This is a genomic window from Gracilibacillus sp. D59 (assembly GCF_052246695.1).
In the GTDB taxonomy this organism is placed as follows: domain Bacteria; phylum Bacillota; class Bacilli; order Bacillales; family Amphibacillaceae; genus Gracilibacillus.
Window position 1 is genome coordinate 346,028 of the sequence record NZ_JBQQCK010000003.1, and the last position, 57,671, is coordinate 403,698.

The 57,671-nt window shown below is 37.3% G+C and carries 63 protein-coding genes (1 of these 63 cut by a window edge); 46 read left to right on the forward strand and 17 right to left on the reverse strand.

Features of this window, described 5'->3' with window-relative positions; translation table 11 throughout:
* From ACTWP4_RS07855 to ACTWP4_RS07865, 3 genes are all read left to right on the forward strand, one after another.
* On the forward strand, positions 1-808 hold the 3' portion of the coding sequence (locus ACTWP4_RS07855; protein ID WP_443128203.1) for a glycoside hydrolase family 43 protein. Its footprint begins 155 nt before the window's first position; only the last 808 of its 963 coding nucleotides appear in the window; the start codon falls outside the window, past its left edge; the stop codon is at positions 806-808.
* A 102-nt stretch (positions 809-910) separates the two neighbouring features.
* The gene (locus tag ACTWP4_RS07860) at positions 911-2,146 is read left to right on the forward strand and encodes a cytochrome P450 (RefSeq protein ID WP_443128204.1); all 1,236 of its coding nucleotides are present in this window, start codon (positions 911-913) and stop codon (positions 2,144-2,146) included.
* 21 nt (positions 2,147-2,167) lie between these two features.
* Positions 2,168-2,392, forward strand: a complete 225-nt coding sequence (locus ACTWP4_RS07865) for a hypothetical protein (RefSeq protein WP_443128205.1) — start codon at positions 2,168-2,170, stop codon at positions 2,390-2,392.
* A 558-nt stretch (positions 2,393-2,950) separates the two neighbouring features.
* Here ACTWP4_RS07865 and ACTWP4_RS07870 read toward each other — a convergent pair.
* Positions 2,951-3,793 carry an aldo/keto reductase gene (locus tag ACTWP4_RS07870; protein WP_443128206.1) on the reverse strand — a complete coding sequence of 281 codons (843 nt, stop codon included), beginning with the start codon at positions 3,791-3,793 and terminating at the stop codon, positions 2,951-2,953.
* A 117-nt stretch (positions 3,794-3,910) separates the two neighbouring features.
* Between ACTWP4_RS07870 and ACTWP4_RS07875 the strand changes: the two genes are divergently transcribed.
* The 6 genes from ACTWP4_RS07875 (at position 3,911) to ACTWP4_RS07900 (ending at position 7,827) form a co-directional block, all read left to right on the forward strand.
* Positions 3,911-4,459, forward strand: a complete 549-nt coding sequence (locus ACTWP4_RS07875) for a DUF6241 domain-containing protein (protein ID WP_443128207.1) — start codon at positions 3,911-3,913, stop codon at positions 4,457-4,459.
* 208 nt (positions 4,460-4,667) lie between these two features.
* Positions 4,668-5,057, forward strand: a complete 390-nt coding sequence (locus ACTWP4_RS07880) for a DUF6220 domain-containing protein (RefSeq protein ID WP_443128208.1) — start codon at positions 4,668-4,670, stop codon at positions 5,055-5,057.
* Complete coding sequence (locus tag ACTWP4_RS07885; RefSeq protein WP_443128209.1) at positions 5,054-5,248, forward strand: DUF5957 family protein; 195 nt, start codon at positions 5,054-5,056, stop codon at positions 5,246-5,248. The genes ACTWP4_RS07880 and ACTWP4_RS07885 overlap by 4 nt, the downstream gene beginning before the upstream one ends.
* A gap of 45 nt (positions 5,249-5,293) precedes the next feature.
* Positions 5,294-6,379, forward strand: a complete 1,086-nt coding sequence (locus tag ACTWP4_RS07890; RefSeq protein ID WP_443128210.1) for a sensor histidine kinase — start codon at positions 5,294-5,296, stop codon at positions 6,377-6,379.
* A complete protein-coding gene (locus ACTWP4_RS07895) occupies positions 6,376-7,068 on the forward strand; it encodes a response regulator transcription factor (protein ID WP_443128211.1) in 693 nt (230 codons plus the stop codon). Before ACTWP4_RS07890 ends, ACTWP4_RS07895 begins: the two co-directional genes overlap by 4 nt.
* Before the next feature lie 39 nt (positions 7,069-7,107).
* Positions 7,108-7,827: an AAA family ATPase gene (locus tag ACTWP4_RS07900; protein WP_443128212.1), complete on the forward strand. Its 720-nt coding sequence runs from the start codon at positions 7,108-7,110 to the stop codon at positions 7,825-7,827.
* A 277-nt stretch (positions 7,828-8,104) separates the two neighbouring features.
* Here ACTWP4_RS07900 and ACTWP4_RS07905 read toward each other — a convergent pair whose 3' ends face one another.
* Positions 8,105-8,932, reverse strand: a complete 828-nt coding sequence (locus ACTWP4_RS07905; protein ID WP_443128213.1) for an ABC transporter permease — start codon at positions 8,930-8,932, stop codon at positions 8,105-8,107.
* Positions 8,933-8,945: 13 nt separating this feature from the next.
* Positions 8,946-9,869, reverse strand: a complete 924-nt coding sequence (locus ACTWP4_RS07910; RefSeq protein ID WP_443128214.1) for an ATP-binding cassette domain-containing protein — start codon at positions 9,867-9,869, stop codon at positions 8,946-8,948.
* A 95-nt stretch (positions 9,870-9,964) separates the two neighbouring features.
* On the opposite strand from ACTWP4_RS07910, the gene ACTWP4_RS07915 reads away from it, so the two are divergent.
* The 3 genes from ACTWP4_RS07915 to ACTWP4_RS07925 all read left to right on the forward strand — a co-directional run bounded on the left by ACTWP4_RS07915 (position 9,965) and on the right by ACTWP4_RS07925 (position 12,516).
* Entirely contained in the window at positions 9,965-10,417 is a 453-nt protein-coding gene (locus tag ACTWP4_RS07915; protein ID WP_443128215.1) for a MarR family transcriptional regulator, read from the forward strand.
* Positions 10,418-10,516: 99 nt separating this feature from the next.
* Positions 10,517-11,473 (forward strand): alpha/beta hydrolase, encoded by a 957-nt coding sequence (locus ACTWP4_RS07920; protein WP_443128216.1) that lies wholly within the window; start codon positions 10,517-10,519, stop codon positions 11,471-11,473.
* A gap of 176 nt (positions 11,474-11,649) precedes the next feature.
* Positions 11,650-12,516: a hypothetical protein gene (locus tag ACTWP4_RS07925; RefSeq protein ID WP_443128217.1), complete on the forward strand. Its 867-nt coding sequence runs from the start codon at positions 11,650-11,652 to the stop codon at positions 12,514-12,516.
* Positions 12,517-12,769: 253 nt separating this feature from the next.
* Here the strand turns inward: ACTWP4_RS07925 and ACTWP4_RS07930 are convergent, their stop codons facing one another.
* The gene (locus tag ACTWP4_RS07930) at positions 12,770-13,261 is read right to left on the reverse strand and encodes a GbsR/MarR family transcriptional regulator (protein WP_443128218.1); all 492 of its coding nucleotides are present in this window, start codon (positions 13,259-13,261) and stop codon (positions 12,770-12,772) included.
* Positions 13,262-13,510: 249 nt separating this feature from the next.
* Here ACTWP4_RS07930 and ACTWP4_RS07935 point away from each other — a divergent pair, with 249 nt between their 5' ends.
* The 6 genes from ACTWP4_RS07935 (at position 13,511) to ACTWP4_RS07960 (ending at position 20,066) form a co-directional block, all read left to right on the forward strand.
* Entirely contained in the window at positions 13,511-14,707 is a 1,197-nt protein-coding gene (locus ACTWP4_RS07935; RefSeq protein WP_443128219.1) for a quaternary amine ABC transporter ATP-binding protein, read from the forward strand.
* Positions 14,700-15,536, forward strand: a complete 837-nt coding sequence (locus ACTWP4_RS07940; protein WP_443128220.1) for an ABC transporter permease — start codon at positions 14,700-14,702, stop codon at positions 15,534-15,536. The genes ACTWP4_RS07935 and ACTWP4_RS07940 overlap by 8 nt, the downstream gene beginning before the upstream one ends.
* Before the next feature lie 73 nt (positions 15,537-15,609).
* Positions 15,610-16,551 (forward strand): glycine betaine ABC transporter substrate-binding protein, encoded by a 942-nt coding sequence (locus tag ACTWP4_RS07945; RefSeq protein ID WP_443128221.1) that lies wholly within the window; start codon positions 15,610-15,612, stop codon positions 16,549-16,551.
* A 257-nt stretch (positions 16,552-16,808) separates the two neighbouring features.
* The gene (locus ACTWP4_RS07950; RefSeq protein WP_443128222.1) at positions 16,809-17,636 is read left to right on the forward strand and encodes an SDR family NAD(P)-dependent oxidoreductase; all 828 of its coding nucleotides are present in this window, start codon (positions 16,809-16,811) and stop codon (positions 17,634-17,636) included.
* A gap of 44 nt (positions 17,637-17,680) precedes the next feature.
* Positions 17,681-18,475, forward strand: a complete 795-nt coding sequence (locus ACTWP4_RS07955; protein ID WP_443128223.1) for an ABC transporter ATP-binding protein — start codon at positions 17,681-17,683, stop codon at positions 18,473-18,475.
* On the forward strand, positions 18,468-20,066 hold the full coding sequence (locus tag ACTWP4_RS07960; RefSeq protein WP_443128224.1) for a hypothetical protein: 1,599 nt from the start codon (positions 18,468-18,470) through the stop codon (positions 20,064-20,066). Before ACTWP4_RS07955 ends, ACTWP4_RS07960 begins: the two co-directional genes overlap by 8 nt.
* A 36-nt stretch (positions 20,067-20,102) precedes the next feature.
* On the opposite strand, the gene ACTWP4_RS07965 is transcribed toward ACTWP4_RS07960, so the two are convergent.
* A complete protein-coding gene (locus tag ACTWP4_RS07965) occupies positions 20,103-20,828 on the reverse strand; it encodes a SurA N-terminal domain-containing protein (protein ID WP_443128225.1) in 726 nt (241 codons plus the stop codon).
* A gap of 228 nt (positions 20,829-21,056) precedes the next feature.
* Here ACTWP4_RS07965 and ACTWP4_RS07970 point away from each other — a divergent pair, with 228 nt between their 5' ends.
* Positions 21,057-21,728, forward strand: coding sequence for a phosphatase PAP2 family protein (locus ACTWP4_RS07970; RefSeq protein WP_443128226.1), 672 nt, complete (start codon positions 21,057-21,059; stop codon positions 21,726-21,728).
* Positions 21,729-21,747: 19 nt separating this feature from the next.
* On the opposite strand, the gene ACTWP4_RS07975 is transcribed toward ACTWP4_RS07970, so the two are convergent.
* Complete coding sequence (locus ACTWP4_RS07975) at positions 21,748-22,584, reverse strand: manganese catalase family protein (protein WP_443128227.1); 837 nt, start codon at positions 22,582-22,584, stop codon at positions 21,748-21,750.
* Positions 22,585-22,761: 177 nt separating this feature from the next.
* Between ACTWP4_RS07975 and ACTWP4_RS07980 the strand changes: the two genes are divergently transcribed.
* Positions 22,762-23,784, forward strand: a complete 1,023-nt coding sequence (locus tag ACTWP4_RS07980; RefSeq protein WP_443128228.1) for an NADH:flavin oxidoreductase/NADH oxidase — start codon at positions 22,762-22,764, stop codon at positions 23,782-23,784.
* Positions 23,785-23,882: 98 nt separating this feature from the next.
* The gene (gene hisA, locus ACTWP4_RS07985) at positions 23,883-24,662 is read left to right on the forward strand and encodes a phosphoribosylformimino-5-aminoimidazole carboxamide ribotide isomerase (RefSeq protein ID WP_443128229.1); all 780 of its coding nucleotides are present in this window, start codon (positions 23,883-23,885) and stop codon (positions 24,660-24,662) included.
* Between the two features lie 145 nt (positions 24,663-24,807).
* On the opposite strand, the gene ACTWP4_RS07990 is transcribed toward hisA, so the two are convergent.
* The 3 genes from ACTWP4_RS07990 to ACTWP4_RS08000 all read right to left on the reverse strand — a co-directional run bounded on the left by ACTWP4_RS07990 (position 24,808) and on the right by ACTWP4_RS08000 (position 27,987).
* Positions 24,808-26,370: a catalase gene (locus tag ACTWP4_RS07990; protein WP_443128230.1), complete on the reverse strand. Its 1,563-nt coding sequence runs from the start codon at positions 26,368-26,370 to the stop codon at positions 24,808-24,810.
* Positions 26,371-27,176: 806 nt separating this feature from the next.
* Positions 27,177-27,380 carry a hypothetical protein gene (locus ACTWP4_RS07995; RefSeq protein ID WP_443128231.1) on the reverse strand — a complete coding sequence of 68 codons (204 nt, stop codon included), beginning with the start codon at positions 27,378-27,380 and terminating at the stop codon, positions 27,177-27,179.
* Between the two features lie 124 nt (positions 27,381-27,504).
* Positions 27,505-27,987, reverse strand: a complete 483-nt coding sequence (locus ACTWP4_RS08000; RefSeq protein WP_443128301.1) for a DinB family protein — start codon at positions 27,985-27,987, stop codon at positions 27,505-27,507.
* Positions 27,988-28,154: 167 nt separating this feature from the next.
* Between ACTWP4_RS08000 and ACTWP4_RS08005 the strand changes: the two genes are divergently transcribed.
* The 14 genes from ACTWP4_RS08005 (at position 28,155) to ACTWP4_RS08070 (ending at position 40,399) form a co-directional block, all read left to right on the forward strand.
* Positions 28,155-28,946, forward strand: coding sequence for a carbon-nitrogen family hydrolase (locus ACTWP4_RS08005; protein WP_443128232.1), 792 nt, complete (start codon positions 28,155-28,157; stop codon positions 28,944-28,946).
* Positions 28,947-28,951: 5 nt separating this feature from the next.
* Positions 28,952-30,127, forward strand: coding sequence for a pyridoxal phosphate-dependent aminotransferase (locus ACTWP4_RS08010; RefSeq protein WP_443128233.1), 1,176 nt, complete (start codon positions 28,952-28,954; stop codon positions 30,125-30,127).
* A 454-nt stretch (positions 30,128-30,581) separates the two neighbouring features.
* Positions 30,582-31,871, forward strand: a complete 1,290-nt coding sequence (gene urtA / locus ACTWP4_RS08015) for an urea ABC transporter substrate-binding protein (RefSeq protein ID WP_443128234.1) — start codon at positions 30,582-30,584, stop codon at positions 31,869-31,871.
* Positions 31,872-32,061: 190 nt separating this feature from the next.
* The gene (gene urtB / locus ACTWP4_RS08020; protein WP_443128235.1) at positions 32,062-32,964 is read left to right on the forward strand and encodes an urea ABC transporter permease subunit UrtB; all 903 of its coding nucleotides are present in this window, start codon (positions 32,062-32,064) and stop codon (positions 32,962-32,964) included.
* A 19-nt stretch (positions 32,965-32,983) separates the two neighbouring features.
* On the forward strand, positions 32,984-34,066 hold the full coding sequence (gene urtC / locus ACTWP4_RS08025; RefSeq protein ID WP_443128236.1) for an urea ABC transporter permease subunit UrtC: 1,083 nt from the start codon (positions 32,984-32,986) through the stop codon (positions 34,064-34,066).
* Entirely contained in the window at positions 34,026-34,790 is a 765-nt protein-coding gene (urtD, locus tag ACTWP4_RS08030; RefSeq protein ID WP_443128237.1) for an urea ABC transporter ATP-binding protein UrtD, read from the forward strand. The genes urtC and urtD overlap by 41 nt, the downstream gene beginning before the upstream one ends.
* Positions 34,777-35,466, forward strand: a complete 690-nt coding sequence (gene urtE / locus ACTWP4_RS08035; RefSeq protein ID WP_443128238.1) for an urea ABC transporter ATP-binding subunit UrtE — start codon at positions 34,777-34,779, stop codon at positions 35,464-35,466. Before urtD ends, urtE begins: the two co-directional genes overlap by 14 nt.
* 12 nt (positions 35,467-35,478) lie before the next feature.
* The gene (gene ureA / locus ACTWP4_RS08040; RefSeq protein ID WP_443128239.1) at positions 35,479-35,781 is read left to right on the forward strand and encodes an urease subunit gamma; all 303 of its coding nucleotides are present in this window, start codon (positions 35,479-35,481) and stop codon (positions 35,779-35,781) included.
* A gap of 12 nt (positions 35,782-35,793) precedes the next feature.
* Positions 35,794-36,144 carry an urease subunit beta gene (ureB, locus tag ACTWP4_RS08045; protein WP_443128240.1) on the forward strand — a complete coding sequence of 117 codons (351 nt, stop codon included), beginning with the start codon at positions 35,794-35,796 and terminating at the stop codon, positions 36,142-36,144.
* An 8-nt stretch (positions 36,145-36,152) separates the two neighbouring features.
* Positions 36,153-37,874 carry an urease subunit alpha gene (gene ureC / locus ACTWP4_RS08050; RefSeq protein WP_443128302.1) on the forward strand — a complete coding sequence of 574 codons (1,722 nt, stop codon included), beginning with the start codon at positions 36,153-36,155 and terminating at the stop codon, positions 37,872-37,874.
* A gap of 12 nt (positions 37,875-37,886) precedes the next feature.
* Entirely contained in the window at positions 37,887-38,330 is a 444-nt protein-coding gene (locus ACTWP4_RS08055) for an urease accessory protein UreE (RefSeq protein ID WP_443128241.1), read from the forward strand.
* Entirely contained in the window at positions 38,272-38,997 is a 726-nt protein-coding gene (locus ACTWP4_RS08060; RefSeq protein WP_443128242.1) for an urease accessory protein UreF, read from the forward strand. The genes ACTWP4_RS08055 and ACTWP4_RS08060 overlap by 59 nt, the downstream gene beginning before the upstream one ends.
* Positions 38,998-39,013: 16 nt before the next feature.
* Positions 39,014-39,631 (forward strand): urease accessory protein UreG, encoded by a 618-nt coding sequence (ureG, locus tag ACTWP4_RS08065; protein ID WP_443128243.1) that lies wholly within the window; start codon positions 39,014-39,016, stop codon positions 39,629-39,631.
* Entirely contained in the window at positions 39,632-40,399 is a 768-nt protein-coding gene (locus ACTWP4_RS08070) for an urease accessory protein UreD (RefSeq protein ID WP_443128244.1), read from the forward strand.
* A gap of 789 nt (positions 40,400-41,188) precedes the next feature.
* Here the strand turns inward: ACTWP4_RS08070 and ACTWP4_RS08075 are convergent.
* The gene (locus tag ACTWP4_RS08075; RefSeq protein ID WP_443128245.1) at positions 41,189-41,644 is read right to left on the reverse strand and encodes a DUF2269 family protein; all 456 of its coding nucleotides are present in this window, start codon (positions 41,642-41,644) and stop codon (positions 41,189-41,191) included.
* Positions 41,645-41,747: 103 nt separating this feature from the next.
* Positions 41,748-43,205: a Na+/H+ antiporter NhaC family protein gene (locus ACTWP4_RS08080; RefSeq protein WP_443128246.1), complete on the reverse strand. Its 1,458-nt coding sequence runs from the start codon at positions 43,203-43,205 to the stop codon at positions 41,748-41,750.
* 224 nt (positions 43,206-43,429) lie between these two features.
* Here ACTWP4_RS08080 and ACTWP4_RS08085 point away from each other — a divergent pair, with 224 nt between their 5' ends.
* Both ACTWP4_RS08085 and ACTWP4_RS08090 read left to right on the forward strand, forming a co-directional pair.
* Positions 43,430-44,428 carry a permease gene (locus tag ACTWP4_RS08085; protein ID WP_443128247.1) on the forward strand — a complete coding sequence of 333 codons (999 nt, stop codon included), beginning with the start codon at positions 43,430-43,432 and terminating at the stop codon, positions 44,426-44,428.
* 12 nt (positions 44,429-44,440) lie between these two features.
* On the forward strand, positions 44,441-45,376 hold the full coding sequence (locus ACTWP4_RS08090; protein ID WP_443128248.1) for a TIGR03943 family putative permease subunit: 936 nt from the start codon (positions 44,441-44,443) through the stop codon (positions 45,374-45,376).
* Positions 45,377-45,451: 75 nt separating this feature from the next.
* On the opposite strand, the gene ACTWP4_RS08095 is transcribed toward ACTWP4_RS08090, so the two are convergent.
* From ACTWP4_RS08095 to ACTWP4_RS08110, 4 genes are all read right to left on the reverse strand, one after another.
* A complete protein-coding gene (locus ACTWP4_RS08095) occupies positions 45,452-45,883 on the reverse strand; it encodes a small multi-drug export protein (RefSeq protein WP_443128249.1) in 432 nt (143 codons plus the stop codon).
* Between the two features lie 58 nt (positions 45,884-45,941).
* Positions 45,942-46,385, reverse strand: a complete 444-nt coding sequence (locus ACTWP4_RS08100) for a flavodoxin domain-containing protein (protein ID WP_443128250.1) — start codon at positions 46,383-46,385, stop codon at positions 45,942-45,944.
* Between the two features lie 17 nt (positions 46,386-46,402).
* Positions 46,403-47,452, reverse strand: a complete 1,050-nt coding sequence (locus ACTWP4_RS08105) for a ribonucleotide-diphosphate reductase subunit beta (RefSeq protein WP_443128251.1) — start codon at positions 47,450-47,452, stop codon at positions 46,403-46,405.
* Between the two features lie 99 nt (positions 47,453-47,551).
* Positions 47,552-49,840, reverse strand: coding sequence for a ribonucleoside-diphosphate reductase subunit alpha (locus ACTWP4_RS08110; RefSeq protein WP_443128252.1), 2,289 nt, complete (start codon positions 49,838-49,840; stop codon positions 47,552-47,554).
* A 471-nt stretch (positions 49,841-50,311) separates the two neighbouring features.
* On the opposite strand from ACTWP4_RS08110, the gene ACTWP4_RS08115 reads away from it, so the two are divergent.
* From ACTWP4_RS08115 to ACTWP4_RS08140, 6 genes are all read left to right on the forward strand, one after another.
* Positions 50,312-50,788 (forward strand): alpha/beta hydrolase, encoded by a 477-nt coding sequence (locus ACTWP4_RS08115; protein WP_443128303.1) that lies wholly within the window; start codon positions 50,312-50,314, stop codon positions 50,786-50,788.
* A gap of 20 nt (positions 50,789-50,808) precedes the next feature.
* Positions 50,809-50,991: a hypothetical protein gene (locus tag ACTWP4_RS08120; RefSeq protein ID WP_443128253.1), complete on the forward strand. Its 183-nt coding sequence runs from the start codon at positions 50,809-50,811 to the stop codon at positions 50,989-50,991.
* A gap of 59 nt (positions 50,992-51,050) precedes the next feature.
* The gene (gene csaA / locus ACTWP4_RS08125) at positions 51,051-51,380 is read left to right on the forward strand and encodes a chaperone CsaA (protein WP_443128254.1); all 330 of its coding nucleotides are present in this window, start codon (positions 51,051-51,053) and stop codon (positions 51,378-51,380) included.
* A 36-nt stretch (positions 51,381-51,416) separates the two neighbouring features.
* Positions 51,417-51,605: a hypothetical protein gene (locus tag ACTWP4_RS08130; RefSeq protein ID WP_443128255.1), complete on the forward strand. Its 189-nt coding sequence runs from the start codon at positions 51,417-51,419 to the stop codon at positions 51,603-51,605.
* 631 nt (positions 51,606-52,236) lie between these two features.
* A complete protein-coding gene (locus ACTWP4_RS08135) occupies positions 52,237-52,746 on the forward strand; it encodes a DUF6773 family protein (RefSeq protein ID WP_443128256.1) in 510 nt (169 codons plus the stop codon).
* The gene (locus ACTWP4_RS08140; RefSeq protein ID WP_443128257.1) at positions 52,746-52,946 is read left to right on the forward strand and encodes a helix-turn-helix transcriptional regulator; all 201 of its coding nucleotides are present in this window, start codon (positions 52,746-52,748) and stop codon (positions 52,944-52,946) included. Before ACTWP4_RS08135 ends, ACTWP4_RS08140 begins: the two co-directional genes overlap by 1 nt.
* A gap of 14 nt (positions 52,947-52,960) precedes the next feature.
* On the opposite strand, the gene ACTWP4_RS08145 is transcribed toward ACTWP4_RS08140, so the two are convergent.
* Both ACTWP4_RS08145 and ACTWP4_RS08150 read right to left on the reverse strand, forming a co-directional pair.
* A complete protein-coding gene (locus tag ACTWP4_RS08145; protein ID WP_443128258.1) occupies positions 52,961-54,685 on the reverse strand; it encodes an ABC transporter ATP-binding protein in 1,725 nt (574 codons plus the stop codon).
* Positions 54,686-54,750: 65 nt separating this feature from the next.
* Positions 54,751-55,041: a hypothetical protein gene (locus ACTWP4_RS08150; RefSeq protein ID WP_443128259.1), complete on the reverse strand. Its 291-nt coding sequence runs from the start codon at positions 55,039-55,041 to the stop codon at positions 54,751-54,753.
* A 461-nt stretch (positions 55,042-55,502) separates the two neighbouring features.
* Here ACTWP4_RS08150 and ACTWP4_RS08155 point away from each other — a divergent pair, with 461 nt between their 5' ends.
* The 3 genes from ACTWP4_RS08155 to ACTWP4_RS08165 are packed head-to-tail and all read left to right on the forward strand — an operon-like array spanning position 55,503 to position 57,483.
* Entirely contained in the window at positions 55,503-56,426 is a 924-nt protein-coding gene (locus ACTWP4_RS08155) for a prenyltransferase (protein WP_443128260.1), read from the forward strand.
* Between the two features lie 11 nt (positions 56,427-56,437).
* Positions 56,438-56,608: a hypothetical protein gene (locus tag ACTWP4_RS08160; RefSeq protein WP_443128261.1), complete on the forward strand. Its 171-nt coding sequence runs from the start codon at positions 56,438-56,440 to the stop codon at positions 56,606-56,608.
* A 5-nt stretch (positions 56,609-56,613) separates the two neighbouring features.
* Positions 56,614-57,483, forward strand: coding sequence for an ROK family protein (locus ACTWP4_RS08165; RefSeq protein ID WP_443128262.1), 870 nt, complete (start codon positions 56,614-56,616; stop codon positions 57,481-57,483).
* The last annotated feature ends 188 nt before the right edge of the window (positions 57,484-57,671 follow it).

Below are 57,671 nucleotides of genomic sequence, written 5' to 3' on the forward strand. Positions count from 1 at the left end.
TGGAACAGGGGAAGCAGATGGGAATGGTATTCGTGTATTATACTCTCAAGATGGTTTGAATTGGAATGAGGCACCAATAGTATTTCCCGAACCTTTAAGCTGGTGGAGTGACTATGTTCCAAATCATGCGAGTGCACAATGGGCTCCGGATATCCAATATTATAATGGGCGTTATTGGTTATATTACTCTGTTTCTTCTTTCGGTTCTAATCAATCTTTAATCGGACTACTGTCGACAGAAAGTATAGCTTCAGGTAATTGGCGAGATGATGGATTAGTAGTTCGTTCAACCACTTCAGATAATTTTAATGCAATTGACGGAGATTTAGTCATTGATGAATATGGTAACCCTTGGTTATCATTTGGTTCGTATTGGAGTGGAATAAAACTTACGAGATTAGATGCTAACACTATGAAACCAACAGGACAACTTCACTCAATTGCTGCGAGACCAAATCATCCGGAAGGTGCAGTTGAGGCACCTAGTATTACTTATAAAGACGGTTATTATTACCTATTTGTGTCATTTGATAAATGTTGCAGTGGTTTGGATAGTACGTACAAAGTTGCTGTTGGTCGTTCACCTAACATAACAGGTCCATATGTAGATAAACTAGGGCAAAATATGTTATATGGTGGTGGCACTATTTTTGATAGTGGGAATAATAAATGGATTGGTCCTGGACACCAGGATGTATACAATAATAATGTCTTTGTACGTCACGCATATGACGCAGACAGTAATGGCTTACCTCGATTATTAATCAATGATTTATATTGGGATAGCCAAGGTTGGCCGACATATTAAAATAACTCTCTATCGTATGGTCTTTTCTTTGCCTTTCTTACCGTTTTAAAAATGGATATTAGGGGAAAATACGAGTAAGTAAACATGTTGGAGGGCTAATTAATGACTGATCATCAACAACTGCCACACGATAAAGGCCTAGATCATACGTTAGAGCTGCTTAAAGAAGGTTATTATTTTATTATGAACCGCGCGGATAAATTTGACTCGAGGATCTTTGAAACAAGGCTGCTCGGCGAGAAAGCAATTTGTCTGGTAGGCAAAGAAGAAGCGAAATTATTTTATGATAATGAGAAATTCAAGCGCAAAAATGCGGCACCTGGTCGAATTCAGAAAACACTTTTTGGTAAAGGTGGCGTGCAAGGATTGGATGATGTAGAGCATCGTCATCGAAAAGCAATGTTTATGACATTAATGACAGATGATTTGTTGGGTGAGATCCGCAGTTTAACTCAAGAAGAGTGGAGACAGCATTTATCTGAGAACAAGAGTGATGTAAATATATATAAAGCGGCAAAGCATGTCTTAACACGTATAGCACTGCGTTGGACGGGGGTGCCATTTCAGAAAAAAGAAGCTGATCAATGGACCGAAGAGCTTAGTGATCTATTTGAACATGCAGCAGATGTTGGACCAAAGCATTGGAAAGCAAGGTGGTCGAGGCAAAGGGCAGAAGGTTGGCTAGAAGATCTTGTCCAGCAGGTTCGTAAAGATAAGGTAGAAGTAGATAAAAATCGTCCACTTTATCAATTTTCCATGCATAAGGATCTTAATGGCAAATTATTAAAACCTTATATTGTTGCTGTTGAATTACTGAATTTGTTGAGACCAATTGTCGCGATAGCGGTATATATTGACTTTGCCGTGTTAGCCATGCATGATTATCCAGGTGAAGTGAAGCGGATTCGCGAAGGTAATGGCCGGCAATTTATTCAGGAGGTTCGCCGTTTTTATCCTTTCTTCCCTTTTACAACAGCGAGGGTGAAACGGGATTTTCTCTGGAATGATTTCGAATTCAAAAAAGGAACGCTCACATTACTGGATTTATATGGCACCAATCATGATCCGGTTATATGGGAAGAGCCAAATCAGTTTAACCCGGAGCGTTTTAATAACTGGAAAGAAAGTCCATTTGATTTTATTCCGCAAGGGGGTGGTGAATTTGATATTGGTCACCGTTGTGCAGGCGAATGGATTACGATAGATATTCTAAATGAAACGGTAAACTATTTTAGCAAGATTTCGTTCGATTTTCCAGATCAGGATTTCAGTTACAGCATGAATGAGATTCCGTCTCTGCCACAAAGCAATATCATCATTACCAATGTCCAAACTTAGTTAAAAGGGAAGGTGCTAAAGATGGGAGAGGAACGTAAGCATAATAAAGTAGAACGAAAAGAAACTGTTCAAAACAAGCGTAAAAGTGTAAATGAGGAAAAGCGACCTGATCTGTACAAGTTTAAAGAAGAGCAATTGGTTGATGATATTCCATTAAGAGATTTAGAAATTGAAGAGAAGAACCTCAGAGATAAGAAAAATAGCCAGAGTACTTCTCAGTCAGAAGAAAAGTATAAAGGGAAATAGTTCAGTGAAGCCGAATCTTTTTATGGGTTCGGCTTTCATACTGCATACAGAATAGATATTATGAAAGTTGAAACGTTTAAGTCATTTTTTTCGTGTTAAATAATAGACATTAAATTTAGGGGGAGTTATCTATTCGAGAGTTTTTCTATTATTTCGGTTCTACAATAATTATCGGATTTTTGATTTTTCTAGGTGTTAAATATCAGAATCATTTAGGAGAAGAAGCTAGTTCGACATTTGAAATAATACCTGTCTTACTATTTGCAAGCATTTTTCCTATTGTAATTGGGATGCTTTTACGCCTGTCAAAATAGTTGATAGAAATCAAAGACAAACAGAGTTGGACTTTTAACTGGATGAAGTTGGTTGTTATCGGTTTGCCAGCGTTATACATAGCGCTGTTGCCCGTTTTATCAGCTACTTTACCTAGTGTTCGCAGAAGAGATAATGTTCATGGACTATACGATATTGATTACAACTGCAGGAATAGTTTTCGGTTATGTTTTATTAGGCAGTTTGAAAAAATAAAAAACGTTTGGTTTCCCAAACGCTTTTCTATTAAAATTCTTCATATTCCGCGGGGTTCTGCCCGTTAATTCTGCCGTCAGGCCTTGTGAGCTTCCCGATCATTTCCATATCTTCATAGTCTAATGCAAAATCAAAGATGGAGATATTTTCAAGCTGTCTGTTCGGTGAAGTCGATTTCGGAATTGTAATAGCACCTAGCTGATAATGCCAACGTAAAATTACTTGTGCGACAGATTTGCTATATTTGTGTGCCACGTACTGAAGTGTTTCATTCTCCATAGTATGTTTGGCACGATATAATGGACTCCATGATTCGGTGACAATTCCATGCTTTTCATGCCATTCTCTTTGTTCTTCCTGATTGAAGAATGGATGTAATTCAATTTGATTAACGCTAGGAAGGATACCTGTTTCTTTTTCTAAACGTTCGAGATGTTCAGGTAAGAAGTTACTTACTCCGATAGATCGGACTAGTCCCCATTTCTGTGCATCAATCAATGCTTGCCATGCTTCGACATAGTGGTCCTGTTTTGGATTTGGCCAGTGAATTAAATATAAATCAAAGTAATCTACATTAGCTCGAAATAAGGATTCTTGAATTGCTTTTACTGCCTCGTCATATTGGTGATAGCGACCAGGCAGTTTAGAGGCAACCAGTAATTTTTCTCTTGGTACTCCGGCTCTACGGATGCCCTCACCGACCGCTCCTTCATTTTCATAATTATAAGCGCTGTCAATTAAGCGGTAACCATTCGTAATCGCACTAGCAATAGCAGTCGCACCTTGATTTCCTTTTACATTTGCGGTACCAAATCCGACAACTGGAATTTCCACGCCATCTTTTAAAGTAACAGTAGGAATTATATGAACCATCTAATCACTCCTCGAATAATAATTTCATCCCTATATAAGTATTACCACTAAAAATAAAAACCAACACATTCTTGATTTTTGGTAAATTTTTGATATGTTAATTATGGAGGTATTGGTATGAAAAGTAAATGGATAGGTATTATCGGCTGGGTTGTTGCACTAGGTTTTTGTATAGGAGTTCTAGGATTTGCGATATTTATCGCTTTTGCACTGCTTTCCGAAGATGATGTAGCAAAAAATGATCAGAAACAAGAAGAAACGATAGAAGTGGGTGCACCAGGAACGGAAGAGGATATGGAAGTTAGTGAGGAAGATATCGAGGAAGAAGTACAGGAAGTGAACACAGAAAAAATCCAAAGTGAAGGAAATTTTAGGGACACTTTACATCATATGACCCATCAAAAAGTACATGCTGCAGATAAATGGGGGGCAGTGGAAATCACCGATGAACGAATTGATGTAATGCTTGAAACAGCGAAAAACTCTAATTTTACTCACCGAGAATTCTATATTGAAGCTTTAACAGCATGGCAGAAAGGTGATTTCAGTAATGCGGTCGAAGTCCATAATTATATTTGGGAACTGAAAGATGGTAACGTAGGCAGAGCATTACGATTGTTTAGTGAAGAGGAAGAACAACAGTATATAGAAAAATATTTTCGATAATCCGCTGATCAGAGATAATGCGGATTATTTTTTTTTGCTTAAATGGCCAACAAAATAGGAGCATACTTTTTTATCACTGTGCTAATCGTCCGTAAACCCCCACTAATGGAAGTCTCACTTTATTAAGAAAAATTTAAGAATTCGCTAATAGGGAGTTTAGATTCTGACGGTAGACTGTCCTTACAATTAAAAAAAGGAGGAATAGTCAATGAGAATTCGTATTGCTGAAATATTGTATTTCACACTTACCGTGATCTTAACTTTAGCGATTACAATGCAAATTATATTAGCTGGTATGGCGGTATTTATCCATCCACTTCACTGGACTAACCACACATTTTTCATTCATTTATTTGGCTTCAATATTCCATTATTGATGCTTTTAGTTGCTTGGTTGGCAAAATTACCACGATGGGCATACTGGCAAGTTTTCGGTCTGATGCTGATGATGTTTTTAATGTATTTCTCGGCAAATATAGCAGGTAAGTTACCGTGGTTTGCGGCACTTCATCCAGTTATTGGAACGGGTCTTTTATTATTATCATTCTGGATGGTTATTCAAGCTAAATTCCATCTGAAAAAGGAGAATCTATCATGAGATCATTTATTGCAATTATTGTTGGACTACTAGGAGGATTTGTGTTAGGAATTGCTTTATCTAGCTTTATTGGTATTTTAGGAATGACACTCTTTAACATGCCGCTGGGAATAAAATTTCTCCCTTATTATACAGCTGTAATTTGTTCTATCTTAGTACCAATATGGGATCGCAAGCAGCAGAACGGATAAATTGCCTTATCCGTACTATAATTTAACAAAAGGCAGGTGCAGGAGATGTCCATTAAAAAAAGATTACTGTTATCCAATATAGCAATGATCATCATACCAGTAATCGGCTTTTTGTTAATTGAGATTATATTAGGTTACCTTTTTTTCGTGATGGGAAATGCAGAACCTGAAGGTAAAAGCTTGCAAAGGTTTATGAATTACCGAATGGTAGCAGTTCTTCTTCTTTTAGCAATCACGAATGGATTATTGACCTATTTTGTTTCTCGGACAATCATTAAACCGATTAAACGATTGAACCTTGCTGCAGAAAAAATTAAACAAGGTGACTTGGACCACAGCATCCAGTCAAGGAAAAAGGATGAACTCGGTCAATTAGCGAATACATTCGAAGAAATGCGAAAAAGTTTAAAACAGGCGAAGGAAACTCAAGCAAAATATGAAGAAAACCGCCAGGAATTGATCGCCAGTATCTCCCATGATCTAAGGACGCCGGTGACATCGATTAAAGGGCATGTCCAGGGAGTATTGGACGGTGTAGCTGATTCACCGGAAAAGTTAGAGCGTTACATGCAGACGATTGATAACAAAACAGATCAGCTTGAAAAAATGGTAGATGAGTTATTTGTCTATTCAAAGCTGGATTTAGATCGGATGCCTTTTCAGTTTGAAGTACTTGATATTTACGCTTATTTAAACGACATGGTTGATGAATTAATGTTCCAGTATGATGAGATAAACTTTGAATTTACCGCTGACAGGAAACGAAATTTTTTAGTGAAAGCAGATCGTGAGCAATTACACCGAGCAATCATGAACGTCATTACGAACAGTGTCAAATTTATCGACAAAAAGGAAGCAATGATCAGAATTAGACTAATAGAACAAAGTGAACATGTTATGATAATGATAGAAGATAATGGAAGTGGTATCGATGAATTCGAACTTCCTTATATATTTGACCACTTTTACCGGACGGATACGTCACGTAATTCGGCAACAGGAGGTAGCGGTCTCGGACTTGCCATTGTGAAAAAGATTATCGAAGCACATGGTGGCACAATATGGGCGGAAAGTGAGCTAGGTCAAGGAACTACAATTAACTTTCTATTGAAAAAAGGTGAACAAACATGACGAAGATATTGATTATTGAAGATGAAGAAAGCATTGCCGAACTAGAACGAGATTATCTTGAGTTGAGCGGTTTTGATGCAGATATTGCAACAACCGGTAACAAAGGATTGACCATGGCTAATCAATCTTCCTATGCCTTGATTTTGCTGGACTTGATGCTTCCCGAAATAGATGGATTTCAACTTTGTGAAGAGCTTAGGAAAACATTGGACATCCCGATTTTAATGGTAACGGCACGAAAAGAAGATATCGATAAAATAAAGGGATTTAACCGTGGTGCCGATGATTATATCGTCAAACCGTTTAATCCGAATGAGCTTGTTGCCAGAGTGAAAGCACATGTATCAAGATATCAACGTTTAACAAAACAAGAAAAAGCGACTCCTCTCCTTGAAATAAAAGGATTAACGATAGATCGTCATTCCAGAAGAGTGTATCTGAATGATAGAGAACTGACATTTACTGCCAAAGAATATGACTTATTATATTTTTTAGCATCACATCCAAACCAAGTATTCAGCAAAGACCACCTTTTAGAAAAAATATGGGGCTTTGATGCGATTGGTGACAGTTCAACGGTCACGGTGCATATTCGTAAAATTCGCGAAAAAATTGAACGCGATCCATCAGAGCCTACTTTTATCGAAACCGTTTGGGGTGTCGGTTATCGGTTTAAAAAAGAAGACTAAACATTCACCAACTATTAATTGAAGAAAGCCGGTGAAGACATGTATTTGAAACGAATTAGACTGCACAACGAAAAACTGCCAAATGATAACCGTTATCCTTTTTCAATACCGGTAATTAAAGGGTTAGATCAACTGGATATCACCAGCAATGTTACTTTTTTTGTCGGAGAAAACGGATCAGGTAAATCTACATTGCTAGAGGCCATTGCTGATAAATGTGATTTTAATACTGCCGGGGGTGGACGTAATAATTATTTTGAGGTGTACGAATCTAACTCTGCTTTAGGGGATTATATTACATTATCTTGGATGCCCAAAGTGACGAATGGCTTCTTTTTACGGGCAGAAACCTTTCATCATTTTGCTAGCCATATTGATTCTTTAGATGAGGGGAGCCAGGCCTATGGTGGGAAGTCCTTGCATCATCAGTCACATGGAGAATCGTTTTTGTCATTATTTCAGTATCGCTTTCATCAAAAGGCAATCTATTTATTGGATGAGCCTGAATCTGCATTGTCACCGCAGCGCCAGCTCGCTTTTTTGAAGATATTGCATGACCTATCAGCAAAAGGCAATAGTCAATTTATTATTGCGACACATTCACCGATTTTGTTAGGCTATCCGGAAGCGACTATTTTTAGTTTTGATGAAGATAGCATTCGGGAAGTTGCTTATGAAGATACTGATCATTATCAAATCACTCGATATTTTTTAGATAATCGCGAGCGGTTTTTACATGAAATTTTGAAAGATGAGTAGGGAATAGTAGATGATTTAAGTGATTACGATGATGGCGTACAACCTGAGCGGATATTTGTCCCTTTAACTACACATAATCAAGGCTTCTTTAGATTTCACGGACATTTGTTCCGTTATTCGCCTATATTGAAGGCTCATTGATGATAAAACTCATAAATAACGGAATAAATGTCCGCTTCAGCAACTAATCAACAGTTTTTGATGCAAATAACAGATCAGATGTGCCGTTCGTATCAGGTGAAGAGCTAAAACGCATAGATTTTCCACGGTCTAGTTCTTAAGCGTGTGCTCGTTTAAAACTAATGGTTGCAATCGCCACAAACACTACCGCAAATGCAAAAATAAATAAAATTTCCTCGAATACAGTTACTGATCTGCCAAATACAGTGAGGTTAAGCCCCATTGTTTCGCGAACAGCTTGGGACAGACCATCGACATCAATCATAATTTTCTTCATCACGTCCACACCGTATGTAACAGGATTAAATTTGACAATCACATCAAGCCAGCTCGGCATATTATTGATAGGAAAAAGCGCACCAGATAAGAAAATCATCGGCATCACAATAATTTGCACAATTAGCTGAAAACCTTGAGTGGATTTAATCATACTTGCAAATAATAAGCCGACTCCAGACAATGCTGCACCTAGTAAGAACATAAACGGAATGACTTGAATCAGTGAGATAATACTATATGATAATCCTAAAAAAGGAATCAACAAAAATAAAATCATACCTTGAATCGTTGAAACAGTTGCTGCACCAAGCATTTTGCCAACAGCTATACTTACTCTTGATATCGGAGATACCAAAATTTCTTTCATATAGCCGTAGTTTTTATCTTCGATCACAGACATAGCAGAAAATATCGCTGTCATTAACAACGTCATCGCGACAATACCAGGAAACACGAACTCAACATAATTAAATCCACTAGCCTCATCTCCAAAGCCACCAGACATCATTGTTTCCATTGTTCCGCTTAATCCACCACCGAATATAAGTAAAAACAAAATTGGCATCGTGAATGAACCAAACAATCTTGCACGATCTCGAAAAAATTTCGTTAAGTCACGCTGCCAAATTGCAATAATACCTTCCACATTGATTCCTCCCTTATTCCTTAATCTTTCTTCCTGTAAAGGCTAAAAATACGTCATTTAATGTTGGCTTGCGAATATTCAATTTTGTAATCGGTATTTCCAATGTCTTGATAAAAGAGGAAATAAAAGCATCACTACTAGCAACCTTTAAGTGAATCGTATCGTCTTCCACCTTCACTTCGACGGTTTCCATTTTTTCTTCAATTTCTTTCAAGGCAGCTTCATTATCCTCCGTAGACAGTTCAATAAGGTCACCGCCAAGCTGATCTTTAAGAGCAGTAGGTGAATCAATTGCAATAATTTCTCCTTGATCCATGATTGCCACGCGATCACTAATCTCTGCTTCATCCAAATAATGGGTAGTGAGAAACATCGTAATGCCTTCTTTTTCCTTGAGTTTCAAAATATATTCCCACAGATGTGCTCTTGTATTGGGATCAAGTCCAACAGTCGGTTCATCTAAAAAAAGCACTTTCGGATAATGAAGAAGCCCACGCGCTATCTCAAGACGACGTTTCATCCCACCAGAATATTCTTCCACACGCTGGTTCTGTACATCGACTAAATCTACAATCTCCAGTACTTCTTGAATTCGGTCATCCCGTTTATTTTTAGGTACACGATAAAAACGACAGTGCAATTTCAAATTTTCATAGGCCGTTAATTTTTCGTCTAATGTATTTTCTTGAAAAATGATGCCAATACTTGCACGAACTTCATCTTTTTGTTTCTTAGCATCATAGCCATTGATGATGATTTCTCCTGAGGTTGGTTTGAGCATTGTACAAATCATGTTGATCGTCGTACTTTTTCCAGCACCATTAGGACCAAGAAAACCAAAAATTTCGCCTTCTTTGACATCAAAATTAATTCCTTTTACCGCATCAACTTTTTTATATGTCTTTGTTAAATCGTTTACTGAAATGATAGAATTCAATATGTAACCTCCTTATCATACAAATTAGTTATGATATAATAACTATTATCTATTGTATATGGCATAAAGTCAATCTGTATGAGGGAGCGAACTAGATGAAAGAGCAAAATACTTTAACCAATGAATTGGTAGAACAGGCTTTAACTGTATTACCAATATTATCAAAAAAGATGTTTGGTACTTCTCCAATAACTAAAAGAGAAGGACTTTACCCATCACATTTCCATGTGTTACATATTGTCGAGCAAACAGGGCGGATTCAAATGGCAGAGATCGCCAAAAAATTAAATATTAATAAATCAAATTTAACTCCGTTAATTCAAAAACTGATGGAGAAGGAGTTTATTGTTAAAATAAAAGACGAGAAAGATCGACGTATAACATATATTCAAATGACGGAAAATGGAAAACGATTTTCGGAGGAGAAAAAACAGATTCTTTATGAGATAGTTCAGGAACGTTTTGCGACATTAGCGGATAAAGATAAAAAAGCCTTAAAAGAAGCGTTTATGACAATTAGAGTGATTATGTCTTCATTAGACGAGTAATACTTTGTCGAAATTTTCCGTTTGTTCCAATAAAAAAAGTCCCTTTTCATAGCAGAAACTTGTTATAATATGTATAAAAGTGTCGAAAGGGGATTTTTTGTGAAGTTCGGTAAAGGCTTGAAAATAATGATAGCGCTTATCGCTATTCTATTATTAATAGATTTATTTGCTGGAAACTATTTTTATAATCTCGCTATTAAGCGTGAACAAAAGACTTTTTTACAGGGAAATGATGATCTGGAAGTCTCTGCAGCAGCAATGGACGTGTTCACGAAAGGCGGTTGGCGGGATTGGGTTGCCAGTCAGGATTTTGATGAATGGCAACTGCAAACATTTGATGATTTAACCTTACAAGGATATTATTTACCAGCCAAAAAAGATACAAATAAAACGGTTATCTTTGGTCATGGTTATTTAGGCGAAGCAACAGATATGGGATTATATGCGCAATACTATTACGAAGAGTTAGGCTATAATATTTTTCTTTTTGATATGAGAGGACACGGTAAAAGTGAGGGAGACTATTTTGGTTTTGGCTGGCATGATCGTCTAGATGTTTTAGATTGGACGGATCGAGTGATTGATCAAGTTGGTGATAATGCAGAAATTGTCTTACATGGTTTATCCATGGGGGCTGGTACAATGTTAATGGCAAGTGGTGAGGATCTTCCTCCACAAGTACAAGCAGTAGTTGCTGATAGTGGTTACACCAATGTATATGACCTTTTTCAATATCAGATGAACCGGATGTACAATTTGCCAGCATTTCCGATATTACCAACAACAAGTATGGTAGCAAATATACGAGCGGATTATTCCTTTTTTGAAGCTTCAGCTCTTGACCAGGTGAAGAAGGCTGAGGTACCCATTTTATATTTTCATGGAAGAGATGATACATTTGTACCATTTAAAATGGCGAATAAACTATATAAGCAGACTAATAGTTACGCGGAAATATATTTATATGATGATGCCGGACATGGTGAAGCATATGCTATTCACAAGGAAAAATATCAAACGAAATTATCCGATTTTTTAACAAAATTTATAGAATAATAGAAGGTAGATGATTAACTCATCTACCTTTTTGTTTTTTTGGGAATAATGTCCCTTCATAGGAAAAGCGCTTATGGTAATAAAGGCTTATAGGAGTGTGATAATTTGTTTGATATTATTAAAATAGGGTATAGTATAACAAGTAGTTTTTAATGGAAAAAATGGGGGAGATCAACATGAAAAAGAAATTATTATTTATCATCCTGTTAATGTTGTTGTCGCTTTTATTTACGGCGTGTAAGCAAAACGATACAGATGAAACGGTAGATCCAGAAAATGAAGTAGAAGAACCAGCAGAAAATGAAACAGGTCAAGATAAAGAGCCTGCTGACGAAGAAACGCCTACGCTTGATAAAGAACAAGCGAAACAAGTATTGAACGATTATCGTGATACATTTATGTCTGTCATTGAAAATACAGAAGATGATGGTGCTTTAACAGATTTTGATTCAAAACAAGCGCTGAAAGATGAGTTTATGACCATTATGTCAGAAGAGTTGGCTGATTCATATGTGGCCCAATATTTTGAAGAGGACAATGGTAAGGTATATGTTGTTCCGACTGAAGCTCCAGTATGGTTTGAAGAAGGAAAAGACTTCAGCTTTGAGCAAGTAAGTGACTTAGAATATGAGGTAACACAGGAACAATCGAATGAGTTGATTGGAAATCTAAGAATGACATATGTAATTGCATCAAAAGATGATTCCTGGATTGTTAGTGAAGTAAGATCGGAAAATATAAACGAAGAAAATAATGGTAATGGGCAAGAAGAGCAATCATCTTCAAATGAGAACAACACCGATAATAGTGAGGAAACTGCTTCTGGTGAAATTACAGATGCAAAAGCAGAAGAATTAGTACGAGAACACCTTAATATCCCACAAAATAGTGATGTGAATGTCGTGATGGACCACAAAAATGAGAATGGTAATTTCGTCGTTCAAGTATATGAATTAGTTTCCAATGGTGAAACTAGCCATACTGCAACAATTGGTTGGTATATTGTTAATAAAGATGATGGTACAGTAGAACAAATGATGTAAGAAACTTTGTATTAAAGAGATTCGCACTACAATTGGAGTGTGTGAATCCTGATTATACGTTTCACTCCGTTTTTTATTTCCACTTCGGGGGCTAATCCATAAAAAAGTTGAATTTATTCTAAAACGAGGGGAGTTCCGTATTTTTGGATCCCTCGTTTTTTAGAACGTTTGTCATCTCAATTCGTTCATTTACAAAATTTTTGGATGATCACTTTCTGTTAGTAATTTAAACTTATATAGTGTTTAATTTTTTTTAAAGAAAATCATTCTTCTTAATCTTCGTAAAAACGTCCTCAAGTGAACGGTGAAAGGAAATGGCATCATGTATTTTATGCTCAAACAATTTCTTTTGTTCATGAGGGTAACGATCCAGGTCTTCTTGAATATCCTCTAAGTTGCTAATTTGTAAGTTGAGTGACTCGAGCCAACGATTTACATATGTTTTCATAAATTTTTTATATAAATCTTCTCGAGCTTCGTATAAGTCTTTTCGCACACCTTTTTGCCAGACGCGTTCAACTAAGCTAAATTCTTGTAATCGGCGAATGGCATAACTCATCGCTGTTTTACTTTTTCCTAAAGCATCTTTCATTTCATCTAAAGTCATTGGTGCTTCATGTAAATAAAGCGTAACAAATAATTGAGCTTCTGTTTTATTTAAAGAAAACATTTCAAGTGTTTTCGAAAATTCAGAAATAATTTGATTATTGACTTTTTCTAAATTGGCTTCTGCTTCTTGTGTCATAAAAGTATGACGACCTCCTTCAAGTCTCTTATTATTATCTTTACACTACATAAATAAAAAAATCAATGCTAATACTAAGTATATGGTAAAAGTAAGGATTTCCATTTGTAAAGTTTAAACTTTACAAACGTAACAATCAGAAAAATAAGTGTATAATCCTTGAAATTTAAATGTAAAACCTTTAGCATAGTAAAAGTGATGCATAAAATGACAGGAAAAGTCGAAAGAAAATTGAGGTGATATAGATTCATGTCTGTTATTAGTGTAAAAAATTTGTCGAAAATTTTTGGCAAAAAAACAAAAGAAGCACTCTCATTGTTAGATGAGGGATATAAAAAAGAAGAAATTTTAGAAAAGACAGGATGTACAGTCGGTGTAAACCGTGCGACATTTGATGTCGAAGAAGGCGAAGTATTCGTTATTATGGGACTTTCTGGTAGTGGTAAGTCAACACTTGTACGTTTATTGAATCGCTTGATTGACCCTACGGAAGGTGATGTCAAAGTAGGTGGAGAGAATCTTGCGAAGGTCGGTAAAGAAACATTAAGAAAAGTCCGTCGTGAAAAAATGAGTATGGTATTCCAAAAGTTCGGTTTATTTCCTTTCCGAACAGTGTTAGAAAACGCCGAATTTGGACTTGAAATTCAAGGGATAAACAAGGAAGAACGTGCGGAAAAAGCAAAGGAAGCTTTGGAATTAGTAGGATTAGGGAGTTTTATTCACCAGTATCCAGATCAATTATCAGGTGGGATGCAACAACGTGTTGGTTTAGCACGTGCTCTGGCTAATGATCCGGAAGTACTTCTAATGGATGAAGCTTTTTCTGCGTTGGATCCTTTAATTCGAAAGGATATGCAAGATGAACTATTGGATCTTCAACAAAAAATGAAGAAAACAATCATTTTCATTACACATGATTTGGATGAAGCATTACGAATAGGTGACCGAATTGCACTGATGAAGGATGGTTCGATTGTTCAAATCGGAACACCTGAAGAAATTTTAGTGAATCCAGCTAATGACTATGTGGAACGATTCGTTGAAGATGTTGATCGCTCTAAAGTATTAACTGCAAGTCACATTATGAAACGACCAGAAACGGTTGATATTGAAAAACATGGTCCAAGAGTAGCGCTGGAAAGAATTCGTGAGCAAGGCTTATCAAGTATCTATGTGGTCGATCGCTCCAGACAATTGAAAGGCTATGCTATAGCGGACGATGTTAAACAAGCTCGGGAAAATGAGGAAAAAGAATTAAACGGAATTTTACGTACGGATATGCCAACAGTGGGGTTAGAAGCACCTATTCAAGAAATTTTTGAAATTATTCATGATGCACCTGTACCTGTAGCTGTTGTAGATGAAGGTAAATTAAAAGGTATTATTGTACGTGGTGCCGTTATTGCAGCACTAGCAAATGGAAATGGGGTGACAGAAAATGCTTAATTTTATGCCTCAAATTCCTTTAGCTGATTGGATTAATAGAGCAGTTGATTGGATGCAAGATACTTTTGAATTTATTTTCGATCCAATCAAAAATGACTTTGGTGATTTCGTAGAGGTTTCCGCGGAGTGGTTAAGTCAGGTTCCACCAATTATTGTTATTTTAATAGTAGCTATCATTACTTTCTTTGTATCTGGCAAGAAATTTGGATTAGTTGCTTTTTCTATTATTGGTTTATGGTTTGTTTATAATCAGGACTTATGGGAACAGTTAATGTTTACATTCACATTAGTCGTTTTTGCCAGTTTTATCTCCATTATTATTGGTATTCCGGCTGGTATTTGGATGTCAAAGAGTAAATGGGCTCAAACCATTATTACTCCTATACTTGACTTTATGCAGACAATGCCTGCGTTCGTTTATTTAATTCCTGCCGTAGTATTCTTCGGTATTGGGATGGTTCCAGGTATATTTGCTTCTGTCGTATTTGCTACACCACCTGTTGTCCGTTTTACCAATTTAGGTATTCGCCAAGTATCCAATGAATTAGTGGAAGCTGCAGATGCATTTGGTACAACAGGTTCACAAAAGCTGTTTAAGGTAGAGTTACCAATGGCACGTAAAACGATTATGGCGGGTGTTAACCAAACTATAATGCTTGCGTTATCTATGGTTGTTATTGCATCCATGATCGGTGCTCCAGGACTTGGTGATGAAGTGTTAACAGCACTGCAACGTTCACAAGAAGGGGCTGGATTTGTTGCAGGTTTAGGTATTGTTATTTTAGCGATTATTATTGACAGAGTTTCTCAAAACTTAAATAAAGGTTAAGGTGATAAACTTTTCCAGTCTAACTGGAAAAGTTTTAACATAATAAATTTTATAGAAAAGGGGAGATCTATACATGTTTAAAACATGGAAATCATTTGGTTTAATGGCAGTATTAGCGTTAGTATTTGTACTAGCTGCTTGTGGTGCTGGTGATGAAGGTGAAGATACTTCAGGAGACACTGGTAATGAAGAAGGATCAACTGAAGAAGGGTCAACAGATGAAACTGCTGCTGTAGGTGAAGGTAAGGAAATTGAATTAGTGTACGTAAACTGGGACACTGAAATTGCATCAACACACGTTGTTGGAAAAGTCTTAAAAGATTTAGGTTATGATGTAAAACTTACTTCTATCGAAAACGCAGCAATGTGGGAAGCGGTAGCAAATGGAGAAGCAGACGGTATGGTGGCAGCATGGTTACCAGCGACACATAAAGCACAGTATGCAGATTTTGGCGACCAAGTAGAAGGATTAGGGCCAAATCTTGAAGGCGCAAAAATTGGTTTAGTTGTACCATCTTATATGGATGCAAATTCTATTGAAGATTTAGCAGATCAAGCAGATCAAACAATCACTGGTATTGAACCAGGTGCTGGTGTAGTACAAACAGCAGAAAAAGCACTTGAAGAATACGAAAATTTAAGTGATTGGAAAGTACAAACATCTTCTAGTGGTGCAATGACAACAGCGCTAGGTGAAGCTATTGACAACGAAGAGGACATCATTGTTACAGGTTGGTCTCCACATTGGAAATTCTCTGAATATGATTTAAAATATTTAGAAGATCCTAAAGGTGTATTTGGAGAAGCTGAAAATATCGAAACAATGGTTCGTAAAGGACTTAAAGAAGATTTACCAAACGCATATAAAGTACTAGACCAATTCCATTGGACAGAAAAAGACAGTAACGCTGTTATGCTAGAAATTAATGGCGGGACTGATCCAGAAGAAGCAGCTGCAAACTGGGTGGAAAACAACCAAGAAAAAGTAGCTGAGTGGACAAAAGGTTTAGAATAATTCATAGTTGAATTAGAATCCTCCTCGCAGGAATAAGCGAGGAGGATTTTTTATGATTTAAAAAAAGTGCCCGATAAATGAGTCAAAGCGCCCAATATCGAGTGAAAAGCACCCGAAAAGCATCTAAAAGTGCCCGATATTATTCTGAAACCGCCCGATATCCAGCAAGAAGTGCCCGATACTCAAAACAGACATGATCAAGAGGAATCTTTTACATATGTTAAGATATGTTAAATGGAAGAGAGGATGATGAGTAAGTGAAAACAGTACTTATAACGGGAACTGGAAGTGGAATTGGTTTTTTAACAACACTAGAACTTTTAAAGAATGATTACAGGGTTGTTGCCACGATGAGAACATTAGACACACGTGAAAAACTAATCGAAGCAGCCAAGAAGGAACAATTAGCATCTCAATTAGACGTTATCCAAATGGATGTAACAGATGATCTGCAAATCCAGCATGTAAAAGAATTTATCCAAACTAAATATAAAAAACTCGATGTTTTAATGAATAATGCAGGCTTTTGCCAAGCGGGATTTATCTCTGATTTATCGGTTGATGCGTTTCATAACCAGATGGATGTTAATCTACATGGTGTTTTTCGTGTTACCAAAGCGATGGTGCCATTATTGGAGCAGGCACATAAGGCAAATATCGTTAATATTAGCAGTGTTAGCGGGTATAGCGGTTTTCCAGGCATGTCTGCATATGCTGCATCTAAATTTGCTTTAGAAGGCTTTAGCGAAAGTTTACGAATAGAATTACTTCCTAAAAAGATATTCGTCTCCTTAGTGGAACCAGCATCCTATCAAACAAGAATTTGGGATAAAAGTTTGTCTGCTATCGATCCAACTGAAATGGAGAAGGATCGATTAAAAAGCTCAGTCCTATCCCATGCACAACAAGCATCAAAAACCAGTGCTGATCCAAGAGAAGTGGCTGAATTAGTCGTCTTTATCTGTAACAGGAAAAATCCAAAACTTCGCTACCCAATTGGAAAAGGAGCAAACATGTTATCTATTGCAAAACGCTTTTTACCTTGGTCTTGGTTAGAGAAGATAATGCTGAATAAACTAAATTAACAAATAAAGGAAATATATGTTAGGATAGGAGTGGAGGTGTACTAATGACGGAAGAAATTATTTTATCGCTTAAGAATGTGGCTAAATCATATGGCACTACCCGAGTTTTAGAATCTATTAATCTTGATGTCTATAAAGGTCAAATAATAGGTTACATAGGGCCAAATGGCGCAGGTAAAAGTACAACCGTCAAAATGATGTTGGGGTTGATTTCAGATTTTGAAGGTGACATCGAAATATTTGGAGAAAGTATTAAAACAAGTGGTGTGGCTTATAAAAAACGTATTGGATATGTTCCCGAAAACGGAGAAATCTATGACAGCTTAACACCAATGGAGTACCTTTCTTTTGTCGGTGGACTATATAGGATGGATCAGCATGTGATCATTAATAAGGCAACAGAAATGATGCGTTTATTTGAGTTAGAAGATATGTTACATACAAGAATTTCATCTTTTTCTAAAGGAATGAGACAAAAAGTTCTTTTTATAGCCAGTATTATACATAACCCGGATTTACTTTTCTTAGATGAACCGTTAAGTGGGCTTGATGCCAATAGCATGATGATCGTCAAAGAGATTTTAGATCAATTAGCAAATCAAGGGAAAACAATCTTCTATTCCTCACATATTATGGATGTAGTCGAAAAAATCAGTAATCGGATTGTTTTGCTGGCTAATGGCCAAATTGTTGCTGATGGTACGTTTAAACAATTGCAGCAACAGAATAAAGAAGGATCCCTCGAAGAAATCTTCAATCAATTGACAGGCTTTCATCAGCATCAGGAAATAGCTAGTTCTTTTGTCTCCATAGTGGAAAATGGTGATATAGATGACTGATTTTAAATCGCTGAAGATTTTAGATAAACTCAGCACTTTTTTTCAAAAAGCGAATGTCGATTATCCTATGATGCGCGAGATCCTGGAATTGAAATTAACGATGGACACGAGAAGGGTACCTACTATTTTTAATGAGTCGAAATCAGTTTCCGGTAATCAATTTCTGAAATCACTCGGTATATATGCTCTGATGGGATTAATACTAATTGCTTTTTTATTTGGAGATCAGTATATATTTCAGATGAGTATACTTTATGCCATTGTTATGTTTATCATCATGACCTCGACTATTTCTGATTTCTCAAGTGTATTATTAGATGTCCGGGATAAAACGATATTAAGTACTAAGCCAGTCGATTCAAAAACAATAAATACTGCAAAAGTTGTACATATTACCATTTATTTATGTCAATTAACCATTGCTTTTACTGCTATTCCAATGATCGTTGGTCTGTTTAAACAGGGGATTGTTTTCTTCTTATTAAGTCTAATCGTACTTTTATTTGTTAATCTACTGATTTTGATTATGACCGCATTTGTTTATATTTTGATTTTGCGCTTTTTTGACGGAGAAAAGTTAAAGGATATTATTAATTATATTCAGATTCTCTTAAGTATTTCGATGGTTGTGGGATACCAAATAGTAGCTCGATCCTTTCAATTTGTCGATATGAATATCAGTTTCACTTTTGAATGGTGGCATGTTTTGCTACCTCCGATTTGGTATGGAGCAATATATGAAATAGTCCTGAATGGGGTAACGGATTCTGCTTTTATCATTCTAGCGATATTAGGTGTGATTGTTCCATTCATTGCTATATTACTTTATGTGAAACTGATTCCTTCCTTTGAAAGGAACTTGGAGAAGCTTTTGTCCAACAATGGTAAACATAAACAAGCGAAGGAATGGTGGAGCCGTTTTTGGTCCAAGATATTAGTTTGGAGCAAAGAGGAACAGGTTTTTTTTGAATTCACAACTCGAATGATCAAAAATGAACGTGATTATAAATTAAAGGTATACCCAGCAATCGGTATGGCCTTAGTATTTCCGTTTATCTTTATCATCAATGATTTAACGCTTAATACGTTGGAAGAACTTCGAGCTGGGAAAATGTATTTCTCTATGTATTTTAGCTTAATGTTGATCCCTGTCGGAGTACAAATGCTTCAATTTTCAACGAATCAAAAAGCTGCTTGGATTTATCGTGCGGTACCGATTAAAGATGCTAATGCTTGTCACCGAGCAACATTAAAAGCTTTTTTGGTTCGATTGTTTCTCCCGGTTTATCTTATGTTAAGTGTGATTTTCCTTTTTATTTTTACAGAAAGGATCTGGTCTTTTTTAATCACATATATTTTAGTAATTGCTTTGTACGGCCGAATCTGTTATCACGTATTTTTTAATAATGTGATGCCTTTCTCCGAAACGTATAAAGTTAGTCAAAGTAAACAAACTGGTTCAGCACTAGCACTTTTAGCACTTGCAGTGTTTTTTGGTGTTATCCATTACATAATGACTCTCTTTAACATCGGTCCATATATTTTAATGGTTGTGTTATTGATCATCAATGTATTTCTTTGGAGAAAGTAGGATAAAAAAATCATCCCCAATGAAGGGGATGATTATTTAGATTAATTTTTCAATTTCAGCATTTTTCTTCAGTTCATCAATTTTTGATTGAATTTCTTTCTGTTTCTCTTGTTGCTTTTGAGCTGTTAAGGTTTGTTTAATCTGATCTTTAACTTGTTCTAGTGGTGGAAGCTCTTTTTCAGATTTTTCCTTCGCTGAATCGTAATACTCTTTAATTTCTTTCTCTGTCACTTTAATACCAAGCACTGACTCCATATACTTATTAGCAACTAAATTTTGTTTTAGTTGTGCTTTGTATGTTTCTTCCGTGAATCCATTTTTTTTAAGAGTAGAAGCGAATTGATCACCATGTTGTTCTTTTAATGCGGCAATTTTACTATCAATTTCTTCTTGACTAGCTGATAAACCTTGTTTCTCAGCATCTTGCATAATCAATTCTTGGGTGATTAATTCATTTAATGTTTGATCTTTGACTTTTTCAGTATCCTTAACATCTTGTCCTTGTTGCTGTAATGAACTTTTTACAAGTCGATAAACACGATTATATGCAGAACCATTTATTTCTTCCCCATTAATAGTGGCTACCGTTTTATCTTCTGCTACAAGCTCATCTTCACTTACTGAATTCTGACCAGTCTCTTGGGATGTTTCATCTGATGCAGCTTCCTCTGTGTTATTCTTTTTAGTTGCATCATCATTTCCGCACGCAACTGTGATAACAGCCAAGCTGATCATCATTAAAAGCATTATTATTTTCTTCATTCATTAACAACCTCCATCATGATACATTGTTTGTCTATTCAAACATATATTGTCGCTTAAATGCAAGTCCTATTCTAGCGTATCTTTTGATTCCAGCCTGTCATGACAGTGATTGAGGTCATTTATTACAGTTAATCAACAAAAAAACAGCAGTTTTCACACATTTTACATCGTTTCTGTTTTTCTTATTCTTTAAAGGGAATACTAGTAAATGGGAGTGAAAATATCATGAAAGATATATCAAAAATTGCGATTTTCACCTTGATATTCGGATTTATCATCCTTGTTCTAACAATGACTCTTTTTATAGAACTAGCGGATGATGTGTTAGAAAAAGAAAAGTTTTTTGTCGATCGAATTTTCCAAGACTATATCGCCTTTCCGGAGGGGACATGGTTACATCAGATCATGGAAGTCGTGACAGAAGCAGGATCGGTTCTTTTTCTAACCATCATGTCGATATTAGTTGCTGTCTATCTCTTTTTTGCGAAAAAAAGTAAGTGGTACAGTCTGTTTTTCAGCATTAACATGATTGGGATCAGCCTGATAACACAAGTGTTGAAGCTTATAATTGAACGGGAGCGCCCCGAACTAATTGCACAATATGGTGGTACAGGTTTTAGTTTTCCTAGTGGACATTCAACGGGATCGGTAGCATTTTACGGGTTTATTATGTATTTACTTTGGAAAAAGGTATCAATTAAATGGTTGAAATGGGTATCAGTTTCATTCTTTGCGCTCGTTGCGTTTGCTATTGCTTTTAGTCGTGTAGTATTAGGGGTTCATTTCTTCACGGACATTGTAGCAGGTATGTCATTAGGATTGACATGGCTTGTTATTTGTATCATTGCCTTAGAATTTTTACTTTGGAGGGGAAGAAAAAAGCGTAATTCCTCATGAGAGAACTACGCATTAATATCTAACATAAGCACGGTGGTATGTGGAAGTTGGTATTAAATGTATAAGGTGGTGCTGGTTTTAAGGATGGAATGCCACCATATGCAGGTGGATTTTGTACGTAACGGAAGTTGGAACAACCATCCATTGATCGACCATGCGCCCATCTTCCTTCTGCGCTTTCATCTCCTTGCGAGAAGTTATAAAAGTCATATGCTACTTGTTGTTTTTCAAGGTCCCGAGGGAATGTAGAAGGAACCACAACTCCTTCTTTTTCTTCTAATTCTTCAATGGCAGCTAACCACATATTTTGGTGCATCGTATCGCGGGCAATTAAGAAGGAAAGCATATCTTTTACACCACGATCAGATGTAATTTCATATAATCTTGATACTTGTAAGCGCCCTTGAGATTCCGCATTTAAATTAGCACGGAAGTCTGCGAGCAGATTCCCACTTGCGATAATATAATCTGCTGTCCAGCGATTACCGACACTGTCCCCAGGCATTGCACCTAATCCCGATACAATGGCATGCTGAGGGTTCATCCCACCAATAATTGCACCTAAAACAGGATCTTTTGCAGCTTCTTCCAGGTCACCAACAGGTGCATCATCTAAGAGACGAGCAATCATTGTCGCTAACATTTCCACATGTGCTATCTCCTCGGTACCGACATCCATTAACAGATCCTTATATTTACCGTCCATTCGAACATTCCAACCTTGGAATAAGTACTGCATGGTTACCGAAATTTCCCCGAATTGGCCACCTAACACTTCTTGCAGTTGTTTCGCAAAAAGTGGATCTGGCCGATCAGGCTTAGCAGGATATTGCAACTCCTTTATGTGATAAAACATGTATTCACATCCTTATAAGATATAGGTTTCTGTCTTTACTCTATGCAGGGACGATTGCCTACGTTACAAATCTTATCTTGGATCTACTAGATGTCTCAAGTTCAATGGAGTGACCCTTGCATAAATTCTTGCTATAATTAATCTGGTAACAAAAAGTAAGTTAAGGGGGAATCGAAAGTGGATCAATTATTCAGTCCTTTTCAAATAAAAAAACTAGAACTCAAAAATCGTGTCGTAATGCCACCTATGTGCCAATATTCGGTGACAAAAGAAGACGGTACGCCTAACGATTGGCATTATAATCATTATATAAGCAGAGCAGTTGGCGGTACCGGACTTGTTATTGTGGAAATGACCAATGTCGAACCAGACGGAAGAATCTCTAATAATTGCTTAGGATTCTGGTCTGATGAGCAAATTCCTGCGTATAAAAAAATCGTTGATGCAGTACATGCGCAAGGCTCTAAAATTGCAATCCAAATCGCACATGCTGGACGAAAAGCAGAAGATGCAGAAACACCAGTCGCTCCTTCTGCAATACGATTTAGCGAGAAATATAAAGAACCACGTGCACTTTCTACTGCAGAAGTGAAAGAAATGGTTGATAAATTCCGTCAATCCGTTCGCCGCGCAGTAGAAGCAGGTTTTGATGCAATTGAATTACATGGTGCACATGGATACTTAATTCATCAGTTTCATTCAAGCTATACGAATAAACGTGATGACGAATACAGAGAGCTTACACGATTCGGTACAGAAGTAGTAAAAGCAGCAAAAAGTGAAATGCCAGAGGATATGCCTTTAATTATGAGGATATCTGCAACTGAATTTGTCGAAGAAGGTTATCAATTACCAGATGGAATCGAACTGGCAAAAGCTTATAAAGAAGCTGGTGTAGATATGTTCCATATTAGTGCTGGTGGAGAGGGTGCAATAGCTCCATCACGTAATCCAGGTGGTCATGCAGGATATATGGTTCCTTTTGCCAGGGCAATGCGTGAAGCAGTTGAAGTTCCGGTGATTGCAGTAGGTCGTTTAGAAGACGCTCATTTAGCGGATTCTATTATTGGCAATCAGGATGCAGATCTTGTCGCAGTCGGCAGAGGAATGCTTCGTGATCCATATTGGACAATTCGCGCTGCCCGTGAGTTAGGACAGGAGATTGAAGTACCAGTACAATATGAACGTGGATTTGCCTAACAATAATGGAAAAGACGTCACTCCCAGTGGCGTCTTTTCTTTTTAGTAGGAATGTTCTAAAATAGTACTATAGGACAAATAAAAAGGACGTGAAGATATTGCAATTCAGACCTTGTATCGACTTGCATCAAGGGAAAGTAAAACAAATCGTAGGTGCTACCCTTAATAATGAAAACAAAAATGTAATCGAAAATTATGTTTCTACATATGACAGTAGCTATTATGCAGAAATGTTTCAGAAAGATAACTTAACTGGTGGTCATGTTATTATGCTAGGAGATGGCAACAAAGAAGCTGCGATCCAGGCATTACAAACATACCCAGGCGGATTACAAATCGGTGGTGGAATTAATGCCAATAATGCTGAAGAATTCCTTGAAGCAGGAGCATCCCATGTAATTGTGACATCCTATATTTTTCAAGATGGTGAATTAAAGATGGATCGCTTAAAGAAATTAATCGAAAAAATAGGCAAAGAAAGACTTGTGATTGACTTAAGCTGTAAGCAAAAAGATGGTAAATGGTATGTAGTCACTGATAAATGGACGAAATTCAGTACTATAGAAATAACACCATCTACAATTAAGGATTTAGAAAATTATTGTGATGAGTTTTTAATTCATGCGGCAGATGTGGAAGGGAAGCGAAGCGGTATAGAAGAAAATTTAGTAGCAAAACTCGCTGACTATGTCTCGATTCCAACAACCTATGCTGGCGGTGTCCGTTCTATGGAAGATTTACAGCTTTTTCAACAGTTAGCAAAAGGTAAATTACATGTGACGATAGGCAGTGCCCTTGATATTTTTGGGGGAGATTTATCTTATCAGGAAGTTGTGGAGTATTGTAGATTTAGTGATAAACAACAAATCGAAGAATGATTTCGAAAGGTTTGTAGAATAAACTGGGATAAACGACAAATCGGAGAGTGATCTCAAAAGATATATAGAATAAATCGAGATAAACAACAGCGGTTTGGAGATGAGATCCTTGGAATGGCGACCATTCCAAGGATTTAAATATTATTTAATATGGATCTGATGGATGTCCCATTTCTCCTGCTTCGTTTACTGCTTCTTCCATCATTTCATTATTACTTTCCATGGACATTTTCAAGCCCTCTTCCACACGTTTGCCATAGTCTTTGTCACATTGGTAGAAATGTTCGATCATTTGGTCCTGGATTTCCTTCCGACAACCTGACAGTGCAGAAACCAGATTTTTGATCAGATCATCTTTTTCCCAATCACTTAAACGACGGTACGTTTCACCAGCTTGACCATAATTGTTTTCCCGGGAAATAGTCTTACGTTGCAGATTTCCTTCTACATATGGTTCATGCTCAACACCAGGGTTTTTGTCTTCATTTAACCCACCGGTAATCGATGGTTCGTAATCGACATGTGGATTTTTGAAATCTCCATAATCTTGTCGAAAGTCCATTTGTCCACCTGTTTGATTTGTTGCTACTTTATGGTTAGGACGGTTAATTGGTAACTGTAAGTAGTTTGCTCCTACACGGTAACGCTGTGTATCAGAGTAGGAATACGTTCTACCCTGTAATAGCTTATCATCTGAGAAGTCTAACCCATCTACTAATACACCTGTTCCGAAAGCGGCTTGTTCTACTTCGGCATGGAAATTGTCTGGATTGCGATTCAATACCATTTTTCCAACTTTGTGCCAAGGATAATCCTCTTTGTACCAGAGCTTCGTCGCATCTAATGGATCATAATCTAATTCTGGATGCTCACCATCTTCCATGATTTGAACATAGAGCTCCCATTCTGGATAGTCCCCTTTTTCAATGGCTTCATAGAGGTCTTGTGTTGCATGATTAAAGTTTTTTCCTTGAATTTTTGATGCTTCTTCTTGTGTTAAGTTTTTAATTCCCTGGACTGGTTCCCAGTGATATTTGACAAGTACTGCTTTTCCTTCTTCATTGACCCACTTATATGTGTGTACCCCTGATCCTTGCATATGACGATATGTTGCCGGAATTCCCCAAGGAGAGAAGACAAACGTAACCATATGCAATGCTTCCGGTGATTGACTTATAAAATCAAACATACGCTCAAGGTTTTGATAATTTGTAACTGGGTCAGGACGAAAAGCATGGATCATGTCCGGGAATTTTAGTGGATCACGAATAAAGAATATCTTTAAATTGTTACCGACCAGATCCCAGTTACCATCTTCAGTATAAAATTTTATTGCAAATCCGCGTGGGTCCCGTAAAGTTTCAGGAGAGTGCTTGCCATGAACTACCGTCGAAAAGCGGATAAAAACAGGAGTTTGAACTTCTGTATTGGTGAACACTTTTGCTCGGGTATACTTGGAGATTGACTCTCCGTTTACTGTTCCATACGACTGAAAATAACCGTGTGCTCCAGCCCCGCGAGCGTGGACAATACGTTCCGGAATTTTTTCTCGGTCAAAGTGACTAATCTTTTCTAAGAAGTCATAATTCTCCAATGTTGTTGGCCCACGATCTCCGACAGTTCGTACATTTTGATTGTCGGTTACTGGATGCCCTTGTTGATTGGTCATTTTCTCTTTACCGTGATTCGGTTTATTTTTGTTATCCATTATCCAACCCCCTTGAGATTCATCATCTCCAGTATTCCCCAGATGATTGAGGTTATGCGAACTTCCAGTGAGTGTCGATAAGTGAATAGGTTATATAGGGTTTGTTATAATTTTATTATCACAGCCTATAAAGTAGCGTGATTCAATTGGATATTATTCAAGATGATTTAACAAAAATGATGGCTAGGATCAGAGGTGAATGTAGGAGTAAGCCGACGGTATGAGTTGGAATCTACTGTGAACTATGTAAAAACGATATAATCGGTATTCATGGTATCAAAGAGAGAGAGGGGCGAATCCCTTGAAAAGCGAGTTAATCGGTATTCACGTTGTCCAAGAGAGGGGTGAATCCCTTAAAAAACGAGATAATCGGCATTCACGTTGTCCAAGAAGGGGCGAATCCCTTAAAAAACGAGATAATCGGTATTCGCGGTGTCCAAGAAAGGCCGAATCCCTTAAAAAACGAGATAATCGGCATTCACGTTGTCCAAGAAGGGGGCGAATCCCTTAAAAAACGAGATAATCGGCATTCACGTTGTCCAAGAAGGGGGCGAATCCCTTAAAAAACGAGATAATCGGTATTCACGGTGTCCAAGAAGGGGCGAATCCCTTAAAAAGCAAGATAATCGGTATTCACGGTGTCCAAGAAGGGGGTGAATACCTTAAAAAGTGAGATAATCATATTACAGGAGTGTAAATGTGAAAAATTGTCCAAAACATAAATATTCCCAAACAAGTTGATTTAACCTTTTATATCACTATGACTAGGCTGTATAAGATCATCCCTATTATTGCTGTGGCGAAGTTCAGCTGATATTTTCGCCAGTGTGTTTAGTATTTTTCAGCAGCTTAAAAAGCCGATAGTAACTGCTGATTGCAATTAAACCTCCAACTATGACATACCCCACTTGAAAATTCATTGCATAAGCAAAGACGATGCATAAAGCAATGAGGATTATAAAAATATGAAAGCCGATTTGAAACTTCGTATATCCGTCAGATTTGTTCATAATTCGTCTCCTAACTTTTCTATTCGTTTTATTTGTGAAATATTTTAACAAAAAAGTACTTGGAGCAATAGTGTTAAAATCCCTCAATTTGAAAGGATCACCAAATAAAAGTGATCCATTTTATCTAGTATTCTATATACCATTTTCGTAGTTGATTTATATGTGCCTGATGATACCTAATGTGGTCTGCTATATGCCAAATGCCCCATTTAATGGTTGCTTTTTTTCCGTTTCCATATTCAACAATTCGGTTTAGTTGTTTATCTGTTAATTGGTAACATACAGATCTCATCATATTTATGACCTCATCATATTCTTTGAGAAGCATATCTAGATAAATACCTTTAATTTGTGGTAGTTGGTAATTTTCATCTAACATCGGTCCATATTTTTTAACAAGTTCTATTGGTGTAACTTCTCCTTTTATTCTATAAACCCAGTTTAAGTCTACGAAAGCTAAATGTCTTAATAATTGTGCTGTACTGTTGTATTTCTGTCCAGGACCTTTAAAATCTACTTCTTCTTGTGACATACCAGCAACAATCTGTTTTAGCCGATTATAATTTTCATCAACCATTGCATAAAGCATTCCTACTACAGGTTCCATTTCAGTATCCGCTTTTAAATCTGAAATATTTCTCAAAAGTATCACCTCGATCATTTGTGTATAATTATAAATAATAATGAATATAAATTCAATCGAAGTATTTATTTCGCTTATCTCAGTGATATGCTTTACAATAAAATTAAAGCAAAAAAGTAGGGGTGTTTGACATGAAATATGCAATATATCAAATGGATGTAGTCGTTGCAGATCCACAAGCGAACCGGGAAAAAATCAAAAACTGGATCGAAACACAAGTAAACGAAAATAAACCGGATACTGTTGTATTACCGGAAATGTGGAATGCCGGCTATGCATTGGACAGACTTAATGGATTGGCCGACAACAACGGAGAAACCACGATTCCTTTTCTAAGCGATTTAGCCAAAAAACATCAGATTAATATTATTGGCGGTTCGATTGCAAATAAAAAAGGAAACGGCATTTATAATACGAGTTATGTATTCAATCGTGAAGGTGAACTTGTCCATCAATATGACAAAATGCACCTCGTTCCGATGTTAGATGAGCCAAAATATTTAAATGGTGGGCAATCAAAAGGAGCTGTATTTGAACTAGACAATGTCAAGATGGGGATAGTTATTTGTTATGACCTTCGTTTTCCGGAGCTGATGAGAGCGATAGCGTTGCAAGGTGCAGAAGTGATCCATATTGTAGCACAATGGCCGACAGCTCGAAAAGATCATTGGAAATTCTTGCAGTATGCACGAGCAATAGAAAATCAATGCTATATTATTTCTGCTAATAGCAGCGGAACATGTAATGGTACCGATTTTGCTGGCGAATCAATGGTGATTAATCCATCGGGTGAGTTGGTAGCATCAGGGCATCCAGAAACAGAAACCACCATTAATGCAAGTATTGATTTAACCAAAGTCGCAGAAATTCGCAAAAATATTCCTGTATTCAAAAGCCGGGTACCAAATTTATATGGAGAGTGATCAGTATGTCAGAATTCGAGTATTCAGATCGACTAAAGCTACTACCAGAGCAATTTTTTGCAAAATTAGTGAAAAAAACGCAGGCATTAATTAAACAAGGGCATGATGTCATTAATCTTGGGCAAGGTAACCCTGATTTACCAACGCCTGATTTTATAGTAGAAGCATTACAGGAAGCAAGTGAAAATCCAACGTTTCATAAATATTCGCCATTTCAGGGGTATCCTTTTTTAAAACAAGAGATAGCAGACTTTTATAAAAAAGAATACGATGTAGAGGTTGATCCGGCATCAGAAGTAGCGATTCTGTTTGGTTCCAAAACTGGACTTGTGGAAATAAGTCAATGCCTGTTGAATCCATATAATAAAGTACTTGTTCCTGACCCAGGTTATCCAGATTATATGTCAGGAATCGCACTGGTCAATGCGGAGCCAATACATATGCCATTACGGAAGGAAAATGCTTTTTTACCTGACTATGATAACATTAATCAAGAAGATCTTGATCTAGCAAAATTAATGTTCCTGAACTATCCCAACAATCCAACAGCAGCTACAGCAACAAGAGAATTTTTTGATCAGACGGTTGAAGTAGCAAGAAAACATCATATCTGTGTTGTCCATGATTTTGCTTATGGTGCAATAGGGTATGATGGAGAAAAACCTCAAAGCTTCCTGCAATCACCAGGGGCAAAAGAGGTAGGCATCGAAATGTATACACTATCGAAAACATTTAATATGGCAGGTTGGCGAGTGGCGTTTGCAGTCGGTAATCCGTCTGTTATCCAAGCACTTGAGCTTATTCAGGATCATTATTATGTAAGTATCTTTGGGGCCATTCAAGCAGCTGCTCAAAAAGCATTACATAATGGACAAACTGCGATCCAAGAGCTTAATCAAGTATATGAACAAAGAAGAAATGCCTTCTTGCAAAAAGCGGAGGAAATTGGTTGGCATGGTGGAACGAGTAAGGGATCTTTCTTTGTGTGGATGCCAACGCCTGCTAGTTACAGTTCTGAGGAATTCGCTGAATTATTATTAGAAAAAGCACATGTTGTCGTTGCACCGGGAAGTGGGTTCGGTACTTCAGGTGAAGGTTATGTTCGTATTGCATTATTAGATTCTGAGGACAGATTGACAGAAGCATGTGAACGAATCAGCAAATTGCCATTATTCTTGTAAGCTACTCTTCAAATCCTTGGTTGTTCCTTTGCACAATATATCTAGTTTATGTATTTTGTAATAATGGACAATAAGCACTTTTCTTTCTTGTTTTTAGCCAACGATATATCTTTACTATTATTTGATATAGATATTCTAACAAAATAAGCTATATTTTCGAGCATTATCGAAACAGAATATTATACAATAAATCATAAACAAGTCTCCTCAAAAGGAGGCTTGTTTTATTTCATAGCAATATCACCTCTAAATCTCATCAGAAAAGTAACACTTTTGAATCTTCTTAACAAAACTACTCTGTCGAACTACTAAAATCTTACAAATATATAGAAACTAATATGTCAGAAAATTTAAAAAATGATGTAAGGAAACCTAACACACTATTAGATTAGATTTTTTTAATTTGCTAGCCTTATCTTTGTAGATCAATAAAAACACGGATGGGGGCAGGAAAATGAAAAAGAGCAATTTTTTCTATCTATTAATTTTAGGGTTACTTGTAATCTTTATGGTGGCATGTTCAGCAGCTGATAATGCAGCAAATGCTACAGATCCAGAAGAAGGAGAGGAAACGGAAACAACAGAGGAAAGCGAAAGTAATGAGGAAAGTGATGGGGATACGATCAAAGTAGGGGTCTTACACTCATTAAGTGGAACAATGGCAATTAGTGAAACTTCTGTACAACAAGCAGAACTTCTTGCGATTAAAGAAATTAATGAAAATGGTGGTGTGCTTGGTAAGCAATTAGAGCCAGTGATCGAAGATGGTGCTTCAGACTGGCCGACGTTCGCTGAAAAAGCAAGTAAATTATTACAACAAGATGAAGTAGCTACGATTTTTGGTGGTTGGACATCAGCAAGTCGTAAAGCGATGTTACCAGTTGTCGAAGAACATAATGGTTTATTATTCTATCCAGTCCAATATGAAGGAATGGAAGATTCACCAAACATCTTCTATACAGGGGCAGCACCAAACCAGCAAATCGTACCGGCAGTAAATTGGTTGTTAAAAAATAGAGGAGATTCTTTCTTTCTTTTAGGAAGTGATTATGTATTCCCAAGAACTGCAAACGCAGCTATTAAGGCACAGTTAGATAATGAAGGTGCAGAATTAGTCGGTGAAGAATATACACCATTAGGACATACAGATTACAATACGGTCATTGCAAAAATCAAAAGTGAAAATCCAGATGTTATTTTCAACACGTTAAATGGTGACAGTAACGTTGCTTTCTTTAAACAATTACAAGACGCAGGAATTACATCAGATGATATGACGGTTTTATCTGTAAGTGTTGCTGAAGAAGAAATTAAAGGTATTGGCGCAGATGTAATTGAAGGACATTTAACAAGCTGGAACTATTACCAAACAACGGATACACCTGAAAATGAAGAATTTGTTGCTAATTATAAAGCGGAATACGGAGAAGATGCGGTAACTGCAGATCCAATTGAAGCTGGATATTTCGGTGTTTACTTATGGGCGAAAGCAGTAGAAAAGGCTGGAACAACCGATGTGGATGCAGTAAGAGAAGCGGCAAAGGGAATTACATTTGATGCACCAAACGGAAAGGTAACGATTGATGGTGACAATCAACACGTGTACAAGACAGTGAGAATTGGTGAAGTACAGAGTGACGGTATGATTACAGAGTTGTGGCATTCAAAAGAACCTGTCAAGCCAGATCCTTATTTAGAAGAATACGATTGGGCATCAGATTTAAGTGAATCATTAGCCGAATAAAAAGGGGTACTTTATCCATCAGTAGGGGCTCCCCCACTGATGGAAATCTCACTCTATAAATTAAAAATTTTTACATTAAAGTTCACATCAAATGTTATAAAAAAATACATGAATTGGCAGTTAATAAGATGAATGAGGGTGTTGGGCTAAGTCCCCACTTCTTGTTTCATAAAGGAAAGGATTGTTTGGATTGAATGAAATTATTATAACCTTATTTAACGGAATAAGTCTTGGTTCGATCCTGCTTTTGATAGCATTAGGACTTGCCATTACATTTGGCTTGATGAATGTCATTAATATGGCACATGGTGAATTAATCATGGTTGGTGCTTATATCACTTACGTTATACAGAATCTTTTTGTTAATTATGCTCCACCGGAATATTTCGATTTGTATTTTATTATATCGATTCCAGTAGCGCTTATTGTGGCAGCAGGTATCGGTATGCTGTTAGAAGTATCATTAATTCGCCATTTATATAAGCGTCCACTAGATAGTTTACTAGCTACATGGGGTGTCGGGCTTATTTTACAACAAACTGCAAGATCGATTTTCGGGGCACCGAATGTAGGGGTAACAAGTCCCTCCTTTTTAACAGGAGGATTAGAAGTTGGCTCGTTAATTCTACCGTTTTCTAGGTTGTTTATTTTAGGATTGTCGATCGTTTGTTTATTCAGTATTTATTATTATTTTTACCGAACAGCAAGTGGTAGAAGAGTAAGAGCAGTTATGCAAAATCGACAAATGGCAGAATGTTTAGGTGTTTCTACTAGAAAAGTAGATATGCTGACATTTGCAATTGGTTCTGGTTTCGCTGGTGTTGCTGGCTGTGCGTTGACGTTATTAGGTGCTATAGGTCCAACAATAGGAACAAGTTATATTATTGATGCCTTTATGGTCGTTGTTGTTGGTGGAGTTGGAGCACTATTTGGTGCTGTTTCAGGAGCATTCGGTATTGGGATTTTAAATACGATTTTTGAATATGTCACAAATGCAACATTAGGTAAAGTATTAATATTCGTAGTCATTATTGCCTTTTTACAATGGCGGCCATCAGGTCTTGTTATGTCACGTTCAAGATCACTAGATTAAAAATTAGGAGCGTTGAATCATGCAAAATACGATTTATCAAAAACTATTAAGTCGGAGAATCATTTTTAGTTTGATTTTTCTGTTGTTATTGGCAGCTCCACTTTTTATGTCAGACTTTCGTTTGAATTTGCTTGGGAAGTTTCTAGCATTTGCTATTCTGGCAATCGGTTTAGACTTATTGTGGGGTTACACAGGTGTTCTAAGCTTGGGGCATGGGATTTTCTTTGGTTTAGGTGCTTATTGTATGGCAATGTATTTAAAGCTAGAAGCAACGGGTGGAACATTACCGGATTTCATGGCGTGGAGTGGAATGAGTGAGCTTCCACTGATATGGCTTCCGTTTCAATATCCATTCATCGCAATTTTACTAGGAATATTGGTTCCAGCAATGGTTGCTTTATTTCTAGGTTACTTAACTTTCCGAAATCGGATAAGTGGTGTTTATTTTACGATTTTGTCACAAGCACTTGTCTTAGTCGTTGTGACGTTATTTGTCGGGAGCCAAAACCTTACTGGTGGTACAAGTGGTTTAACTAACTTTAAGACACTATTTGGTTTTCAGGTTAACTCGGCTTCTACACAGACAGCTTTTTATTTAATTACGGTAGTCGTGTTAGGTCTGGTGTTTTTTGCTTGCCGTAAGCTTATTAAAGGGCGGTTCGGAAAAATACTCGTCGGTATTCGTGACGGTGAAAACCGCATGCGATTTCTTGGTTACAATCCATCTGCCTATAAAACATTTATTTATACTTTATCAGCTGCGATAGCAGGACTTGCCGGGATGCTATTTGTGTTGCAAGTTGGGATTATTTCACCAACTATGATTGGCATTATTCCGTCGATTGAAATGGTGTTATGGGTAGCGTTAGGTGGACGCGGTACGTTAATTGGTCCGGTAATTGGAGCTGTACTTGTCAATGCAGCAAAAACAGGATTCAGTGAATCATACCCAGAAGTATGGACTTATTTCTTAGGATTATTGTTCGTACTTGTTGTCGTCTTCCTGCCTAAAGGTATAACTGGTTTATTTGAAAAATGGAGCGATCGGAGGAAAAAACAAGATGTCTCAAGCAGTGTTGAAGTTGAAAAAAGTTATAGTTGACTTTAGTGGGTTTAAAGCAATTAATCAGTTAGATTTTACGGTTCAACCAAATTCTGTTCATTTTGTGATCGGACCGAATGGGGCTGGGAAAACAACTTTACTCGATGTTGTTTGTGGTAAAACAAAAGCAACGAATGGAGAAATTAATTTACAGGACAGAAAAGAACTATCCAAATTAACGGAAGATCAAATTGTTCATCAAGGTATCTCAAGAAAATTCCAGGCTCCATCGATTTTTCACAACTTGACGGTGACAGATAACTTGGAAATCGCAATGAAGCAGAAGAAAAATCTATTTTCGATGATCAAGGCAAAATGGACAAATGAACAAAAAAAGAAGATCAATGACATGCTTGAATTAATCGGTTTGAAAGAAGTACAGGATCAACTAGCGGGCTCTTTGGCTCATGGTCAAAAACAGTGGTTGGAAATTGCGATGGTATTAATGCAGGAACCAGATATTGTCTTATTAGATGAGCCGATTGCGGGGATGTCAAAGAAAGAGCGTAATAAAACAGGGGAATTAATTACGAAAATAGCTAAAGATCGTGCAGTATTAATTGTCGAGCATGATATGGATTTTGTGAAGGAATATGCCGATCTTGTATCGGTAATGCATGAAGGGCAATTATTGTTTGAAGGTAGTATGGAAGAAGTGCAAAATGATCCGACAGTCAGGGAAGTATATTTAGGCAGAAAGGTTGAGGAGAATGTTGTCAATTAAGGGATTGGAAGCTGGTTATGAAGAGAGTATGGTCATCCGAGAGATTGATATGGAAGTTGATAAGAACCAGGTCATCTGTGTGATGGGAAGAAATGGGGTAGGTAAGACTACTTTATTAAAGACTATTATTGGCATTCTATATCCGAAAACAGGATCGATCCACTATCAATCCGAAGACATTACCAAAGCCCGTTCCTCCTCTCGTGCCCAGAAAGGAATTGGTTATGTCCCGCAAGGAAGAGAGATTTTTCCGAAGTTGACAGTCTATGAAAACCTACTAATTGGATTAGAAGCTGGTAAGCAAAAAAAGATAGATGAGAAAATATACGATTATTTTCCGATCTTAAAAGACTTTGCCATGCGAAATGGCGGGGATTTAAGTGGTGGTCAGCAACAGCAATTGGCAATCGCCCGTGCATTAGTATCTCATCCATCTTTTTTGTTATTGGATGAACCGACAGAAGGGATCCAACCGAATATTGTTCAGGAGATTCAGGACGTTATTGTAGATATAAAAAATACATCTGCTACATCGATGATTCTCGTAGAGCAAAATTTAGATTTCGTCAAAAGTGTAGCTGATTATTTATATGTAATTGATCATGGTTCAATAGTATACGAGAATCCAATCGACCAGGTGGAAGATGATGAGGTTTATCGTTACTTAAGTGTTTAAGGAGGGATCTTCATGAAGTTATCACCTGTTGAACAGGAGAAATTACTACTTTTTTTAGCTGGGGAATTGGCTGAGAAAAGGAGAAAAAAAGGAATAAAATTAAATTATCCGGAAGCAACTGCTTTGATTAGCTGTTACTTATTAGAAGGGGCTCGTGAAGGGAAAACAGTTGCCCGGCTGATGCAGGAAGGGAAGCAAGTACTAACTGCAGACGATGTGATGGAAGGGGTTCCGGAGATGATCGAAAGTGTACAGATTGAAGCGACCTTTCCAGATGGAACAAAGCTGGTTACTGTCCATCAGCCGATTATGTGAGGAGGTTTTTCGATGATTCCTGGTGAGATTAAACTAGCCAAAAAAGAAATTGAAATTAATAAAGGAAGAAAAACGAAAACGATAAAGGTTGCCAATAAAGGTGACCGCCCGATACAAGTAGGATCGCACTATCATTTTCCAGAAGTAAACCGGGAGCTTGATTTTGACCGGCCGAGTACGATCGGAATGAGATTGAGTGTTCCAGCGGGTACAGCTGTACGTTTTGAACCAGGTGAGGAAAAAGAAGTCGAGCTTGTTGAAATAGCAGGAAACAAACATGTATACGGACTTAATAATCTCACGAACGGTAGTGTAACAAATACGGCAGAAATTACAGAAACAATGAAGCAAAAAGGGTTTTAGAAAGGAGCATATCGATGAAACTTTCACGACAACAATACGCTGCTTTATATGGTCCGACAGCTGGTGATCAAATTCGTCTCGCCGACACCGATTTATGGATCGAAATCGAAAAAGATTACACGACATATGGAGATGAAAGTGTATTTGGCGGCGGTAAAGTATTACGTGATGGCATGGGTCAAAGCAGTACAAGAACTCGTGATCAAAATGTCCTCGATTTAATTTTAACCAATGCTTTGATCATTGATTATACCGGTATTGTTAAAGCAGATATCGGAATTAAAGATGGACGAATTGTGGCAATTGGCAAAGGTGGCAATTCGGATGTGATGGAGGGGGTTACCGAAAACATGGATGTCGGTGCCTCGACAGAAGTGATTGCCTGCGAAGGAAAAATAGTTACGGCAGGCGCGATTGATGCACATATCCATTTTATCAGTCCACAACAAATTGAAGTAGCTTTAGCAGCAGGGTTTACGACAATGCTTGGCGGTGGTACTGGGCCTGCGACTGGTACGAATGCAACGACTTGTACACCTGGTGAATGGAATATCCACCGTATGCTGGAGGCAGCAGAGGAGTATCCGATCAACATAGGCTTTTTAGGAAAAGGAAATGCTTCCTCACCTGATCCACAACGAGAACAAATAAAGGCTGGTGCGATTGGTCTGAAGTTACATGAGGACTGGGGGACAACACCTGCGGCCATAAGTCAATGTCTTAGTGTTGCGGATGAACTGGATGTGCAGGTCGCAATCCATACCGATACGTTAAATGAAGCAGGATTTTTAGAAGATACCGTCAGTGCTATTGGTGACCGTGTCATTCATACCTATCATACAGAAGGTGCAGGTGGTGGACATGCACCAGATATTATGAAGATAGCTTCGTTTCCAAATGTTTTGCCATCCTCCACCAATCCAACGAGACCATATACCGTCAATACAATTGATGAGCATCTTGACATGTTAATGGTCTGTCACCACTTGGATCATAACGTACCAGAAGATGTCGCTTTTGCAGATTCACGGATTCGTCCCGAAACAATCGCAGCAGAGGATATCTTACATGACTTGGGCGTGATTAGTATGATCTCTTCTGATTCACAGGCAATGGGACGTGTCGGTGAAAGTATTACCCGAACATGGCAAACAGCAGATAAAATGAAAAAACAACGAGGCTTTCTACAAGAAGATCAACAAGCAGAAAATGATAACACACGTGCCAAGCGCTATGTGGCAAAATATACGATTAATCCGGCGATTACTCATGGCATGAGTGATGAGATCGGCTCGCTTGAAGTAGGAAAGCTGGCAGATATCGTGATTTGGGATCCGAAATTTTTTGGCACGAAACCAGAAACAGTTGTAAAAGGTGGCATGATCGCATATGCCCAAATGGGGGATCCGAATGCATCGATTCCGACGCCACAGCCGGTGATGATGCGTCCGATGTTTGGTGCATTAGGAAAAGCGAAATATCAAACCGCTATTACTTTTGTTTCACAAGCAGCATATAAGGCCAAAGTTCATGAGCAGCTAGGTTTGCAGAAACTGGTGCGACCAGTAAAAAACTGCCGAAATATCGGGAAGAAGGATCTTCCTTTAAATAGTGCAACACCAAAGATCGACGTCGATCCGGAAACATACGAAGTAAAACTAGATGGTGAAATCATCACTTGTGAACCTTTTGAAGAGGTAGCAATGGCACAACGCTATTATTTATTCTGAGGAGGATAAAAGATGTTAACGAAAGAAGTAATTACTAATATTGAGGAACAGCCAAATGATCATCCGAATCGCGAATGGATTGAACTTGATTGGGATGAATTGAATAAGCGGATTATCCGGAAGACAACGGACAAAGGTACAGATGTCGCGATTTCCTTAGAGGAAAAAGCACCATTAAAAGTGGGTGACGTTGTGTATGAAGATGCGGAAAAACAAATTGTTATCCGTACGAAGAAAGAAAAAGTCTATGTCGTTTATCCGGATAATATTGTGCAGATGGGTAAAGCCGCATTTGAACTAGGCAATCGTCACACACCATGTCTTATTTCAGAAACAGAAATTGTCGTACGCTATGATGAAACGTTAGAACGTTTATTTAATGAAGTAGGTGTGAAGTATGAGCAGACAGAAAGAAGATTCACAGAACCATTTAAATACAGAGGGCATCAACACTAAGTTTCTCTATTTAATGCATATTCATGATTCTGCATTTCCGATTGGCACCTATACCCATTCGTTTGGGATGGAAACCTTTATTCAAGGAGATTTAATCAGAACAAAAAAAAATTTATTTCACTTTTTACAAGTCTATCTTCATGAAAATGTTGCCTTTACGGATGGTATTTTTGTAAAAGAATCCTATCAGCAGGAGGAACTGGCAGAATTAATCCGATTGGAAAAAATATGTGATGCAAGTAAAAATGCAGAAGAGACCAGAGGTGCAAGCAGTATGATCGGCAAACAATTTGTAAAAGCTGTATTGCCTGTCAGTAATACACCGTCTCTTGAGAAATGGAATCATTTATTAACAGAGAAAAAAGTGATCGCTCATTTCCCAATTGTATATAGTTTATATGCGAAAGATTTAGGATTTGATCTGTATACAACAGTGCTTACCTTTTTGTATTCGTCAACGATTGGTCTAGTTCACAATGCTGTTCGGGCGATTCCACTCGGGCAAAAGGCAGGGATCGAGGTGATTCACCGCTTAATACCTGAGATGGAAAAAGCAACGGTGAATGTGCTGGAACGTGACCTGTCTGATCTGTCCAATCATGCAGTTGGGCTTGAGCTTGCCTCCATGCAACATAAATATTTACGATCACGATTATTTATATCTTAAGGAAGGAGAATGTTATATGAAACCAGTTATAGTAGGGGTCGGAGGTCCAGTTGGATCTGGTAAAACCTCTCTCGTCGAAAAACTAACAAAAGAGATGGTTGATCAATATAGTGTCGCGGTTATTACCAATGATATCTACACGAAAGAAGATGCACAATTTTTGATCACACAAGGAATTTTGCCGGAAGATCGCATTATCGGTGTTGAAACAGGAGGATGCCCACACACTGCTATTCGCGAGGATGCTTCGATGAATTTTGAGGCAATTGATGAATTAAAACGTCGCTTCGATGATCTTGATATTATTCTCTTGGAAAGTGGGGGAGATAATTTATCGGCGACATTCAGCCCGGAGCTAGTAGATGGTTATATTTATGTGATTGATGTAGCGGAGGGTGGCGACATACCGAGAAAAGGAGGTCCAGGTGTAACGAGGTCAGACCTTTTACTCGTGAACAAAATTGATCTGGCGCCTTACGTGGAAGTAGATCTCAATAAAATGAAAATAGATGCGAAAGAAGCACGTAAAGAGCGCCCGTTTGTTTTTACTAATGTGAAAAAAGGTGATGGTATCCCTGAAGTAATTCAGTGGATTCAGCATGCCATGTTATTAGAAGGAAGCGAAGTATCGTAAATGGATGGAAAACTTGACCTTTATTTTGCATTGCGCAATCAGAAGACCATAATGAAAGATGTTTATTATCAACCACCTTTGAAAGCTAGTAGGGGTTTGTATGTCGATAACCCAGATGATATGACGGTTTATTTGATGGAATCATCAGGGGGACTTGTAGCTGGAGATACGAATGTATATAATGTTCGCTTAGACTCGGGTACCAATGTAACCTTGCATCCCCAGGCTGCGACCAAAGTGTATCCAGCTTATAACGGAAACCCGAGTAAACAACAAATCGATATCGAATTATCAGAACAAGCTTCATTGAGATGGAAGAGAGAAGAAGTGATTCCTTTTGCGGAAAGTGAATTCCACAGTCATACGAAGGTAAATATGAAAGAAAGTAGTCGCTTTTACTGGGAAGAAATTTTATATCCTGGACGGGAAAAACGAGGGGAACGGTTCACGTTTGATAAGTGCCATACACAGTTAGAAGTGTGGATGGAGGATGATTGCCTTGTTTATGACGGCTTGCGCTTTGAGCCGAGTAAACAAGATGTGAAGCATTTTGGGGTAATGGGAGATTTTCATTATATTGCAAGTGTCTGGTTAATAGATAAAGAAATAGAATTGGACGAAGAAATGTGGAATCATTCATCAGCGGATCACCAGGTAAGTATCACCAGATTGCGCAATTCCGGCTATTTAGTACGTTTTTTATCTAATGATTTACCACGAATCAAAAAAGAAATGGATCAATTGAGAAAGGAAGAGTCTGGGACATAAACATTATTCTCTACTCTAAAAACGAATGATGCATATATATTGATGCACACAAAGAGAATATTGTTCATTAACTATGTGGTCATTTTGAAATGATGCTTGGTGTTAAGCAAGCGCTCCGGCTGTCCGCTCCCCTTTCCACGGGATTTTCTCCTAAGCTAACTTTGGCAAGCAAAATACGCTTACCAAAGTGGATCTTAGGAGAAAATCATCCCGTAGGAGTTGAAGCGGACGGCCTCCGCTATATGAATACTCTACACCTTTAGCATGAAAAAACATGACGGCAATGATACTCTATAATTCAAGCAATAGAAGATTGCCATTGTTGAAATGAAAAGCAAAGACATTTACTGTCGCAAACGATCTACATTCTTATAAATTCGAAGAAAAACGCTGTTATGAATCACGTACTTACTTCAACAACTCAAACTGTTAGCTTCCTGCAAATATTGTAGAACCCTATCTAGTGGAGGCCGCCCACTTCAACTCCTCTGGGACCGTTTTACCTGAAGATCCACTTTTCTAAGCGGTTTTTGCTTGGAAAAGTTAGCTGAAGGAAAAACCCCACTGAAAGGGAAGTGGCAGCCGGAGCGTTTTTAGCAGTAAAAACATGTCAATATTACCACTTGATAAAAAATCAGTTCATACACATTATTCACCTCTTATGCATGAATGAAAAAAACAAACGATATCGAACACTATTCGATTAATCGTTTGGATTTTACTAATTATAAATTACTTCTGTCCCAGTCTCATCTTTTTTGGATATAAATCGAGATAAACAACAAATTATTAAAACGGTTTGGTAATCATCAGAAAAATAATGATTAACAGCAAAGTGTTTTCGATATATTCCGCTCTTAGCAGTTTCTGTACATTTACATGATAGGCTGCCGGAACTGTTTCAAGACTTGGATCAGTAATTAGTTCCTTAATTGGAGCCGAGAATTTCTTGAGAAGTGTTGGTCCCAATGAAAGAGCCACTAAGTAGAGAATCAGACTAGTAAGATACCATCCTTGCTGAAAAAGACTAGGATTAATCGCACCCATCAAAAATCCAGTTACTAATACAAGTGTTCCACCAATCATCACAAAAATATGTACTTTTGCTTTTAACGCAAAAGCCTGTCTGATTTCTGGCAGGCTTTTAGCAGATTTAACAATTGTAGTCAGGACAAACCCAGGCCCAATCCCGACAATTGCAGAAAAAATATGAATAATAACAAGTCCAGTATATATGGTTTGCATCCGATCACCTACTTACCCTTATTATAAAACAATAATACCACAATGTAATTAACAAATTTATGAACAAAAAAGACTTGGCTACAAAAATGCCAAGTCTTATCATTTATTTAGGTGGTTGTGTTAGTTCTTCACCATTTTTTCCTTGATAACGCAATCCCCATCCTGTTAATGCCGCAACTAGCATGACAATGACAAGGAACCAGCCTTGGAATACAAATGGAAAGACAGCTGTTGGAGAAACAATTGGTAGCCATTCGTATGTGTCTTGCATCATACTAATTGTGGACCAACCGAGCAACACTGGTGCTCCCCAAGGGAAAATATAACCTAAAGCAGAAGTGATAGCATCCAGCATGTTCGCACGGCGGTAACTGTGTATCTTATATTTTTCGCCTATTTCACGAACAAAAGGTGCTGCTGCAATTTCTGCGGCCGTGTTAATTGTAATCGCACTGTTTAATAAGGCAACGATAGCCCAAATCGAAATTTCAGCTCGTCGAACAGAGTTTTTAATCCATTTTACAAGTGTAGTGGTAATCACCTGCATCGTACCACCTAATCGTAATAAATGCGCAGCAGCTACAATTAATAAAATCAGAACAGCCATATTGATATAGCCGGTAATGCCATTAATAAGTGCACCTTCGACAATATTATCTGAATCGGGGTTAAAACGAATCACATCACTTAACGAACCTACTGGGAATAGTACAAGCATTACTATTGCTACTAAGATTCCCCACGTTAAAGAAGTGATGATATGATGACCGGATATAGCTAAAAACAGTACCACAACAAACGGTATAAGCATTAATAACCCATTCGGATTAGTAGAAGCCTCAATGCTTGACTGATTTGCCATTGAGCCACCGCCTCCAAAGATTACGAAGAGAATCAGTGTTGGAATAGCAGCCATAACTGCATATTTAAAACGACTTTTTACAACTCCTGGTACATCGGCATCTTGTGTTGTTGCCGATACAATTGTTGTATCTGAAACAGGGGCAAGGTTGTCCCCAAATACTGCTCCAGCAAGAATCGCTGCGAATAAAATGGTCGGGTCTGCTCCTGTTGCTACCCCAGCAGGAAACATCAAGGTACAAAAAGCGACCGTTGTACCATATCCAGTACCGACAGCAGTAGAAAATACGGCTGCTAATATGAATGTCAATCCGACAAAAAGACCACCTGTGAATCCAGTAATCATGCCGATCCAGACTAGACCTTCGACCAATCCTCCAACCTGCAATACTTGTGCAAACATTCCTGCATAAAACCAGGCAACCATTGCCACAACACCAATGGGTTGGGCTAGTCCGTCAAATAATCCCTGCGCATAATCTGCCCATTTACTTTTACAAAAAAATAACCCTAAGGTAATTCCCAAAATAGCACCAAGAACAAGGCCTATTTCAGAAGATAATTGTAATACACTAGTAGTGATTGCCCATATGACGAAAAATAATAAAGGAACCGCTGCGCCAAATGCGCCTAAGCGGAAATCCAGCTTGTTAATTGTTGAATTCCCTGTTGCACGTGATAATTCAGTATCTTGCTGCATAGAGATTTCCTCCTTCTCTAATATAAAAAAGCCTTTAATATTGTATCATATTTAAGTGACTAATAAATAAGATTTTTTTCTGTATGTGTCATCGTAATTTTATTGCATTAATATGAGAAGGTGATATATAATCGAAATGATTACGATTTATTTTGCGAGATGGATTCTAGAATTCTATTTATTACATAGATATAAGGGTAGATGACGACAAAAAGGAGTATATTATGAGAAAAAGTTTACCTTCGATGATTATTGATTCTGCTATTCTGTTTCTATTTGTGATGGTCGTATATGTTTTTGCCGTTAGTGACACCTTCTCCATTATGCAGTTACCTGATTCCTTTTATCATATGAATACTATCTTTTTAAGTATTTTGATAGAAGCATTACCGTTCGTATTAATAGGTGTAATTATTGCTGGGTTTATTCAAATATTTATAACAGAAGATCAGTTAAAAAAATGGATTCCTAAAAATAAATATGCCGCGGTCTTTATGAGTTGTGTCGTTGGTGGTCTTTTCCCTGCTTGTGAATGCGGGATTGTTCCGATTGTTAGAAGATTGATTGCCAAGGGTGTACCGATTTATGCAGGGGTAGGATTCTTATTAACAGGGCCATTAATCAATCCAATTGTGATTTTTTCTACGTATATGGCGTTCGGGAATGATTTAACAATTGCGCTGTTACGGATGGGAATAGGCTTTCTCATTGCACTTGTTATCGGAATTATCATCAGCTTTCTATTTCAAACTAATCAGCTGAAATCACAGACACCGACTGTATCCAGTTGTGAATCTGACTCTAGCACCCCATCTTTTTTAGAAAAAACGGGTAAAACATTATTACATGCAGTGGACGAATTTTTTGATATGGGAAAATATTTAATTATTGGTGCTTTTTTAGCTGCATGTGTACAAGTCTATGTCTCAACAAATTTGTTAGTTAGCATTGGAGATGGTCAAGTTACTTCTCTTATCGTTATGATGGGATTAGCGTATTTACTATCATTATGTTCTGAAGCAGATGCTTTTATCGGTGCATCATTCTCTAATATATTCCCGCAAGCATCTATTTTAGGTTTTCTCATTTATGGACCAATGATAGATTTAAAAAATACTTTTATGATGTTAAGTGTGTTTAAGACTAGATTTGTACTGATTTTTATTGGTATTGTGACGGTCACAGTTTTTATATTTATAAGCCTGTTACAAGTATTAAACTAAGGAGGCTGCCACATGAAAATAAATGGACAACAGCTACTACGTGCTATGATTCTTCTATTTTTCACTATCTTTATTTTTCGATTGCATGTTAGTGGAGACATATTAAAATTGATTAATCCAAAATATGAAACATTAAGTCAAATAGGTGCTTCTCTATTTCTATTGTTATTTCTGATTCAAATGCATCGGGTGTTTACATTTGGAGCAAAAGCTGAGCACCACCATCATCATGAGGAAGGTCATGCACATCATCATGATCATGGAGATCAACCGATGAATCTAAAAAAGGCCTTTAGTTATATTATTATCGTTTTTCCTATTATGACTGGTATGTTATTACCATTATCCAGTTTAGATGCATCGATTGCTAAAAATAAAGGAGCGACATTATCGATCACAAGTCAAACGGAAAAAGAGGGGATATCATTAGATGAAGAGTCTTCCCCACAGGAGAGTCCTTCAGGAGCGGAACAACCATCAGGTGATGATAACCCGATTGATCCGAATGTCTATAAAAATACAATTTCAAAAGCTGAATATGATCAGTTACGGTCGGATATATTGCAACAAACACATTTAGAAATGAATGAAACACTATTCTCCACATATTACCAAGAAATAATGGCAAATACAGAACAATTGCAAGGAACAAAGGTAACATTATCAGGATTTGTATATCGTGAGGAAGGATTTTCTCCACAACAATTAGTTATTGGTCGCTTTCTGATTACCCATTGTGTGGCAGATGCAGGATTAATTGGTTTTTTAACGGAATTCGATCAGGCAGTTAATATGGAAGATAATACTTGGCTAGAAGTTACAGGAACGATTCAATTAACAGACTACCAAGGTTCCCAAATACCTATTATTGATGTAACGGATGTGAAAACAATTGAAGAGCCAGATCAACCTTATGTATATCCGTTAAATATTGAGATCGTCGAATAAAGATGATTTGGTTCACATTCATTAACAGAAATTTTTGCGAGGCTGGGACAAATCACTTTTGTCCCAGCCTCTATGTTAATTCGTGAAAATGTCAAATCCTAATACCGTCAAAGTTCCAATTGCTAGTGACCAGGCACCGATACTAAATGTTGACCAAGCTAATGTTGCTTGTCTTGTTGCTCCAAGTGTCATGCCGATAAATGCTGCAATATGCGAGCCAACAAAGATCGGACCTAACATGACCATACCTGGAAGACCGTATTTATTCCATAATGTGCGTGCTTTATCTTCGCGTTTGGATTGCCTTTTTTCATTTCTTTTTGCTAGCCACTGTTTGCATTTATCGTATCCGATGATTAAGGCTAATATCGTTGCCATATTTCCGATGAATGCGACAAAAATAACGAGAAGGGGATTTAACCCTGATAAAATACCAAGCGGAATAACAAGAGCAATTTCAAACCATGGTACTGCTGCACCTAAAAAAATTAATAGATATTCTAACATTCTGTCATTCTCCTTTCATGAAAAAAGTTGATGTTTTTTACAACATCAACTTTTGAAGCTATGAAACTACTGCAAATTCACTTGCTATTCTATCACAGAATTTTTCACATCGGTGAAGATCTTCCTCTTGCGGTGTCAACTCTACTTTTAAAGTAACTGCAAGATTAGTTTGAACGTAAAGCATATCTCTAAAAATATCAACTGCTCCACAATAATAAGGATAGAAGCTATCGCCTGTTCCAAATACACCAGTGGTAATATGTTTTACCTCTTCATCTTCGAATGCTTCAAAGACTTCCTCCATTTCCATAGGCAGTTCCCCATTGTCCCATGAATAAGTTCCGATTGTGACGATATCATAGTTATGCAGCTGTTCCGGATGGAACTCATCAACAGGGATTAGGTCTGTATCGATATGATGTTTATTCATATTGTCACAAATGATTTCTGCTAGGGTAGAGGTATTACCTGTAACAGATGTATAAATAATCGCAGCTTTCATACTGACAAGCCTCCTTATTATAGTTCGTCGAAGCCGTTAGATGATGATACTTTCGTATAAGTACGAGATTTTTGCTCGAAAAAGTCTGATTTGGTTTCATTCATCATTTCATCACTGAAGACATGAATCCATTCCATTGGGTTATCACGTTCAGGATAATAATTATCCAAGCCGATTTGGCGGAAACGTTTGTTAGCTAAATACTCTACATAGCCATGGAATTCATCAAGATCAATACCTTCAATATCTTTTAAAATGTAATCCGCCCATTCTTTTTCCAGCTGTACTGCTTTATCAACTGTTTGATAAACATATTGAATATTTTCCTCGGTATTAAGCTCTGGATTTTCAGTAAGCAAAATTCGGACGAACTGTGAAACGAAATAAGCGTGCTGCATTTCGTCACGTTGAATGTAGCTAATCATTGTACTTGTTTTTAACATTTTCTGCTGACGCGCCAAATGATAGAAAAAAGCAAACCCTGCATAAAAATAGATACCTTCTAAATTAATAGAGTTAATAGCCAACTCAAATAAACGTTGTGGTGTCGGATTTTCACGGAACGCTTCATAGCTATCCAAAATCAACTGATTTCTTTTGCGAACCATCGGATCTTCCTTTGCCTGGTCAAAACGTTCATTTTGTTCACGCAAAGGCACAAGCGAACTCAAAATATAGGAGTAGGACTCATTGTGCACTGCTTCTTGCTGTGAAATAACAGCGAAAATTGCTTTAAAGCTAGAATCTGTTACATAGTCCATCACATGTGTCATCGTCGGTGTCTGCAGGCTGTCAAGTGATGCCAGTTGTGTATTAATACGTAAGAAAACATCTTTTTCCGTTTCGGATAAGTTATCCCATTGCTTGATGTCATCTTGCATATTGATTTCTTGTGCTTTCCAAAAGTTTGCCAATAATGTTTGATATAAGTCATACATTTGTGGATAGGCAATGTCGTTCCAGTTTAATAGTCCTGAAGATTCACCGTTAATAATGCCAGTTGCTTTATTCGGATAGGTTGGGTTTAATAGTTTGATTTTTGTTAGAGATTGATTGACTTGTGTCATGTCTAGGTCCTCCCACATAGGATAAAAATATTGAAGTGGATACCGAAAGCAGACATTCTGCAACGGCATCCGGTAAATGGTTTATATCACTTTTCTTACTTAACTATGGCATGCTTCACATTCTTCGATTTCCGTTTGAGAAGTACTGCGAACATAGTACGTTGTTTTCAGACGGTTTTCCCATGCAGCGATGTGTAAGTTTAATAATTCTTTCGCTTTAATATCATGACGTACATAGAAGTTAAAACTAATCGCCTGGTCAATATGACGTTGTCTTTTCGCGTTTTGTTTAATACTCCATACTTGATCCAACTCATGACGTGCACGGCGGTAGTAGTTGTATGTCACATGATCTAAATCAGGTGCTGTCACTTTAAATTTAAAGTTTTTCTTTTCTTCCGCAAATTCCACCGCGTATAATGGGTCAATACCATCAGTGGAACCACCGATTTTTGCTGTAGAAGAGTTTGGTGCCACAGCCATTAACCAACCATTGCGAATACCGTTAGCTGCCACATCTTTGCGTAATTGGTTCCAGCGGTCTGAATGATAGTCTCTTCTGTCAAAATAAACTCCTGTTTGCCATTCAGAGTCTTCAAATTCTGAGTAGGCACCTTTTTCTTTTGCTAATTCCATTGATGCTTTAATAGTGTAATAGGCAATATCTTCGTAAACTTTATCTGCGTATGCAACAGCTTCTTCTGATTCCCAATGTATGCTCTCTAATGCAAGCAGGTGATGCCAGCCAAAAGTACCGAGACCAACTGCACGATATTTTTTGTTAGTGACTTGCGCTTGACCAACTGAAATCGTATTTAAATCAATAACATTGTCTAACATTCGAACTTGTATAGAAATTAAGCGATCCAATACTTCTTCACGTACTGCATTTGGTAAGTTAATCGATGATAAGTTACATACGACAAAATCACCTGGTTTACGAACGATTACAATGTTACCTTCTTCATCTTGGTATTCTTTTGAAATCGTAGTTGGTGACATGTTTTGGGCAATTTCGGTACATAAGTTACTGCAATAAATAGATGTTTTCCCGATACCACGTTTATGTTTGTTAGGGTTTTGACGGTTTACTTCATCACGATAGAACATATATGGTGTTCCAGTTTCTAATTGGGCAATCATAATACGAGCCATAATATCCATTGCACGGTAAGTTTTTCTAGGAAGTAACGGGTGGTTCACAGCTTCCCAGTACTTTTCCGTAAAATATTTGTTATCTTCTTCATCATAAAAATCCTCAAGTCCGAGAGGATTACCATTTTCGTCTTTCCAGCCCATGATTTGCTTCACTTGGTGTGGACAGAATGTATGCCATTCACCAATACTTTTTCCTTGAGCATCTGTTTCTTGTAATTGCTCCATAAATAAATCAGGAATAACAACACCTGTAAAAATATCATGTGCTTTACGACGCTCATCACCGTTGTTTGTTTTTAAGTCTAAGAAACCGTTCATAATGTCTTTATGGAAAACGTCCAAATAGATTGCAACGGCCCCTTGGCGCTGACCTAATTGATCAACACTGACTGCTGTATCGTTCACTAAGCGAATCCATGGTACAACACCAGATGAATTGCCTTTGAATTTTTTAATATCTGAACCTAATGCACGAACCTTACCGTAATAGATACCAATTCCGCCGCCGTCTTTGCTGAGACGGGCGATATCCCAGTTATTTAAATAAATCCCGTCTAAGGAATCATCTACAGTGTCGATAAAGCAGGAAGACAGCTGGCCATAGCTTTTACCTGCATTAGATAAAGTTGGTGTAGCGACAGTCATATACAGATTACTTAATGCCCAATAAGCTTCCTTCACTAATTCAATCCGTTTTTCCGGTGCTTCGTTTTGCATTAAGGTCATGGCAATAATCATAAATCGTTCTTGGGGTAGCTCAAATAAGTTGCGGTCATGATCTCTTGCTAAATAGCGGTCTGCTAAAAGAAAAAGTCCTATGTAATTGAAAAGCGAATCCTTTTCTGGATCAATTGCCTTCTCTAGCTGATTAATTTCATCTTTGCTATAATGAGTAAGGATGTCAGCACTGTAAATGCCCTTATCAGTTAGTAACTGAATTAATTGATGTAAGTCACCATATTTCAGAGCTGGGTCATACTCACGATTTTGAGCTGCTTCTCCATATAATTGGTTCAAATGAAAATGAGCTGCAACAAAAGTCCATTTCGGCTGATCCATGGAGATACGGTTTAATGAATAGAATAATGCTTCTTGTGTAGTGTCTTTGTCAGATTTTGTAGATTCTTCGATACGTAGTTGTATATCTTTCGTATCTAATCCATATTTTTCTTCTGCTTCTTGTAATGCTTTTGTCACTGATTGTTTAATAGATTTAACTTCTGTAGTCATGAAAAAACCTCCAAATACATAATAAAAGCGCTCATTAAGGAGCGGTAATATGCTAAAATATATATGTAATAAACTGAACTGCGAAAAATCAGATTTTCACAGTGTTGATGTCGTGAATACAATATATTGATGTTTGCGTCTTGTTGATTATCTATATATTGTATTTTATCTTATAAGTAGATTTTTGACAACTAAAAAATTTTCTTAAAAATAGTTAGATTCTAGTTAGTCTATTACACAAAAGTTGATGTAGAGAGGTCTCATTTATCTGATTAGGACCTTAGTAGCAAATTTGATAAACTACTTTTATAGTAAATGAATAGTTAAAAAATGGTATCATAAAAATATTATCGAAATATGACATTAAAGGGAGTAGATATATGAGTTTTTTTACTACGAAGGATGGCTATCAGCATTATTATAAAGAATATACTGCTGAATCTAGTCAGACTATCATGACTACTCCATGGTATTTTTGAAAATTATCGTTATTTAGCACCACTTGCTGAATACCTATCAGAGAAAAATATGGCGACAGTTTATACACCAGATTTGCGAGGTTATGGAGATCATGCCATTCAAAAAGGTGATATTGATTACATAGGACAACATGAAAGTGATTTAGAGTCATTTATTCAATTTACAAAAGAAAAACATCCACAGTCAAGGCTAGTTCTAGCTGGTCACTCGGCTGGCGGTGGTACAGTACTCAGAAGTATTTCCCATACTTGCTCCCAATATATTGATCAATTTTTGTTATTGGCGCCATTTGTCCATCATAGTGCACCTACGATCCCAAAGAATAATGAAAAAGGATATGGAAAAGCTCTTATGGGAAGGCTTGTGCCATTGTTCATTCTAAATGGATTTAAAATAACAAATTGGAACCATTCGGTTGTGTATCAAAATCATAAACCTAAGAAAAAAGGCATGGCTCTGGAACATTAGAACTGAGTTACAGGCTGTTTGTGTCTAGCTATCCTGCCGATTATAAAAAAGTAATCTCTAATATTTCGAAACCGACGATGTTACTTGTGGGAAGCGATGATGAGGAATTTATTGCTGACGCTTATCAACCATTATTTCAAGCTAATAGTCAAATGGATGTTTCGGTTATAAAAGATGCTAATCATGAATGGTATTTTAAGTGATGCTACAGCATTTACAGAAATAGAACAGTGGATAAGAAATAATAACTGAGGTGATGATAATGGCTACGTTTGAGGATTTTACCAAGTTAGATTTAAGAATTGGAACAGTAATTGAAGCAGAAGATTTTAAAGAAGCAAGGAAACCAGCGATTAAGTTAAAAATCGATTTTGGTGAGATTGGTGTAAAACAATCGTCAGCACAAATCACCAAAAGATATGATCCGAAGCAATTAATCGGACGACAAGTTGCAGCAGTAGTTAATTTTCCACCACTACGCATTGCCGGCTTTAAATCAGAAGTATTGGTATTAGGTGGAGTACCTGGAGCAGATGATGTAGTATTGCTCAAACCAGATGAAACAGTGGAAAACGGTACAAAAATATCATAAAAAGATTATCAATAAGCACTTAGGAGAGTGATGAAAATGGATAGAAAGATGAACTCCTTACAAGTATTATTCACATCATTTTTTGTTCTCATTGTGCTAGCGGTATTTATTTTTCTAGTCCCTGATTTTAATTATAAATCCATTACCTTTATCATTTTAGGAGGTGTTTCAACCTTTATAGGTGGGAGGTTGTCGTTTTTAATTATTAAAGATATAAGGTCATAAGGATGTAAGGTATAATTAGCCAAAAGACACTCACGTGTATTACGCGGGTGTCTTTTTTTGTAGGCATAGATCTATATGATTTTATATAACAAATCCAAGCGGAAGGAACAAAGATTTGTTGAATAAACCCAGATAAACAACAAATCCAAGCGGAGGGAGCAAAGATTTGTTGAATAAATCCAGATAAATGACAAATCCAAGCGGAAGGAACAAAGATTTGTTGAATAAATCCAGATAAACGACAAATCCAAGCGGAAGGAACAAAGATTTGTTGAATAAATCCAGATAAACGACAAATCCAAGTGGAAGGAACAAAGATTTGTTGAATAAATCCAGATAAACGACAAATCCAAGCGGAGGGAGCAAAGATTTGTTGAATAAACCCAGATAAACAACTAATCCAAGTGGAAGTAATAAAGTTTTGTTGATAAGCATCACCTAATTGCTATTTAAGAAAAAGCTAAGATCATAGTCAAACAATAAATAATATGACGGATAATGGTTTCCTGTTCTTTTATGAAGATAATAATATTACAATAAAGACTATATAAATTACTAATTGTAAAATATATATTGCATTAAGTTAAATATTATGTATAATAAAAGTATAACAATTACTGGGGGTAAGATGATGAACTTTTTCAAAAATAAGATTCAAGATGAACGTGTTGTGAATGAACAAAACAAAATTTATCGGGAAATTTACCTTTTGATTTATGCGATCTGCTTATCATCTATGGTGTATAAGTATTTTGAATACGGCTTTACGATCGAACATGTGGCTACCGAACTGGTTATTTTTATTGTTGTAGGAATTTATTATAGTGTTCGAGCATCACAAAAAGGGCTTTTTTCTGTTGAAGTGGAGATGCACGATAGTAAAAGTAAGTGGAGTTATCAGACTAAGACAATTACTATAGGGATTGTTGTAGGAGTTTTATTAGGGCTGTTCTTTGGTATCAATAGTGCATACAGCTATGCAGATAGTCAATCACAAGCGATTTACTATTTCTTCATTACATTTGTGGCATCCGTTATGTTTTATATCCCGATACTTGTGCTTGTACTGGCAATAAGTTATTCATCTGCGAAAAAACGAAGTGATAAAGCAGTGGAAAAACAGCTAGAGGATGATGAATGATGAAAAATCTCAAGCTGAAAGTTGCAAGGGTGGAGCATGATTTGTCTCAGGCAGAACTAGCTGAAAAAGTAGGAGTTACTAGGCAAACAATTGGATTGATTGAACAAGGGAAATATAATCCTAGCCTACAATTATGTATTTCGATTTGTAAAACATTAAATAAAACGCTGAACGACTTATTTTGGCAAGAAGAAGACTAAGTGCTTGGATGCACTTAGTCTCGTTTTTTTTCATACTGTATTTTGTGCAATCGTGCGAACACGCCGTTCTTCGCTAAAAGCTCCTGGTAGCTACCTTCTTCAGCGATGCCATCATTCGTTACGACGACGACACGATCGGCGTCTTTTATCGTTGCTAATCGGTGTGCAATCACTAATGTCGTACGATTTTCTGCAAGCTGATCCAGTGATTGCTGAATCATTCGTTCTGTTTCAGTATCCAAGGCGGATGTTGCCTCGTCCAATATTAATATTGGTGGATTTTTTAAGAATGTACGAGCAATCGCTAATCGTTGTTTTTGCCCACCTGACAGTTTTAAGCCGCGCTCCCCGATTTGGGTATCATACCCATCTGGTAACTCCGCAATAACTTGATCCAAGTGTGCTTTTTTCGCTGCATCGATAATCTCTTCTTCTGTTGCCTGCTGATTTCCGTAGGCGATATTTTCCTGTACAGTTCCAGTAAAAAGGAAGACATCCTGCTGCACGATTCCGATTTGTGAACGTAATGATTTTTTCGTCATTTTACGAATATCGATTCCGTCTATCGTAATGGAACCATCCTTCACATCATAAAACCTTGGAATCAATGAACAAATCGTCGTTTTCCCTGCACCGGAAGGTCCGACAAATGCGACGGTTTCACCAGGATTGATCTGTAAATTAATATTTTCCAATACGGACTTTTGACCATCATAGGAGAAGTCGACTTGATTAAACTGGATTTCACCTGTCAATTTGTCAACTGAAACTGCATTTGGATCATCGTTAATTTCTGGCTCCTTCGACAAGATTTCCTGGAACCGGCGGAATCCTGCCATTCCTTTAGGATACAATTCCAGTAACGCACTGATTTTATCTATCGGTTTAATTAATACATTGGTATAAAGCACAAAGCTGACTAATTCTCCATATCTTAAGTCCCCTTTGAATGTTAACCATGCTCCGACAACAAGGACGATGACAGTAAGGAAGCGAGTCATCATATAGATGCTTGAATGTGTACCAGCCATGACTTTGTAAGCTTTGATTTTTGATTTACGGAACAGACCGTTATCTCGATTGAATCGTTTTAATTCAAAATCTTCATTTGTAAAAGATTGAACGACTCTAACACCAGATACAGCATCTTCCACGCGGGCATTAACACCGGCAATATTGTGATACATCTGCTGCCAAGCTTTGTTCATTGCGATATTGCAGTAAGTTACAAGAGCAATTAACAACGGCACCATCACCAATGCAATTAGAGCAAGTGTCGGGTTGATAGTAAACATAATCCAAAAAGCTCCTGTAAAGGTCATAATCGCAATGAAGAAGTCTTCTGGTCCATGGTGTGCCAATTCACCAATATCAAATAAGTCATTTGTGATTCGGCTCATAATATGACCTGTTTTCGTGTTATCAAAAAAACGAAAAGACTGTCGTTGTACGTGGGTAAATAATTGCTCACGCATATCCGTTTCAATATTTATTCCTAGTTTGTGTCCTAAGTAACTGACAACAAATTGCAAGAAAGTACTGAACAGATATACTACAAATAATAAGATACTGACTGTCACAATCAAATTCCAGTTGCGTTCAGGTAATAGCTCATCTATTAACCATTGGACGGCAATTGGAAAGGCGAGCTCTAAGATTGCAACAATGACAGCACTGGAAAAGTCTATGATAAACAGTCGTTTATGCGGTTTATAATAGGAAAAAAACTGCTTTAACATGTTAGTAATACTCCTTTTTTGTTATTGACTAACATATTATAGCAGAATTTTTCCAAACAAGCCTATTATAAAAAGTTCTTTTTTATACCTGATTTGCCTCCTTCAGTATAATGCTGAGGAATTCGCTGCGTTTTTTCTAGTTCTAATTGATACTGATACCATCCTGCTTGAAAGACTTGACGTAAAATCCATAATCCAAATAATGCTTGTATTACCAATGCCCCTAAAAACCAATCAATCGGAAGAAAGCTTGTAACAAGTATCGCGAAAATAATTTGCAACAATAGTAGCCCCCAATGCATCAAAAATACAATCAAACTACCAGTCAAAATAGCAATAATAAGAAACTGCTCCATAACAATATTTCATTCCTTTCCATAATTGTGGTATCAATCAACTCATTTACTCGTCCATTTCTCTACATTATAAGGAGAGGTGAGCGGTGATGAAGCTACTATATATTATGGATTCATATGGTGGCAGGTATTCTGTGGATCGGCAGATTATTTTTTATCTAGGGTGTCTATCCTGCGATAAGGATCTTACCAGTCTTTCGCAGAAGCAATTTCTTCTACATGAACAGGATTTTTAATGAGAAATAGGGACCAGTGAATGAATAGGAGATGCTTTTTCACTTCTTATTACGGAAAATGGTGGATTACGTCACTCCTAAATGGGTTATGTACTTTAGTATAGGGGACGTTAGTCGGATATTGTTCTTTGGCTTATTAAAAGTAGCTTTCATATGCTCGATAGAAGGCTTAGGATTTTTAATCCTGACTTGGCTAATGGTCATCATATAGAAAAGAGGGATCCAATGGACAAGTACATCGATTTATTTGGATATCGTCATTTGAATCAACCGTATGCATTTAAAGGAAGCTGGTGGAAGATCATTCGTCCACCTACATTAACAGGCTCTATCATGCCAATGATCTATGGTACACTAATTGCTGTTAGTGGCCAATGGCAGTCGATTCGTTATGATCATTTTGTTTTGTTTCTTTTTATCGGGGTTATGGTACAGATGGCTGTTAATATGCTTAATGATTATTTTGATTTTTTAAAAGGGCAAGAAGAAGGAAAATGGTCCGAGGCATCTCGTAGTAAAATTGGAATAACTCCATATTTACAGCAAGTTCCTTTTGTATTTATAGTGCTTGTGGTGTTGTTTTCCATTTTAACTTTATGGTTAGCAATTAAAACGAGTATGATGATCATTACGATTGGTATCGCAGGTTTAGTGCTAGGATATTTTTATTCAGCCGGTCGTTCTTCCCTATCAACACTTGGACTGGGTGAAATGGCTGCAGCTTTTTCGCTTGGATGGTTTCCAATTATGATCGCTAGCTATATTCAAACAGGACACGTAACAGGTGATACGCTATTATTAGCACTGCCTTTTTGTTTGCTAATTGCATCAATGATTTTAACGAACAATACACGTGACATCGAAAAAGATCATTCAACGAGAAATACAATAGCGATTCGGATCGGTCATCAAAAGGCTTATTGGTTACTGTTTTGTATTGTGATCGCAGCTTATATATCAGTGTTTGTATTAATGTTTTTTGGATTACTGCCATTGACAGCTTCTATTGTAGTACTTGCATTTCCGACAGCAGTATCACTATTTCGTCACATGCACCCAGAGTCAGATACAATAAAAAAAGGAATGTTGCAAGCGGCTATTCATCATTTTATCTTTAGTTCGTTGTTGATTATGTGCCTGATAGTATAGAGTAGCTGCATTTGCTTGATGAAAATACTGGAGAAAAAGGATATATTACGGTATTCGATTATGCTACAATAGATTTTAATAAAACAAATCGAACACGACCACCATTCGACAATGGTGAGAAGGAAGAACGAGTGGGTAATGTCATTATTTTGGTCGTTAAAGCAAAAGTTTTAGGGAGGTAACATTAGTGAAGTTAGGTGCAATTGAAGCAGGGGGAACAAAAGTTGTTTTAGCAGTAGGTAATGATCAAGGTGAAATTCTCGAAAAAGAAGTCATTCCGACAGAACATCCAGATATTACGGTACCAAAGGTTATCGCTTTCTTTGAAGGGAAAGGCATCGAACGTCTTGGTCTTGGAGGATTTGGCCCAATTGATATAAATGAAACAAGTCCTGCATATGGACAAGTACAAAAAACACCAAAAACAGAATGGGTTGATTATCCGTTTGGTGCAAAGCTAAAAGAAGGATTAGGTGTACCAATTAACATTGATACGGATGTAAACGTAGCGGCGATGTCAGAAGCAAAATGGGGAAATGCAACCGATGTTGATACTTGCCTGTATATCACTGTCGGTACTGGAATAGGTGCAGGTGCATATTTCCATGGTCAAACATTAAAAGGTCTATCCCATCCTGAAATGGGTCATATTAAAGTCCGCCGCCACCCGGAAGATACCTATGAAGGCACTTGTCCATATCATGGTGATTGTCTCGAAGGTGTTGCAGCCGGCCCATCCTTGGAAAAAAGATGGGGGAAGAAAGGTCATGAACTAGCAGATGATGACAAAGTGTGGGAAATCGAAGCTTTTTATTTAGCACAAGCCTTAACAAGCTACATATATATATTATCGCCCGAGCGGATTATTATGGGCGGGGGCGTAATGAAACAACAACAACTGTTTCCGTTAATCCGAAAAAATGTACTGGAAATGCTTAATGGCTATGTTAGCTCCCCATATTTAACAGAAAAAGAAATAGATAACTATATTGTATCGCCAGGACTGACAGATGAAGCAGGTGTGAAAGGTGCTTTGTATCTCGCGATGCAGGAATAAACTTGTGATTGAGTGAATGCCATTTTGACAGATTTGTAAAAATGATTAAATAAATGTTGCTACAGAGGGGGTCAAAAACCCCCCCTCTGATGGAAGTGACTTGATAAAAGAAGTAATAGTGTAGCTAGGCGGTCATCTATGGTCGTCTTTTTTTAGTATGAAAAATTTATTCTTTTTATGGAATATTA

Coding starts and splice junctions, on each gene's coding strand:
- ACTWP4_RS07865 (WP_443128205.1), top strand. CDS start 2,168: ATGGGAGAGGAACGTAAGCATAATAAAGTAGAACGAAAAGAAACTGTT.
- ACTWP4_RS07870 (WP_443128206.1), bottom strand. CDS start 3,793: ATGGTTCATATAATTCCTACTGTTACTTTAAAAGATGGCGTGGAAATT.
- ACTWP4_RS08080 (WP_443128246.1), bottom strand. CDS start 43,205: ATGCAGCAAGATACTGAATTATCACGTGCAACAGGGAATTCAACAATT.
- ACTWP4_RS07930 (WP_443128218.1), bottom strand. CDS start 13,261: ATGACACAAGAAGCAGAAGCCAATTTAGAAAAAGTCAATAATCAAATT.
- ACTWP4_RS08090 (WP_443128248.1), top strand. CDS start 44,441: ATGAAAATAAATGGACAACAGCTACTACGTGCTATGATTCTTCTATTT.
- ACTWP4_RS07970 (WP_443128226.1), top strand. CDS start 21,057: ATGAAAGATATATCAAAAATTGCGATTTTCACCTTGATATTCGGATTT.
- ACTWP4_RS08060 (WP_443128242.1), top strand. CDS start 38,272: ATGAGCAGACAGAAAGAAGATTCACAGAACCATTTAAATACAGAGGGC.
- ACTWP4_RS08135 (WP_443128256.1), top strand. CDS start 52,237: ATGAACTTTTTCAAAAATAAGATTCAAGATGAACGTGTTGTGAATGAA.
- ACTWP4_RS07955 (WP_443128223.1), top strand. CDS start 17,681: ATGACGGAAGAAATTATTTTATCGCTTAAGAATGTGGCTAAATCATAT.
- ureB (WP_443128240.1), top strand. CDS start 35,794: ATGATTCCTGGTGAGATTAAACTAGCCAAAAAAGAAATTGAAATTAAT.
- ACTWP4_RS08145 (WP_443128258.1), bottom strand. CDS start 54,685: ATGTTAAAGCAGTTTTTTTCCTATTATAAACCGCATAAACGACTGTTT.
- ACTWP4_RS08100 (WP_443128250.1), bottom strand. CDS start 46,385: ATGAAAGCTGCGATTATTTATACATCTGTTACAGGTAATACCTCTACC.
- ACTWP4_RS08155 (WP_443128260.1), top strand. CDS start 55,503: ATGGACAAGTACATCGATTTATTTGGATATCGTCATTTGAATCAACCG.
- ACTWP4_RS08005 (WP_443128232.1), top strand. CDS start 28,155: ATGAAATATGCAATATATCAAATGGATGTAGTCGTTGCAGATCCACAA.
- ACTWP4_RS07995 (WP_443128231.1), bottom strand. CDS start 27,380: ATGAACAAATCTGACGGATATACGAAGTTTCAAATCGGCTTTCATATT.
- urtC (WP_443128236.1), top strand. CDS start 32,984: ATGCAAAATACGATTTATCAAAAACTATTAAGTCGGAGAATCATTTTT.
- ACTWP4_RS07965 (WP_443128225.1), bottom strand. CDS start 20,828: ATGAAGAAAATAATAATGCTTTTAATGATGATCAGCTTGGCTGTTATC.
- ACTWP4_RS08055 (WP_443128241.1), top strand. CDS start 37,887: ATGTTAACGAAAGAAGTAATTACTAATATTGAGGAACAGCCAAATGAT.
- ACTWP4_RS08010 (WP_443128233.1), top strand. CDS start 28,952: ATGTCAGAATTCGAGTATTCAGATCGACTAAAGCTACTACCAGAGCAA.
- ACTWP4_RS07990 (WP_443128230.1), bottom strand. CDS start 26,370: ATGGATAACAAAAATAAACCGAATCACGGTAAAGAGAAAATGACCAAT.
- urtA (WP_443128234.1), top strand. CDS start 30,582: ATGAAAAAGAGCAATTTTTTCTATCTATTAATTTTAGGGTTACTTGTA.
- ACTWP4_RS07900 (WP_443128212.1), top strand. CDS start 7,108: ATGTATTTGAAACGAATTAGACTGCACAACGAAAAACTGCCAAATGAT.
- ACTWP4_RS07935 (WP_443128219.1), top strand. CDS start 13,511: ATGTCTGTTATTAGTGTAAAAAATTTGTCGAAAATTTTTGGCAAAAAA.
- ACTWP4_RS07940 (WP_443128220.1), top strand. CDS start 14,700: ATGCTTAATTTTATGCCTCAAATTCCTTTAGCTGATTGGATTAATAGA.
- ureA (WP_443128239.1), top strand. CDS start 35,479: ATGAAGTTATCACCTGTTGAACAGGAGAAATTACTACTTTTTTTAGCT.
- urtD (WP_443128237.1), top strand. CDS start 34,026: ATGTCTCAAGCAGTGTTGAAGTTGAAAAAAGTTATAGTTGACTTTAGT.
- ACTWP4_RS08105 (WP_443128251.1), bottom strand. CDS start 47,452: ATGACACAAGTCAATCAATCTCTAACAAAAATCAAACTATTAAACCCA.
- ureG (WP_443128243.1), top strand. CDS start 39,014: ATGAAACCAGTTATAGTAGGGGTCGGAGGTCCAGTTGGATCTGGTAAA.
- ACTWP4_RS07885 (WP_443128209.1), top strand. CDS start 5,054: ATGAGATCATTTATTGCAATTATTGTTGGACTACTAGGAGGATTTGTG.
- ACTWP4_RS08110 (WP_443128252.1), bottom strand. CDS start 49,840: ATGACTACAGAAGTTAAATCTATTAAACAATCAGTGACAAAAGCATTA.
- ACTWP4_RS07895 (WP_443128211.1), top strand. CDS start 6,376: ATGACGAAGATATTGATTATTGAAGATGAAGAAAGCATTGCCGAACTA.
- ACTWP4_RS07880 (WP_443128208.1), top strand. CDS start 4,668: ATGAGAATTCGTATTGCTGAAATATTGTATTTCACACTTACCGTGATC.
- ACTWP4_RS07875 (WP_443128207.1), top strand. CDS start 3,911: ATGAAAAGTAAATGGATAGGTATTATCGGCTGGGTTGTTGCACTAGGT.
- ACTWP4_RS08000 (WP_443128301.1), bottom strand. CDS start 27,987: ATGGAACCTGTAGTAGGAATGCTTTATGCAATGGTTGATGAAAATTAT.
- ACTWP4_RS08140 (WP_443128257.1), top strand. CDS start 52,746: ATGAAAAATCTCAAGCTGAAAGTTGCAAGGGTGGAGCATGATTTGTCT.
- ACTWP4_RS08095 (WP_443128249.1), bottom strand. CDS start 45,883: ATGTTAGAATATCTATTAATTTTTTTAGGTGCAGCAGTACCATGGTTT.
- ACTWP4_RS07960 (WP_443128224.1), top strand. CDS start 18,468: ATGACTGATTTTAAATCGCTGAAGATTTTAGATAAACTCAGCACTTTT.
- ACTWP4_RS08075 (WP_443128245.1), bottom strand. CDS start 41,644: ATGCAAACCATATATACTGGACTTGTTATTATTCATATTTTTTCTGCA.
- ACTWP4_RS07975 (WP_443128227.1), bottom strand. CDS start 22,584: ATGTTTTATCACATAAAGGAGTTGCAATATCCTGCTAAGCCTGATCGG.
- ACTWP4_RS07890 (WP_443128210.1), top strand. CDS start 5,294: ATGTCCATTAAAAAAAGATTACTGTTATCCAATATAGCAATGATCATC.
- ACTWP4_RS07915 (WP_443128215.1), top strand. CDS start 9,965: ATGAAAGAGCAAAATACTTTAACCAATGAATTGGTAGAACAGGCTTTA.
- ACTWP4_RS07945 (WP_443128221.1), top strand. CDS start 15,610: ATGTTTAAAACATGGAAATCATTTGGTTTAATGGCAGTATTAGCGTTA.
- ACTWP4_RS08150 (WP_443128259.1), bottom strand. CDS start 55,041: ATGGAGCAGTTTCTTATTATTGCTATTTTGACTGGTAGTTTGATTGTA.
- ACTWP4_RS07860 (WP_443128204.1), top strand. CDS start 911: ATGACTGATCATCAACAACTGCCACACGATAAAGGCCTAGATCATACG.
- ACTWP4_RS08070 (WP_443128244.1), top strand. CDS start 39,632: ATGGATGGAAAACTTGACCTTTATTTTGCATTGCGCAATCAGAAGACC.
- urtE (WP_443128238.1), top strand. CDS start 34,777: ATGTTGTCAATTAAGGGATTGGAAGCTGGTTATGAAGAGAGTATGGTC.
- ACTWP4_RS07925 (WP_443128217.1), top strand. CDS start 11,650: ATGAAAAAGAAATTATTATTTATCATCCTGTTAATGTTGTTGTCGCTT.
- csaA (WP_443128254.1), top strand. CDS start 51,051: ATGGCTACGTTTGAGGATTTTACCAAGTTAGATTTAAGAATTGGAACA.
- ACTWP4_RS08085 (WP_443128247.1), top strand. CDS start 43,430: ATGAGAAAAAGTTTACCTTCGATGATTATTGATTCTGCTATTCTGTTT.
- ACTWP4_RS08130 (WP_443128255.1), top strand. CDS start 51,417: ATGGATAGAAAGATGAACTCCTTACAAGTATTATTCACATCATTTTTT.